The organism is Pseudoalteromonas sp. 20-92, assembly GCF_030847595.1.
In the GTDB taxonomy this organism is placed as follows: domain Bacteria; phylum Pseudomonadota; class Gammaproteobacteria; order Enterobacterales; family Alteromonadaceae; genus Pseudoalteromonas; species Pseudoalteromonas fuliginea.
In genome coordinates this window covers 1-48,262 of record NZ_JANJGQ010000030.1, presented here as the reverse complement: position 1 = coordinate 48,262, position 48,262 = coordinate 1, and the positions used below count along the sequence as shown (strand labels likewise).

The following is a 48,262-nucleotide window of genomic DNA, read 5'->3' as shown; positions in this document are numbered from 1 at the left end:
GTCCGGATCTGTGTGGGGTCGGCCTAGCAATAGGTCGCTCTACCACGATAGGCTGTAGAATTACTCTTTTTAGGAACATACACAACTATTCTTGGTTGGTTACTTTTTAACCTTGAATCCATCTGTTCGCTGTGATCTAATAGATATTATTCACCCACGGTAAACTGTTATGGCTAACTACAAGCCTGACTTATCCTGTCAAAATAAATTCATTCCTATCAATTTCGCTGAGCAAATTTTGCCTGGCACATTTGAATATGCCCTTTGTTATATCGTCGAAAATAAACTTGATTTATCGGGATTTGACGCGTGGTATAACAATGATAAAACGGGCGCTGCTGCGTATTCGCCTTCAGTAATGCTAAAGATTATTTTATTGGGCTATGCACATGGTTTTATCAGTAGCCGTCGGATTGCAAAGGCTTGCGAGCATAATATTTTATTTATGAGTGTGTCGGGAGATATCCAGCCGCATTACACATCAATAGCGGGCTTCGTGGCTAAAATGCATGAACAGATTGAGCCGCTTTTTACGCAAGTATTGATGATATGTGATGAAGAAGACTTGATAGGGCGTAACATGTTTGCCATTGATGGATGTAAATTAAAGCCCAATGCGAGTAAAGAGTGGAGCGGCACATTCGATGAGTTAAGCCGCAAAAAAGCAAAACTAGAACGCGCAAGCAAACGTATTATTGAACGCCATCAATCACAAGATGGGCTGGGCGAAGAATTGATAACTCAGGATTTAAAACAAAAAGAAAAGCTAGATAAAAGTGCAGGTAAAATTACCGAGTTCTTAGCCACTCACAAAGAAAAAACAGGCAGTAAAGGCAAGCCTGTTAAAAGTAATATCACTGATCCAGATAGTGCAAAAATGACTACCTCAAAAGGCACAATCCAAGGCTACAACGGCATCGCTATTAATGACGATAAACACCAAATCATCCTGCAAGCACAAGCATGGGGTTCAGTGGGCGAACAACAAACTTTACAGCCAGCTGTTGCACAATTAAAACAGCAACTCGCTAAACTCAATACAGAAAAACGCGCAGATGAACATACTATTAAATTCACTGCAGACAGTGGGTTTAACAGCGAAGTGAATCTTGGATTTATGGCGCAAAGTGGGTTCGATACGTACATTGCAGATAACCAATTTAGAAAACGAAATCCGCTGTTTAAAGCCAGCGAAACATACGAAACGGAGCAAGAAAAGCGCCGACTAAAATGCAGCAAAGGCAAGCCTCGGTTATTTACCTCAGACGATTCTCATTATGATGAAGCAACCCAAACATGCCGCTGCCCAGCAGGTAATGATATGTGGCGAAGCGGAGTTAATGTAAACAGCCATAACCAACAATACACACGATTCTGCGGTTACTTAAAAGATTGCAAAGTATGTCCACTACAACAGCAATGTATGCGAAAGCCACCCATTAAAACGGGGCGACAAGTACAGTTTATAAATAATAAATCACGCAAAAAGCTGAGCTATGTAGACAAAATGAAAGTAAAAATAGACAGCCCCATAGGTCGACGACAATATAGCAAACGACTCGGCTGTATTGAGCCCGTGTTCGGGAACATTACAGTGAATAAAGGCATGAATAAATTGACCTTACGGGGTCAAACGAAAGTGAATGCGCAATGGCAACTGTATTGTCTTGTTCATAATATAGAAAAGCTGCAAAACACGATGCATTAAGAAGGGTAAGCCCTTTTACCCTAAATAAAAGCCACTCAACCACCCTTAATCCCTTCCAAAACGCCAATTAAAACAATATCAAACACTTCTATATTCTGCGTAAAAATACAGTAATCAATTGAACCAAAATAGGAACTCAGCTATGGTTTGTTTATCAATAAAAACAAATTTAAAAACGAGTTAATCTACAGGCTCGTTAGGTTACTTGGAGGTGTATGAAAACTTGTAGACTTTGTCAAAATAGTAGTGACCTTAGAAAGTCACATATTTTCCCTAGATCGATCTATAAGGGTCTTAAAAAAGACAGTGGGCAACTGTTAAATTTAAGTGTTGATAAGCCGCTTGAAGCTAAATTATCCAATAGCAACCCGACAGAAATGTTGCTGTGTGGTGAGTGCGAACAATTTCTCAATCGTAACTATGAGGGTTATGGTACTCGCTTATTGAAAGATCATCAGAAATTTAAGAAAACTCCTGAAGGGTTGATTATTAAGAACTTCAAATTCAATAAATTCTACTTGTATTTGATTTCCATATTGTGGAGAGCATCTGAGTCGATATTGCATGTTTTCTCAAATGTTGAATTAGGTTCAAAGTTCAATGAGTATTTTCGTTGTTGTATTCTTAACCGTTCTACAAGACTGAATACTTCTTTAAAGTTGGAACATTTTTGTCGAATATCTATGGTGAAACTGGTAGATCCTAGCGGTGATATTCCTCCTGAAGTAATGAGGAAATTGCTTATGTATATCACAAAAGAATTAGGAACATCAGCTCAAGATCCTGTCTTATTTTACTTTGTTGTGGATGGTTTTTTGATTATATATTATCTTCGTATATTTGATGATATTCATGAGCAAAGAACTGAAATAATCGCGGCTCAATTGACCAACAACCATAGAGTATTTGTACCAAAAGTAGATTATCGTACATTCAAGTTTCTCAACCAGGCATTCGAAGCAATAAATGTATATCACGAGAAAAAGTAACTTAACAAGAGTTTTCAAGCCGGAAAACTTACCGCTGGCCATCGCTTCGCGATTATAGCCAACGTTAATTTTCCGCTTAAAACAGCGTTAGCTGTATTGTCGTACTGTTGTGATTATATAATGTTACAGATTTGCCGTTGCTCAAAAAATGTTCTTCACATATATTTAATTGATACTTAATTGTTTTAATAAGAGGGATTTATGAAAATATTACACAAATGGATAATTTTGGCGGGTTTATTATTAGCCGCTCTTATTTCGTATGGCTACGGATTTTCTCAAGGCATAGTTATCTTTGTTGTTTTAGGTGTGGCTTTGGAGCTTACATTTTGGTTTGGTGTTTTTGGTAAAAAGCAGCAATGTAACGAACACCCCCGCAACTAATCTACAGCTAACAACACGCCCTGAGGTGGACAGCAAGCGCTAAAGCTCACTTTCCACCGCAAATTTTAACAGCGGTGATCCCTTACTTTTCAATGCAGTTAAGTAAGTTGATTCATCGTAGGGCGTATGTGTTTTCCAGCACCTAAATAGTATTCGTGTCCACTTAAATGCCAATGATTTGATGATGGTATTATGGGGTTTTCCTTTGGCTTCTTGCTGCCGATAATATGCTTTTGCCCAAAATGAATAGCGCACAGATAATCCTGCCCATTCCACAAACGTTTGCCTTAACAACTTTTAGTGCATGATTACCGCCAGTGTATCCATTCCTTTTTGCCACTGCGTTCGTTTACTGGAGCAATGCCTGCGTATTGTTGTATGTCAGCGACGGAAAATTAATTAGGCACCCATCCTAAAATTACTGTCCATAAAGACATGAATAAACTGACCTTATGGGGTCAAACGAAAGTGAATACCTTTAGTTTACGCTGAGGCAACTGTATTGTCTTGTTCATAATATAGAAAAACTGCAAAACACGATGCATTAAGAAGGGGAAGCCCTTTTAACCTAAAATAAAGCATCTCAAACATCCGTAATCACTTCCAAAACGCCAGTTAAAACAATATCAAACACGTATTCATATGCTGCGTAAAAATACAGTAATCGATTGAACCAAAATAGGAACTCAGCTATGGTTTGTTTATCAATAAAAACAAATAAAAAACGAGTTAATCTACAGGCTCGTTATAAGGCATAATCGAGGTTATAGTGAATCCAGATGTTGCAAAAAAACTATCATTAATTTTAGAAAAAACAACTAAAGAAAGTAATGATTTTCATCTTGTAAATTCGATCGAACAGGGCGTTATCGAAGGTTTTCATACTTTTTCGAATGGTATGAATTCATTTGGTGGTTTTTTAATAAGTAATGGAAGTGAAACGCTCTGGGTTCTAATTATTGATTGGAAGGGTGATAATAATTATTACCTTGTTTTATATCCAGAAAATAATAATCTACCTCCCCTAGCTGAGCTTCATAAAGAAACCACATCACAAGATGGTACTGATTTGACTTGGAGTTATATTCCAAGGAAAAAAGACAAGAAGAATGAAATACGTAAAGAGTTATTTCAAAATGTTTTTGGGGCGCTTAAAGCCGTAGTATCACTTCCAAATGATGACGTGACGTTAGATGATACTCTCAACGACCTATTTCATATTGCTGCTTGTAGAGTACTTGCTGATAATTTAGAAGAGAACTTGAATTCATTAACACCAGTGTCATTTTCTGAAGGTAAAAGGCTAGAAAAGAAGCATTATTCCAGAGAGCGTTCTCAGGCATTGGTAAATCGGGCTAAAAAAATTCACGCAAAGAAGCACAAGGGTGAATTACCCTGTGAAGTTTGTGAGTTTGATTTTAAGAAAAAATATGGTGAAAAAGGAGCTTTGTATATTGAAGCTCACCACAAGGTACCTTTGAATGAGCTGGATGAAAATGAATCTAGAGAAACTCTAGTTGAAGATCTTGCTATGGTGTGTGCTAATTGCCATAGAATGTTACATCGTAGCCCTTATCAAACTATCAAAGAGTTGAAACACTGCTTAAATGCCTTTTAACAGCAAGCGCTGAAGCTCACTTTCCACCACAAATTTTAATAGCGATGATCCCTTACTTTCCAATACAGTTAAGTAAGTTGGTTGATCGTAAGGCATATGTGTTTTCCAGCACCTAAATAGTATTCGTATCCACTTAAATGCGAGCTTTGATATCACGCGTAAACATTCAACAATCGATTGTACCCAGGTAGAAACCCGGCTATGGTTTGTTATCAAGATAAATAAACCAGCTAATTTACAGGTTCGTTATGTCTCACGGAGGTTTTATCGCTCTATGAATGTTTTTCTAATAATTGCAGGTACATTAAGTGCTGTTGTAGCAACTTTGCATTTGGGTTGTATCTATTTTGGAGGTTCTTGGTATCGGTTCTTCGGTGCAGGAGAGCAAATGGCATTACTTTCTGAGCAAGGAAGTATTAAACCAACTCTTATTACTAGTGTAATTGTTTTGATTCTATCAACTTGGTCATTGTATGCATTTTCAGCCGCAGGTGTTATTTTTAAACTTCCATTCATCCGCCTAGCTCTTGTATTAATAACTTTTATTTATTTAGCCCGAGGTGTTGCTGGATTCTTTCTAATAAATAACCCTATGGGGCGTTCGCCTGAGTTTTGGATTTGGAGTTCTATTATTTGTTTATCTTTTGGAATTATTCACCTCGTTGGTTTAAAACAACAATGGGCAAGCTTGTGAGTAAAGTGTAATCTAATAAAGAATCAAACAAGAGCTATTACAATTGGCTTTTGGTAAAGCATTATATTTATAGTTAACTACTTCTCGCCAATAATTGACGGAACAAGGAATATTAAAATGGATAAAATGTCAGTTCACATAACCTCTAAACCTTTAGAAACTTACCCGCAAAAAAAAATTTTAAAGGTGGTAGCTGATGAAGTAACCGAAAAAGCGACTATTCACAAAGCAGCGGTTCAAAGTGACCAAGTGGATATATCCGAAGAAGGAAAAGAAAAAAGCCTGGAAGATCAAAATCGTGAAGCGTTACGTAAATTATCAGGCAATGAAGATGCAAGTCAGGCATCACAATCTGAAGAAGATCCTATTGATGAACAGATTGCTGAAATACAAGAAAAGATAGAAAAACTACTACAGGAAACTGCATTATTACGCAGTAAAGATGATGAAGAGTCGCAGGCTAAAGTGAAGGTGCTAGAAGCAGAAATTACCGGGCTTAACACTCAACTTATTGAATTATTGAGACAGCAATTAGAATCGGGTAAATAACAAGCACAGTAAGTATATGCAAAGGTAATTGGAGACAAGAACGTTATTAATAACATAATAAAGACGCTCACCTTAACCTTAAAACTAAAGGGGTTAACCCCTGATCTTACTGAGCAAATTACTTAATTAACCAAAGTGGCTTATTTAAAGCCGCTACTTACTTTAAAAGCGCAGCGGCTTTTATTTGCTTTATGAACTAGTTTGCTGTCATCAACATTAGCTTTGCCTCTTTACCGTCTGTTAATACTGCGACGTTACCTTTATCAGTTATAAACACATCTCTTAACCTACCTGCAGCCTTAGGAAATACGTGAGACTGTGTAAATTCACCATTGGCCAGATTAACGCTGTAGAGCTTTTTATCGACTAGCGTAGTGATTAGCACATGTTGTTGCAATGAAGGGAAGGCGGTATGTTTAGAGCCGTAATACGCCATGCCTGATGGCGCTATTGATGGCGTCCAATTAACACTTGGTTTTTGCATGCCTTTATATTCAGTAAATGGTGAAATACGCGCTTGTGAGTAATCTTTGCCATAGGTGATTACCGGCCAGCCGTAATTAGTCCCAGCGGTTAAGTAGTTTAGCTCGTCACCGCCTGCAGGGCCGTGTTCGTTGCTAACAATTTGCTGCGTATCGTAATCATAAACTAAGCCTTGAGGGTTACGATGACCAAGTGAGTAAACAGCATGTGCATTTGGGTTTTGGTGATTAATAAATGGGTTGTCTGTTGGAATGGTGCCATCTAGGTTTATACGTAATATTTTACCAAGTTGGCTGGTGATAACTTGTGCTTGCTCTCTAAAGTCAAACCCATCGCCCGTTGAAACTAATAACGTATTGTTGGGTAGGACAAGGGCGCGTCCTGCGTAATGTTGCGGTGTGTTTTTATCAGTCGCTACTTTATAAATAACGTTAGGCTTTGAAAAGTCAGTGCCATTAAACGTGGCTTTGGCAACAACAAGCCTGTTTGCGCTTGCATCACCTTGGGCATAAGTAAAAATAACTTCTTTTGAGTCGTTATAATCTGGTGATAATACAATGTCGAGTAAACCACCTTGGCCTGCAACGTATAAACCTGTTAGGTTTAATTTTACTCTTGATTGCGCATTATTTTTAACTATAACGACGTGACCATCACGCTCTGTAATTAACCACGTGCCGTTTGGTAGTTTAACCATACTCCACGGAGACTGTAATTGCGTAGCCAGTGTTTTTGTACTGTATTGCTCCTTTGGTAACGCAACATCGGCATTAACAGAAAACGAAAAAAGCGAAAGCAAAGTAAAAAAAGAGATACATTGTTTACGGGGCAAGCCTTTGCTAGCATGGCTAGTATAAGAAAAAAGCTTTATTTTAAGTTGAGATAACCATGTTGTTTTTAACACGTATATTGCCTTCATTTTTAGTTTCTTGGTTACTTACATTCACACTTGCTAGCTTGTTTCATAGCCAATACGTTGTCAATCAATTAGTTAATGTAGGTGTGGTGGTGGGCTTTAGTGATCGTGCTAGTTTAACGCTTGATGATTGGTTAGGCTTATTACCTACCTACGGCGCTATTATTGCCGTAGCACTTGCCATCGCTTTTTTTGTTACCGTAAAGCTTAACAAAAAGGTTCAAAAATACAGTACTCAGTTATTTATTATCGCTGGCATTGTGGCATTTACTGTTGTGTTAATTGCCATTGAATCAATTATGAATATTCATATTATAGCGGGCGCAAGGGGCTGGGGTTTTTATGCTCAACTGCTTGCAGGCGCAGTAGGGGGCTTTGTTTTTGCGATGCTTACTAAGGCCCTAAAAACTAAGGCAATAAAAGAGCCTCAACCTTCTAGTTAATAAAGCTAAGTGGCCTTATAGTAAGTGGGGGCTTATAAAAATGTGATTAGAGCCTACGATAGTAGACTCTTACCACAGCTTTATAAATTCACGCCATAACTGCTTTAATCGCTTCTAAGCCTTTTTTTAGGGTATCTGCATCGGTAGCATAGTTGATACGAATACACTCGTGCTTGTGCGCCCAGCTGTCGTCAATACCAATAAAAAAGTTGTGACCTGGGATCACATACACGTCTTGCTCTTTAAGTTGTTGATACAACACCTCGCTTGTTATTTTTGCATCTTTAAACCACAGCCACATAAAAAATGCGCCTTCAACTTTGTGCAAATAAACAGGCAATTCGGCAAATACTTCATCAAACAACTCAATCGCTATGTGTGCTTTATTACGATAAAAGGGCAGTACAACGTTGCGGCACAGCGGGAGTAGTTCGTTGTCGTTAATTAAGCGTGTCACTAAGCTTGGACCAATACTATTTGGCGATAACACCATGCTGCCATTTACGCGGCCAATTGCTTTAATAATCTCATTATTAGCAACCACAATACCGCTGCGTAAACCCGGTAGGCCAAGTTTTGAAAGTGACATACATAAAATAATGTTCGAGTTCCACGTTAGGTTTGCGTCGGTGTAAATACAACCTGGGAACGGATCGCCGTACGCGTTATCAATAATGAGCGCAATACCATATTGCTTAGCGAGCAAATCAAGGTGTTTTACTTCATCGTCGGTAATTACATTACCTGTTGGATTGGTAGGGCGTGATACGCACAGCGCGCTTATGCTGCTGTCGTTTGCTAGTACTTTTTCAACTGCTTTAAAATCAATGACGTATTTAAACTGTTTTGATACACTACCTGTATTTAAAATTTCGATATCAGGCTTTATGGCAACAAACATATCAGCCGATAAACCTTGATCGGCATAACCTATGTACTCTGGCGCAAGGGGAAATAAAATCTTTTTATGGCTGCCATCCGGCATTTCGCCTGCCAACATATTAAACAGCACAAAAAAGTTAGCTTGACTGCCATTACCAAGTGCTACGTTATCGGCGCTAATATCCCATGCATACTCTTTACTTAGCTGGCCTGCTAATGCCGCTCTAAACTCGTCGTTACCAGTCGGGCCGTCGTAAAGGCCAAATACCTGCGATACCTTGTTACTGGCAACGAGTTTTTGTAATTCACTTAAAAAAACCTCATTTACTTGTGGTACTAGTGCGGGGTTACCGCCACCGAGCATAACAATATTAGGATTGTTGCTGTTTTTAGCACCACCTAAATCTTCCATTAACTGAGTAATGCCGTTGGGTTGTGTGAATTTAGTGCCAAAGTTTGAGTAGTTCATAATGCATAGCGTTTGTTAGTAATGGGGAGGGCAGTATAGCGTAAATAAAGGGCTTAAATTCGATGATGAGAATAATTCAATGCTGAGATTTACAGGTAGCTATAGTAATGTAATTTCTTATAAAAAAAGGCTAAGTTAAGGTTTTTTAACGCCGTATAAAAACTCTTCGCCGCAGTCCATATACAAATCAAATTTGGTCATAACTTTGGTAAACATGGGGGCGTGTAAAAATTCGTTTAACCATGCGCGTACATGCGTGTATTCACTTTGTAAGTACCAGTGTTTATCTACGCGTGCAAACTGTCTAATAAATGGCAGCAGAGCATAGTCGGCTAGGCTTTTTTCATTGCCCATTAGGTATTTATGGGTAGTTAGCTTTGCTTCAAATTGCTTAATAAACTCTTCGCAGGCTTTTTGATAATAAATTTGTGCCATGTCTTTTGTGCGAGCATAAAATTTGTACTTTTCGAGCACCGGTTTAAATTGCGTGTCGTTTAGCTTAATTAATTCAAGCATGCGCTCAAGTGCTAATGGGTCTTGAGTATGCAGTAAATTATGCGAATCATTTTGCTTTAAAGCCCACAGCATAATATCTAGGCTTTCATCTATAACTTGATTATTCGGCAGTAATAAAACAGGCACCGTGCCTTTAGGTGATATTTGCAAAAGATGCGGTGGCTTATTTTTAGTTTTTATAGCGCGTAGAAGCACGTGTTGCTCTGCCATTAAAATACCCATTCGTGCGCGCATTGCATATGGGCAGTGTTGTAATGAATATAATAATGGCAATGTCATTTTATTACTTACCTTAGCTATTTAAGCCTTCAACATACTGCTGACGGGTTTGTACTTTAACCAAGCTATTTAAGTGTTCAACCGCTTGTGTTTGCCCTTTGATTAAATCTTGAAAATGCGCAAGTAACACGGCTTTATCCAGTTTTTCTTTATCGCCTGAGCCAATGTCGGTTAAATCAATCATAAATTCGTCAAATTTGTCGGCAAAGTCACTCACAATATCCATGTTTAAAAATTGCTCATGGTTATAAATACTTGGGTAGCCGCCTTTTTGTTTATCAATAGCAAAGCTAATACCTTTAACATTGGTAACGGTGGTTTCTTTTTTACAGCTCAGCATACAGCTTGCGTCAATGCGTGGTTTTTTACACCCTACTGTTTGCTGGAAAAAACACTGTCGGCTAGTCATCATTAGTATTGGATGATAAATGCTGTACATCATTTTAAAATTGTTAGGGCGTTTAATATTACGCATTTGTGGTTTGTTTATTTCGTTTGAAATAAACGCGCCTTTTGCGTTTAAATCTTCTTGTAGTGTTAGTAACGCATAAGAGTTTGTGGTGTTTAACAACGGGCCTGCAATCCAATCAATACCCATTTGTACTGCTTTAAATGCAACGCCTGTGTTGTTACTAATAATAAGCTTAGGTTTTACAACCTCGAGCAAACGTACTGCTTCTTCAAAATCTTTACCAATTAACACCGCCGGAAACCACGGAATTAACTGTGGGTGCTCTAAAAATACATTAATGTATTTATCGTTATCGGTTCTAAAGCTCTCAGGTAATTTAAAGTAAACATCGCCATCTGTTAAATCACAAAGGTGAACGTCTTTTATGTCCGATATTAAAATAGACAGTGTTGTTTTATTCTCTGCTTTTTCGTGGTTTACTAGTTTTGGTAATTCAACAGGCGCGAGTACGTCTTTGCCTTCGTTTAATAAAAACGCGACTTGCTTTTTAATGCGCGCTAGCTCTTTAAACGGAATGCTTAAGTTGTTGCCTAAGTTTGAGTAATCCATATTTTTAATTTCAAAATTGGCATTACTAAAGGTTTTAAAGCGTTTATCAATGGCAGCAATATCAACAACCGATTTATCGGCAGTTTGCATCACCATTTGCGATTGAACTTCAAAGCGTAGAGGTTCTTTTGCGTTTTTATTCGAAAGCGTAATATCGTTTTTATCTTCAATAATTATGTTTACAGTGAATGGCTGATTTAATTGCCCTGTAAATTCTAATGTAAGCTCGCGTTTTGAAATATCTAAAAATTCAATTTTCTTTTTAACTAACGAATCAATTTCACTTTTTTGAGTGGAAAGCTCTTGCTGTGCATCGTAAATTTGCACGACCGAAATTGCGTTGTTTTTTTCGTTAGCATGATCAAAGCTATGGTCGCGCGGGTTATCGGTAAACATGTTTTTTGTCATGTCACCTTGCAAAAACTTATTAGTAAAATTTCGGTTAAATACTTTGTATAAGCTTGAATCGTCTTCAATTAGGTTACCGGTTTGCACAAAAGTGTCTATCTGTTTGCGCCAGCTATCAATAACAGTATGTACGTAGTTAGCACCTTTAATGCGGCCTTCTACTTTTAGCGAGTCAACGCCTGCGGCTACCAACTCAGGTAAATCAAAATAGGCTGAGTTGTCTTTTAAGTTTAATGGGTGTTTGTTACCCATCGCCGTTGGCTCGTATTCATCACGACACGCTTGCGAGCAGCGACCACGATTGCCCGAGTTACCCACACTTACCGAGCTTGAATAACATTGCCCCGAAAACGCAATACATAATGCGCCATGTACAAACACTTCGGTTAATACATCGCATTTATGCGCTACGTCGGTCAATATTTTAATTTCAGTTAAGTTAAGCTCGCGCGATAAATTTACGCGTGTAGCGCCAATGCGGGCTAAAAATTCAACTTGTGATTCGTTATGCGTAGTTAACTGCGTTGATGCGTGAATATGCAAAGTAGGAAAGTGCTTTTTAACAATATTGAATAACCCTAAATCTTGCACAATAATACCGTCGAGCGTGGTATTTACTAGCTGATTTAATAGCTTAAATAGCGCACCCATTTCGTGCTCTAATATAACTACGTTTAGCGTTAAAAAAATCTCACAGCCGTATTCATGGGCTAGGCGAAGTGCGCCGTTAAGCTCATCAAACGAAAGATTAGACGCTCGGTTACGTGCATTAAAGGTATCTAACCCACAATAAACCGCATTAGCACCGGCTACAATGGCGGCTTTTACCGCGTTAACATCACCGCCTGGGGCTAATAGTTCAATCTTTCTACTCATTACAATGTCGCTTCGCTCATATTTAATTGCCGCGAATTTTATCTGGTTAGTAGCATGAATGCTATTTATTGAGAGATATAATGATTTTAAAATGTAAAATCAAGCTTTTAAACGACCAGCTTTAAACTTTGCTATAGAAGGTGTTGTTATTTGTACATATTAAACGGCTACTTAACTTAATTGGAGTAAGTGGCGATTATGTTTTATTTGAAAGTCGAGTCAGATTTTAGTGTTTGCTTAATCAACAATAGTATTTATATAAATGTATGATAAGGTTTATGTTTACTTATTGACCTCATATAACACATGAAAAAATCGCTACTTTTTTTACTAATTATTATTATCTCTTCAGTGGTGAGTATTCAGTTATTTATTATTCCGCAATTTGAAAACAAGGTGAGGCATCCCACTGAAAAATGGGCGTTAGAGTTTTTAACATCGGGTTCTACTGATTTACTTGCCGACCAACTTAAAGGTATACCTAAAAACGACAGATTAGCTTATTTAAACAATATACAGGCTAATTTTGGCTTTGCGCTTTCTTTGCAAGCATATAATCAACGTGATTTTTCGAGCGAGCAAAACACCTTACTTACAGAAAATAAAATTTTAGGCGACCCATTTGCTGATTTAGTTTATCGAAAAATTGATGACAGCCAGCTCTTAGTTATTGTTAAGCCAAACTCTGTGCCCAAGCATTTAGTAAATGAAGCACAGCGTTGGATGATGGGCACTTTTTATTTACTTAATAATAGGTTAATACAGTACCCTAAAAAAGAGTGGCCGCAGGTTATTGATTCGCTGAGCCATGAATTTGCATATCCCGTGTTGCTCAAAACCTTGAGCGAATTAAATTACACATCGCAGCAAATGGCTGAATTAGAACAGGGCGTGATGGTTTCTATATCATCAAACGATTCTGATTTTATAGGGTATCCCGCCGATATAGTGATGCAACGTATTGGCAATAGCGATCAGGTTATTGTGCTAGGCCCATTTAGCCCTGAGCTAAAAAGTAAAGTTGTGTATATGTTGAGTGTGTTTTATTTTATATTCGGCTTTTTTTTACTGATCCCTATTATTATTTGGTTAATTCCTGGGTGGCGTTCTATGCGATCTCTTAACAAGGTTGCTGCGCTGCTTGGGCAAGGCAAGTTTGAAACGCGGGCTAAGCTTATTCGTTTTAGTCATTTAAATAACTTATCTAAAACATTTAATATAATGGCCGAAAAAATACAGCGTTTAATTTCTTCACATAAAAATTTGGTTAATGCGGTGTCGCATGAGTTACGCACACCTATTGCGCGTATCGAATTTAACTTAGAATTACTTCGTGGCAGTACAACAAACGACTATCAGGTAGGGCAGTTAGATCGTATTGAAATTTCGCTAAATGAATTGAATTTACTTGTGTCTGAAATGCTTACCCACGCTCGCTTTGATAGAGAAGCCCCAACATTAGCATTAGAAACCGTTGAGCTTAATCAATGGATAAAACAAGAGCTAATTGTTTGGCAAGAAGCAAACCCAAAAAAAACAATTACGTTACTTGAAAATGCTGAGTGTGAAGCACTGTTTGATAAGTTTTATATGAGCCGAGCTTTAAGTAATTTGATTCGAAATGCGATTGCTTATGGGCGAGATGTTATTCAGATCAGTTATCAAAAAGTAGGGAAAGGTTGGTTAATATATGTAGAGGATGACGGCGATGGCGTTGCTAACTCAGCTCGAAGAAAGATATTTGAGGCATTTTACAGAGAAGATGAAAGTCGTAATTTACAAACAGGCGGAACCGGTTTAGGCCTTGCTATTGTGAAGCAAATATTAGATTGGCATGGCGGTGAGGCGAGTGTTGATGAGTCTTCTTTGGGTGGCGCACGTTTTATTTTGCACTGGCCTACTAACATGTAAGTCACGGATAGGTTTGCAATTAATTAAATGATTAGACACATAACTCTGCTTAGTAAGAGATCAATCTTATAATCGTTAAACAGAGCCTGTATATAAGCCGATAGGTATGACATGGAATACGTTATGAAACCAAAAATTTTAGTTGTAGAAGACGATTTGCCGTTGGCAGAGTCTATTGATGAGTATTTAACGCTTGAAGGGTATGAAGTTAAAATAGCGGCTAATGGGGAGGATGCGGTTACAACTATTCTACAGTGGCAACCTGCATTAGTTATTTTGGATGTTATGTTGCCCAAAAAAGATGGCTTAACGGTGTGTCGTGAGGTTAGGCCTTTGTACAATGGTTATATTGTTATGTTTACCGCACGAGAAGAAGAAATTGATCAAATTGTTGGGCTTGAAATTGGCGCAGATGACTACTTACTCAAACCGGTAAAACCTCGTTTATTACTTGCTAAAATTAAAGCGTTTTTAAGGCGTGAGCAACCTATGCAAGCTGCAGGGATAAACACACAAGCTAAAGGTTTTATAAGCTTTGGAGAACTCGTTATTGCATCCCACAATAGAACGGTTACGTTAGGTGGTTTGCCAGTGCAACTTACCGATGGTGAATACGACCTTTTAATATTGCTGGCTAAAAATGCTGGCACGGTTTTGTCTCGTAATAGTATTGTTGAACAGTTAAAAGGTTATTATTATGACGGTATTGAACGTGGTATAGATAACCATATTAGTCAGTTACGCAAAAAATTGGGCGATGATGCGCGTAATTCTTTAAAAATTAAAACGGTACGCTCAAAAGGGTATTTGTTTGTTGTAAGTGCATGGTAAATAATAGGGTTTGTAGCAGTAGCATATTAAAGCTACTGCATTTAAGGCGCTATAAATGTTATTCCTCAGCCATTACTCGTTTACCGTTTTTATCAACAATAAGTAAATAAGAAGCGCCAAAATCACCAGTGCATAAATCAATAAATTTATCATCAATTTTTAAACCATTAGCGCAGCTGTTAACGCTTAAGTAGTCGGTGACTTTGCCTTTTTCAGTGGTTATTGTTTTAGTGTTATCGATTAAAACAGTGTAATTACCGTTAGCAAATAAACGTACATTAAATACGTCTGCATTATTGTTTTGCTTTTTACTAATCACCGAAACAGTTTGTTCGCCCGATGCTTTCCAGGAAATAACCCATAGGTTATCGTTATTGCTTAAAGTTTTGGTTATACGCTCTTCTTGGTTTGTGGTAATGCTGTTTTTAACACCTAAATTGATCATATTGTTAATTGCTTTATAGCTGTAACGGTAAGTTGTGCTTACTGTGTTACTTGCTACATCGGCTGAAATAATAGTATCGTTATCAAATAGGCCGCTATAACCTGTGCTAATGTTCCTTTTTTTAAGATGAAGATCGGCCATGTAGTCTAGTGAATTTACAAAAGATACTCTTGCCTCATGAGTTAATTTATTATCTAGCTCATCTGAGCTTTCACCACAGCCACTTAAAATAGTTGCAAAGCCAAACAACAATGAAATACGTAGTCCTTTATTACTGGTGTTCATAATAATCTCCATAATTTTTAGTTTTATTGCATTTAGTAACTGATTCTAGAAATGAGGTATTTAAGTCGTAAATTTATAGCTCAAAGGCTAACATATCAGTAGACATGTAATTCTCAGGGCTTGTCGGGTATTGTCATGAATTGTAAGAAGCTGTTAATTTTTTATGTGTTTATCAATTTCGCAGTGGGTTACTTCTTATTTTTATTAATTTTATACAGGCTAATTTTATCAGTAATCTTCCCCCGTTATGTACGCAAGAAAGTGCAAACTCTATTCGTCCCATTGAGTCAGAAATCATGAACACCCAACTAAAAATAGCCACATTTAACCTGTTTAACTACCTTGAGCCGCCCAATGCATACTATGAATTTGAGAAAATTTATACCGGGCAGCAGTGGGCTAAAAAGCAGCGTTGGGTTGTTGATTACTTAACAGATCATGCCCCTGATGTGATTGGTTTTCAGGAAGTGTTTAGTATTGATTCGTTAAAAGAGCTAGTTTCTGAGCAAGGCTATAATTACTTTGCAGTAGTTGATACGCCAGAGGTGATTGATGATTTTATTTATAAACGCCCAGTAGTAGCGATTGCCTCTAAATATCCCATAGTTGAGATAGCAGCGGTTGAGCATGACAGCGAGCTTGCAAGTACGCTTGGCCTTAATAGTGAGTTTACTTTTAGTCGTAAGGTATTGAGAGCGACCGTTACTTTGCCGCACATAGGCAATACTGATTGTTATGTGGTGCATTTTAAATCTAAGCGCCCGATGATTAATGTTGATGAGCACAATAAAGAGCTTGCACCCGAGCAAAACATAATTGAGATTTTAAAAGCGAACGTAGCGGGTGGGTGGGGCTCAACTATTCAGCGTGGCAGTGAAGCTACATTGCTAATGATACAAATGATTACTCGCCGTGAAGCTACGCAGCAACCCATGCTATTAATGGGGGACTTTAATAATGAACTTGCGGATGGCGTATTAAGCCATTTACTGACGAGTACGCTACGCTTTGCACCTGCGTTTGACGCTAAAACCTACCTTGCTAAATATTGTTTAAATGATTCATGGGATTTGTTTGTTAAGTCGCAGCTAAGTAATGATGAAGTGATTAGCGATGAAGCAATAACAAACGATGTACAAAGCGATTGTGATAGCAGTAACAGCCAAGTAAAAAATATAAACATAACAAAGGCAGCACCGTTAAGACCGGCAACACATTATTATGGCGCGAGCAGCTCTGTGCTTGATTACATTTTATTGTCGTGTGAGTTTGATGCTAGTTATGATGACAGTTTTTTTGAAGTCAGTGGTTATAACACTTACGACAGGCACTTAATAAATCCCGAGTATGATCGAGACGATCTAAGCACCGACCACGGTGTTGTGTTGATCACACTAAAATTAAGGTCTTAAAGGGTGTTTTTATTATGAAAAAATTAATTACATTCTTGGTTTTTTTTATGTTTAATTCTTTTGCTGCAGAATTTCCTACCAGTGCACGTTCTGAAAAAGCGATATCAATGGTTGCACCCACTTTAAAAAAGCAACTATCTGATAAAGGGCTTGAATATGGTGCACCTATATTTATTCGAATATTCAAAGACCCAGGTATTCTTGAAGTCTGGCTGGAGTCGGATGATGGCACATTTATACACTTCAAAAATTATGAAATTTGTACTTTTTCAGATGATCTTGGCCCTAAATTAAAAGTAGGCGACAACCAAAGCCCTGAAGGCTTTTATTATGTTGATGCTAGTGGGCTTAATCCTTGGAGCAATTATCACTTATCATTTAATTTGGGCTTTCCAAATAAATATGACCGGACACACAACCGAACTGGCAGTGCACTGATGGTGCATGGCAACTGTGTTTCTATTGGGTGTTATGCGATGACTGATGAATATATAAATGAGATTTACGCGTTGGGTGCTGCAGCGTTAAAATCGGGGCAATCTTTTTTTAGGGTTCATTCATTTCCGTTTATGCTTGAGGATGAAGTTTTATCAAAGCATAAAGCAAACCAATGGTACCCTTTTTGGCTTAACCTTAAAGAAGGTTACGATTACTTTAACAACTATAAAAAGCCACCAAATGTTGAAGTTTATAAAGGAATGTATACGTTCGAAAATAGATATTAATGGTAAAAAATATACGTAAATAATCGGGCTGTTTAATTATATTTTTTGTCGTTTAAAAATATTAACCGTTTTGATTGGTTGTTAGCTTATTTGAAATCTTTATTATTGAGTTGAATGTTTTTTGATCTGCATCAAGCTTATAAGCGGCGGTAATGATAGATTATTAATAGGGATACTGACATTTAAAATTCATTAAAATCATCTACTATCGTGAAGTAACAAAGTAGAGTCACACCTATATTACAATTAACTCATACAGTGATAGTTAATACCAAAAATAGTGCAGTATTAGCCTAATCTTATAAATAGGCCAAGACTGGCTACATTTACCTACTTTTATATACATGGAGTTTTACCGCATGACGATTAAATCGACACTCAAATCTCTCAGTACAATCGCTGCTGTGATCATATTGGGTGGGGGTGGTTGGTATGTTTGGCAAACTCAGCAACCAGCACTGCTATCTGAACAATTGCCAGAGAGCGTAGCCTATGGAAATGGCCGCATTGAAGCGACCGAGTACGATATTGCAACAAAATTGCCGGGGCGCTTGATTGAGGTTTTAGCACAAGAAGGTGACATGGTCGAAGCCGGTCAAACATTGGCGGTTATTGATACTGACGATTTAAATGCACAATTACGTGAGGCTAATGCTGGGTTACGTGTTGCTACTGAGTCACGTAAATATGCTTTGGCAATTGTAGAACAACATAAAAGTGAACTTACTTTTGCAGAAACCGAGTTACGTCGCTCTGTAGCACTGCTCAAACAAGGGCATATTTCAAAAGAAGTAGTTGATCAGCAACGAACAAGCGCTGCAACAGCGCAAGCGGCTTTAAAAGCGGCAAATGTAAAAGTGGTGCAGTCGGATGCAGAAATAGACGCAGCACAAGCGCGTATTGAGCGATTACACAGTAATATTGCCGATAGCACCCTTAAAGCGCCTATTAGTGGCCGAATATTATATAGATTAGCAGAGCCAGGTGAAGTGCTTGGCAGTGGTGGGAAGGTTTTTTCTTTGCTTGATTTAACCGATGTGTACATGAGTATTTATTTGCCAACAGCGCAAGCTGGCAAAGTAACAATAGGCTCTGAGGCACGCATTGTAATAGATGCAATTGCGCAATACACGTTACCCGCTAAAGTTACTTTTATATCAGCGCAAGCACAATTTACGCCTAAATCGGTAGAAACACGTAACGAGCGTGACAAACTGATGTTTAGAGTAAAAGTGAAGCTAGATTCAAAATTATTAAACGATCATATTGAACAAGTTAAAACAGGCGTGCCTGGACTTGCTTATGTTTTATTAGCACCAGAGCAAAATTGGCCTATGCAGTTGCAGGTTAGAGTGCCTGAATAATGGCTGATGAAAACAATGGCAAAAAGCAGATCAACAAAGCTAAAAAACCTTTTAGTGTGGTTAAGCTTACTCAGGTTACGCATCGCTATGGCAATAATTTAGCGTTGGATAATATTAATCTGGAGTTACCTGCGGGCAGTATAGTGGGTTTTATAGGCCCTGATGGCGTAGGTAAGTCGAGTTTGCTTGCACTTATTGCAGGAGCACGTGCCGTTCAAAATGGTGACGTTGAAGTGTTAGGGGGCAATATGCGTAGTAGCCGCTTTCGTACTTCAACTTCGCCACGTATTGCTTATATGCCACAAGGATTAGGCAAAAACTTATACCCGACACTCTCTGTTTTTGAAAATATTGATTTTTTTGGTCGGCTTTTTGGGCAAGAAAAAAAAGAGCGTCAGCACCGAATCAAAAACTTATTAAAAAGCACTGGACTCACTGAGTTTGCTGATCGCCCTGCAGAAAAACTCTCAGGCGGGATGAAACAAAAACTCGGTTTATGCTGTGCGTTAATTCATGACCCTGAGTTATTAATTTTGGATGAACCAACAACGGGGGTCGATCCGCTTTCTCGTCGCCAATTTTGGCAATTGATTAACCATATTCGCGCTCAGCATAGTGGTATGAGTGTACTCGTTGCTACCGCTTACATGGAAGAGGCAGATGATTTTGATTGGCTAATCGCCATGGACGATGGCAAAGTTATAGGTACTGGTAGCCCAGAGGAGATTAAGGCTCAAACAGGGAAAAAATCCCTTGATGAAGCATTTATATCATTACTACCTGAAGAAAAGCGTCATGATCATCACGTACTTGTGGTTCCTCCTCGTCAGAATAATCTAAAAACTGATGAAGCCGCTATTCAGGCTACAGCGCTTAGTAAAATATATGGTGATTTTACAGCGGTTAACAACGTTAGTTTACGCATTGAACAAGGCGAGATTTTTGGCTTTTTGGGATCAAATGGCTGTGGTAAAACCACAACTATGAAAATGCTGACAGGCCTTCAACCGGCAAGCAGTGGCGAAGCTAAGTTATTTGGTCAAGTTGTTGATGCTAACAATATAGAAACTCGTAAGCGCGTTGGTTTTATGTCGCAAGCATTTTCACTTTATAATGAATTAACCGTTGAGCAAAATATGGTGTTGCATGCGCGCTTATTTCATTTACCAACAGAGCAAATTGCGCCGCGCGTTAATGAATTAATTATACGGTTTAACCTTAAAAAATACCGTGATGATTTTCCTGTCGATTTACCGTTAGGTATTCGCCAGCGTTTATCGCTTGCGGTTGCGGTAGTGCATAGCCCTGAAATGCTTATACTTGATGAACCTACCTCGGGCGTAGATCCTGTTGCACGTGATGACTTTTGGGAATTACTTATTGAGTTATCGCGTGAGCAGGGCGTTACTATTTTTATTTCGACTCACTTTATGGATGAAGCCGCACGCTGCGATAGAATTTCGTTGATGCATGCAGGAAAAATACTTGCCAGTGATACACCCGCTGCACTTTGCAAAGCACGCAGTGCTGATACGCTCGAAGATGCCTTTATTACTTACTTAGAAGAGGCGATGCTTGAGTCTCAAGCGAGTTCTGCTTTGTCAACAACGACGGTCGATGAGCCTGAACCATTACCAGAGATTGAACCTAAAATACCGTCAATTGGTAAAAAGAAAGCGAATACCGCTTTTAGTTTTTTACGCTTGTTTGGCTATGCTCATCGCGAAACGCTGGAGCTATGGCGCGATCCTATTCGTTTAACCTTTGTGTTGTTAGGCTCAATTATTTTAATGTTTATTTTAGGTTATGGGATTACCTTTGATGTTGAAGATTTGAGCTTTGCGGTGATGGACCAAGATCAAACCCCTGAAAGTCGCGATTACGTTCAAAATATTGCCGGATCGCGCTACTTCATACAAAAAGCTGATATTAAAAGCCCTTCAGAGCTAGATAAACGAATGCGCAGCGGCGAGTTAAGTGTGGCCGTTGAGATCCCACCTAATTTTGGCCAGCAATTGAAACGCGAGCGCACGCCAGAAATTGTAGTTTGGATTGATGGTTCCATGCCTTTTAGGGCAGAAACTATATCGGGTTATATGACGAGTTCGTATTACAGTTACCTAACTGACTTATCATTGCGTACTTATGGGGTCATACCCAATTTGGTACCGGCGAATATTGAATCACGCTATCGTTATAATCAAGACTTTAAAAGTATTGAGGCCATGGTGCCTGCTGTTATTCCACTTTTGTTAGTGTTTATTCCTGCAATATTAATGGCGTTGGGTGTTGTACGTGAAAAAGAATTAGGTTCAATCACTAATTTATATGTTACACCGGTTACGCGACTCGAATTTATTATTGGTAAACAACTGCCTTACATTTTAGTTAGTATGGTAAGTTTTTTTGGCTTAGTTGCCCTAGCTGTCACTGTATTTGGTGTTCCGCTAAAAGGAAGTTTATGGGCGTTGAGCTTGGCTGCTTTATTGTATGTAACAGCAACAACTGGTGTAGGGCTGTTAATTTCGGCTTTTACTAAGACACAAATATCGGCATTAGCGGCATCAACTGTGGTTGTATTGATGATTGCTGTTAATTTTTGCGGGTTGATTGACCCCGTTTCATCCTTAGAAGGCTTTCCTGCAATAATCGGAAAACTATTTCCAACTACATACTTTTTAGAAGCATGCCGTGGTGTGTTTAATAAAGCACTTAATTTTTCTGATTTATCGGCGCAGTTTTTACCTTTGCTTACTTTTATACCAGTGCTGACGTTAGCCAGTGTATTTTTACTTCCAAAGCAGGATAAATAGCCATGCAATGCCTTAGTAATATTCTTAATTTAGGTATCAAAGAACTGCGTAGCTTATGGCGCGATAAAGTGCTGTTATTATTTGTGTTTTTTGCTTTTACAGGATTAATTTATGTTGTGTCTTCGGCAACTTCCATTGAGTTAAATAATGCACCTATTGCAGTTGTTGACGGCGATCAATCACAACTATCTAAGCGTATAATTAATGCATTTTACGACCCTTACTTTAAAACGCCTGACGTTATTGCGTTAAGTGCAGTGGATCCTTCGTTTGATAACGGAAGTTATACCTTTGTGCTAAATATTCCGCCACACTTTGAGCGTGACGTTCTTGCAGGTAAGCAACCTACATTACAAGTGAATATAGACGCCACACGTATGTCGCAAGCATTTATTGGTGATAATTATATTCAAACAATTATTAGTGCTGAAATTAATGAATTTGTTCAAGGCTATCGATCGGTATACACACTGCCTATTAAGCAATCGGCGCACATAATGTTTAATCCCAATATGACCAGTGTGTGGTTTGGCAGTGTGATGGAATTAATGAACGTTATTACCATGATTTCGATTATTTTAACCGGAGCTGCGGTGATACGTGAGCGTGAACACGGTACGCTGGAGCATTTATTAGTAATGCCATTAACGCCATTTGAAATTGTAATTGCTAAAATTTGGGCCAATGGTTTAGTTATTTTATTACTGACCACTTTTTCACTTTTTATTGTAATTGAAGGCTTTTTACAAGTGCCTATTCATGGCTCAGCAGCGTTATTTTTATTGGGCGCCGCCATTCATTTATTTGCGACAACATCATTGGGAATATTATTAGGAACGCAGGCGCGTACCATGCCGCAATTAGGCTTACTGATGATCCTTATATTATTGCCATTGCAAATGTTGTCGGGCGGGGTTACCCCTCGCGAAAGCATGCCTGATATAGTACAAAATATTATGTTATTTGCACCTACGACTCATTTTGTAAAGTTTGCTCAAGCCATCTTATATAGAGGAGCGGGGTGGGATGTAGTTTGGCCTTACTTTTTGGCTTTATTCGTAATCGGCAGTGTATTTTTTATATTTGCATTATCGCGGTTTCGTAAATCAGTCGCGTTTGGATAATAAGGTTTATCTAGTCGGTAATTTTTATAAAAAGGTGGAATTACTTACATTCATAAATAGTTTTACTAAATTAAACTTATATTTATCAACAAACTAAGTGCGGCCTAAAACTTGCTGGATAATACCAATTAAAAACACAATAAGGGATTTAATAATGACTGAAGTTACACTTTCGGCTTACTTAGCGTTTTACCTGTATTTAATTATGTTGGTTGTACAATGGGCAGTGGCTACGTTTAGTAAAGCAAAAGAGCCTAATGCGGTGCCAGGTAAAATTGATGAAGATTTATCGCACGACAGCTTTATATTCAGGGCGCATCGTACATTTCATAATACGCTTGAAAACAGCGCATTATTTATAGGTACTGTGTTATTTGCATTTGTAATTAATTACCAAAGCCCAATATTTGCAATGTGTATTTGGGTGTACTTAATTGCGCGTTTAATTCACATGGTACTGTACTACGCTATAGCAACAGAGAAAAACCCAAGCCCGCGTAGTTACTTCTTCTTAATTGGTGTGATTGCAAATATGGTTATGCTAGTGATGATTGGTTTGAGGTTAATTGTATAGCTTATCTATTAAAGTAATAAATATTGTTCATCACAATATCTATAACCAAAGCGAAGTGATTTTATAATTACTTCGCTTTTTTTGTAAAGGGAGTGGGTCTTATTAAAATGATAGGGCTATTTTTAACCATGAGCATTTTGATTAAATTTTATTTACCTCTGTTCATGTGTCTTTGGTGTTAATTTAATGTATTTATTATATTAATTGACGCGTGATAAATAGGCAGGCAATATCTAACTATCTTAGTAAATTATTTACACTACCTTTAAGTATTATCCAGGCAATTTACTCTTTGCTGTTTGGTTTTTACTTAGCCCGCGAGGTTACAAATCTTACGACGTGGTTAAATCGTCTCAGATAGAGCAAATTTAACCCAAAGAGCTGAACAGGGCCTGCATAAAACGTATTATTTACGGTATTAAAATTGGTATAAGGAGGCACTTATTAAAATTAAAATAGTTTTAGCTTTGTCGATTGCCGCACTATTTGTTTTTTATCTACGTGCCGAGTTTTTTTTGCTAAGTCCAGATGCCTCTGATACTGATGACTCACCCGAAAGTGAAGTTACTTTAGAGACAACACGCTTTGTTTCAACTAAGGCGGATCAGCACTTGGGAGTTGTGTTTGATAGCTGTGATACGAAATTAAGCGATATGAAAGTCAATGATGAGTTTTCTATTTGTATTGAACTACTTCTTATTGAATTACGTGATGAAACGCTAGAGATTAAACTTGCAACAACGCAACCTCTTTATTTGGCATGGATTAAGGTAAATTGGCCATCAGGCTTAGAGCATATGCTTGGGCTGGATACCATAATGCGTAATCGCTTACTAAATAGTGTTATTCCTGTCATTGGTCAATATGATCTACAAAATTTGTCTGAGTGGATTCAAAATAAAGGATTTGATAATAGCACTCAAGTTGATTTAATCACTGTTGCATACTCTTCGCTTATGGATGAGAGCCCCATTACAGCCATTGAAGACGTTAGATTTTCTTTGAACCCTGCCGTTAAATCTGGTGTGATTGATAAACTGTTAAATCAATGGAGTAGAAAAAATGCTGGCGCAGTGATGGAGTGGTTTAGCCAACAGCCACGCCCAGATATGTATGCGCATTTAATGGGTTTTGTTTTGATGCAATTAATACAGCAGCAACCAAATGATGCTGAAAATATAATTTCAGAATTGCCTAACTCTCAATTAAAATTTGATACCATTAAATTTTACACAAAAAAACTCGCTTCAGAAAATTTAGAACAGTCTTTGAACTGGGTTAATAGTATTGAAGATGAAGCAAGTAGGCATGTAGGAATAGTGCAACTACTGAAATATATGGCGACTAACGAGGAATATATAGGTCGTTCGTTTGACGTGGCATTAGCGCAAGAAGATCCTTTTTTCCGTGATAAACTATTAAATAACCTTAGTATTGATATACCTTATAATAAATTAGGTATGTTGATTGATTTAGCGCCCACACTGCCAGTTTCTGCAAAAAAATGGGTAATGAGTAATATTGGCTCTCGTTTAATTAAAAATGATCCTGATATGGCACGTGATTGGCTGAAGTCATTAATGCCGAGTAATGAAGCTAGTTATGCAAAACGTTTTGTTGGCGAAAAATCTATTGAACGTGATTTACCTTTTGCTATAGAGCTTGCTAATGATATATCGGATCAAGATGAGCGAATGTTATTAATAGAATCAATATTAAAATTTGTTTACGGACGAAATGATTTTGATTTTGAATTATTATACGAAACATTAAGATTGTCATCGAGTGAAATAGATCAAGCGAAAATAAAATTTTATAACGCTGATACACACTAGCGCCTGTTTATCTTTTGAGGTTGAATTTACAGCGCTGTGTTTGGTATTTAGGCAAGGCAGAGCCTATGTAGTATGGCTATTCTCCTAAATAGGTGACAACTATACATAAAGAACACACGGGCTGCCCTCGGTTTCTTTCATCGTTGCCTGTTGTAGGTAAGGAGTGATTAGGACGTGGCAGCAGTTACCCAGCCCACTAGATTACAAATCTCGCGCTGCAATTAAATTACCCCTGAGTTGAACAAATTTAATCCTCAAAGATCAGCAAGCGCTGCTAGCGCCATAAAGCTGTTAGCTTAATGATTAAGCCGACAAAGTATTTATGAACAAATTTATTTTATGAAGATAATAGTAGATGCCGATTTTTATTTTTAATTAAATAGAGAGGTGGTGATGTATTTATTTTTTGAGATTAATTAATCTGAACTTTGGTCAAGATACTTGCTAATATATTGACTTATAAAGATATTTAAATTTATTTTCTCTAGCCTGAGGTTTTCAGTGAAAATAAGGCGAATTCACGCGTCAATAGCTGCTCGAGATAGATTTACTATCCAGAGTTCAGATTAATTATACTCAATGCGGCTTTAATAGCCGCATTAAGTAGTTTTGGGGAGCTTAAATTTTATTGCTCCGTGTCGTATAACGAGAAGTAATAAAACCTAGTATTACAAATATTTTAGAATGACTTAGTTTGCTTTGTAAACACGTACCCAATCAATCCAAAATATACTTTTGTTTGAATCCGCTAGCTCGGTTGAATTCGGTTTTACATCACGCCAAGGCTGATGTTCCATATCTAAAATGATGTGCATTGGTTTATTTAGCCCTGTGCCGCCTGTATAGCCTTCAGGATCAATTATATTCGGACCCGAAACGCTGCGAACTAATACACCATCAATATAGTAATCTAGGTTCCATGCGTCCTTCCAATGTACACCGTAGCGACGAAATTTATTTCGGTATGTTTCACCGCTATTGTATACCCATGCGCCTGCATCTTTTGGTTGGTAATCTTGAAATGGCTCACGTATAAAAACATGGTGACTTACGTGCATACGTTGGTCAAACCACTCTTGCCCTACACGATCACTGCCGTAGGACTCCATTGCATCAATTTCTTGAGTTGAATCAGAGCTCAGCATCCATACGGCATTAGCCATAGTGTTATTACTCGGTTTTACCATTGCCTCAAGATAAAGTGGGTATGTAAAAGTTGCTTTTGAAGAAACAATTCCCGAAAGCACTTTATTTGTTCCTGCTTTTTCAGTTGCCTGAAGGCCTAACGCACCACCAGTAGTGTAGGAATGACCTGAACTGAATTCAGTATCACCAGGCCCAAGCCAAGCATTAATATACGAAGCATTCCAACGATTGGTAAATGCTGCCGGTTTATTTGAAGTACCGGCTTGGTAGTTAAATTGGTCGGAAACAGTTTGTAATTGCCATGTTTTACCTGATCCAGCAGAAGCCGGAATACTATATGCGTCCCAATCTGCAGCATGTGTTGCTGTGCAGAGTATTGCGCAAGTAGAACAGGATAGTAGTTTTAATATATTCATATAAAATCTCCATGCAAATTAATGTAGATATGCTTCTTTAACTAGTGCGAGTGACTTTAGTGAATTTAATCATCGAAAGATAAACAGGCCCTAGATGAAACAATCTCTTTTGTGTGTACCTTCTATTATTTGTATCCATATTCAAACTCAAGCTTATGAAAATACCAGCATAAGCATACCGACATGGATACGTTTTAATAAAAGTTAAATAGTGTGTAATGTAACTTTGTTGTACTGATTTTAAAGTAACACCAAAGCAACTGTTTGATATTTACACAATTACACATTGTTAACAATAGATGATTAAATATTTATTTTGTTAATAATTAAATTACACCTGTTAACATTGTCTTTTTGCTTAGGCGAGATATTTTTTCTCTGTATCAATCAGTTAACTTTTATCAAAATAGAGATATTACTACTGCTAATAAATACCTAATATTGGAACTAGAGAAATGTTTTTAATGAAGCAAGGTTGGATTGTTTTTATAACTTGATGTATAAATTGAAAAATAATTTGTTTTTATTTTTACAATTTTTATCTAAATCTATAGTAAAGAGCTATGCTAGGGACGTTGAGTTATTAATATTTTAACAATTAGAAATATGAAGTGAATGAACGTTTTACAAAGCAGTAAACGACACTAATATTTAGATAAATTTTTCATGACACAAAAAATTTACATTTAAAGCGAAGAGCCTTGTTAGCAGCTTCGCTTTTATGTTTTTAGTTGCATCAAAATAAAGGCTAATATCTAGGGTCTTATATGATCAATCTACTCCTATAAATCCGCCAGTTTGGTGAGTCCAAAGTGCAGCGTAAATTCCGGCTTTAGCGATTAGTTCCTCGTGAGTGCCTTGTTCAACCACGCCGCCATCATCGAGTACAATTAATCTATCCATTTGTGCAATGGTTGAGAGCCTATGCGCTATGGCAATAACTGTTTTGCCTGTCATTAAATCATCAAGACTTGCCTGAATTGCAGCTTCTACTTCAGAGTCGAGTGCGCTGGTGGCTTCGTCGAGTATAAGTATGGGTGCATTTTTAAGTAGCACACGTGCAATAGCAATACGTTGGCGCTGACCGCCCGAAAGCGTAACACCGCGTTCGCCCACCTGTGCATCAAAGCCTTTATTGCCTTTGCTGTCGACTAAGTCGTTTATAAACTCAAGTGCCTTAGCTTGTTTGGTCGCGTTGAGCATTTCATCGTGGGTTGCATCGGGGCGACCGTACAAAATATTGTCTTTTACTGAGCGATGTAGCAAAGAGGTATCTTGCGTTACCATGGCTATATATCGGCGTAGGCTTTCTTGGCTTACGTCTGTGATGTTTTGCCCATCAATTTTTATTGTTCCTGAGTCGGTATCGTAAAAGCGCAGTAATAAGTTAACAAGTGTTGATTTACCAGCGCCAGAGCGACCGACTAAACCAATTTTTTCGCCAGGTTTAATATTTAAGTTTAAACCGTCCATTACTGGGCTGCGATTAGTCTCGTTTGCTGCTTTACCGTAGTTAAAGTGTACGTTGTTAAACTCAATGGCACCTTGGCTTACGTTAAGTGTATCGGCATTTGGTTTATCGGCAACTTCAATAGGGTTAGAAAGTGTTTTCATGCCATCGGCTACGGTGCCAATGTTTTCAAATAAGCTGCTTATTTCCCACATGATCCACTGCGCCATACCGTTTAATCTAAGCGCTAAGCTAACAGCAACTGCAATAGCTCCGGCGCTAATTGCGCTAAGCGACCATAAATAAAGTGATACAGCGGCAACCGAAAATACTAATAGGTAATTTAAGCTTTGAATAACAAAGTTTAAGCTGGTTACTAAGCGCATTTGCTTGTACACAGGCTGTAAAAATACATCCATGCTTTGTTTTGCGTATTGCTCTTCACGTTGGGTATACGAAAATAATTTAATGGTAGAAATATTAGTGTAGCTATCAACAATACGACCGGTCATTTCTGAGCGCGCATCGGCTTGTGAGCTGGCAATTTTTTTAAGGCGCGGTACAAAATAAAGCTGCACGCAGATGTATAAAGCTAACCAAACCAGTAACGGGATCATTAAGCGCCAATCGGCTTCGGCAACTAAAAATACCATAGAGCCAAAATAAACCACGATATACATTAATACATCGAGTAGTTTAGTCACTGTTTCGCGAACGGCTAAAGAAGTTTGCAGTACTTTAGTGGCTATTCGTCCAGCAAATTCATTTTGATAAAAGCTGACACTTTGGCGCAGTAAATAACGATGCGCTAACCAGCGAATCGACATAGGGTAATTGCCCAGCAATGCTTGGTGCAAAATAGCAGAGTGAAAAAATACAACAACGGGCAGCACAACTAACAGCATTACGGCCATTTTTATAAGTTCTGACTTTTGCTCTACAAACAAAGTCTCGGGTGTATAGGCCGTTAACCAATCGACAAGTTGGCCCATGTAGCTAAATAAAGAAACCTCTAAAATAGCAAGCATGGCGGCGCTGATTGACATAAGTAGTAGCGACAGCTCCATTCCTTTGGTGTAGTGGCGACAAAAAGCAAATAAAGTAGAAGGCGGCTGAGTGGGTTGGTCCTCAGGAAATGCTTTTGTCATTTTTTCAAATAATCGATACATTTTAAAAACTTAAATGGCAAATAATGGTGAGTATTATACCATTTAAGTATTTTTAAATGCAGGTTTGTAGGTCATTAATTATGAGTATTATTCTTATTTATTGCGTTGGGTTACTTAGATTTATTCCTTCGCTCATGTATAAATCATCGTATTTGAGCCCACCATTACCATAAGGTTTTTTAATTGGGCCCGTATTACAGTTTGCTAAAAAGTATATAAGAGGTTGTTCGCGCTTCATTCTAAATTGTGCATTTTTATATACCAGCGTTTGACTGTTAAACTCACCACCTTTTACGTAAACATCATATTGCTGACCTTGCTCTGAGGCTGCTGCGTTATTAACAATGTACCATACGTCGTACCATGTATTTGTTTGCAGAGGTTTAGCTGACTGTTTTGTAGTGTAGTTTTGAGTGTTGCTATATCCGCTGTCGGTTTTAACCATTAATGCGCCATCGTTTACAAGCCCGTTTGATTCTGTTTTATCGGTTACGCGAAGTGTTGGCTCAAACGCATCGTACGCATGTTTATTAATTAACTCCGGAGTAAGATTACTCAGCCCAAAAGCGTGATTATTGGGAAACGCAGCGACGTTTATACGTATATAAAATGTGTAGGTTTGACCAACTTCAACCGCTAGTGGAAGCTTTGTATAAGAAAGCGCTTTACGATTTCCTACAATGCCTTCTGCCGCAGGCTTTTTTAGTAAATAATGATTAACAGATGCGATTGCTTGTTCTGGTTGTATAACTGTTATTTGTGGATTTTTAACTTGTGGTTTGGTTTCATTTTGAGTATCAACACTTTGCCACTTGCTAAGTGAATGTTCAAAGTTATCAATAAGCAGCCAATCGCTCGATGTGTTTTTTTGAATGGTTGAACATGCTGATAGGGTGCTGAATAAGCAAAGAAATAAAATGTGTTTAGAAGACATAATTGGCTCTCGTAATATTAATGATATTTGGTTAACCAATTTTAATTTCGGCTATGGTTTTTATTAAAAGTCATATAACCAATTTAACTTTTTTATGTCAATCACTAAAACATTAGTTATGGTTTGATTGAGCTTGAAAATGTAATATTGTCATTGTATTCAATCAGCTCAGCAAATTTTAGCTGAGTTGAAATTAATTAAATTATTAGGACGTTTTATGTATACGGGTTCGTGTTTGTGCGGTGAAGTAAGTGTTGAAGTATTGGGCAGTATAACCAGCATTATTCATTGCCATTGTTCACTATGTAGAAAAAATAGCGGGACTGCATTTGCAACTAATGGCTTTGTAAATACAGATGACTTCACAATAACGAAAGGGCAAGAACGACTCAGTGAATATAGTTTTAAAGCAGGGCGTACGCGCTATTTTTGTAAATGTTGTGGCTCTCCTGTTTATAGTAGTAATGCAGATGACAAAAGCAGAATACGAATTCGTCTAGGTATATTTGATAGCGATATTACTGAACAAGTATTGTCGCATAACTTTGTTACATCTAAGGCTAACTGGGAGCTGTTAGAAACAAGCTTACCGTGCTATGAAAAACATGAACCTGGGCGGTAAGACGTTTTATTCAATGTGGTAAATACTGTTAATACTTTTATAAAGGTCTGGCGCAAAATTTATAAACACAGGTGAGTTTTGTATTTCATCAACGTTAATATGCATCAACGTATGTTGGCACAATATCAATACTATATTTTTATATTCATTAAACTCTATTAGCGCCAAGCATTTAAAATGTTGCCTTATCAGTACCAAAAGGGCTTGTAATTCTTGACCTGTTTGCGGGTTTAAATTAACGATTACTTGCGTATTTTGCTCACTACAGCGATTTATGTTTTGCCAAAAGCTGTCATTGGTTAAAAAAGGCTGATGATGTTCACCACTAAAAATATCAATAGTAATTACGTTGAAGTTAGCTGCGCATTTTGAAATATACTGCTCAGCGCATTGTAAGTGGATATTGTGGTTACTTGGTAGGTTAAATAATTGCGTTGCAATAGAGGCTATATTCGGGTTTATTTCGATTGTACTAAATGTATTAATGATATTTATGTAAGGCGTATGGTTTTGCAGGTGATACATGATTCGCTCAAACCCTGCGGTTCCTAAGCCTAAATTTAATATGTTTAGTGTATTTACAGGTTTAAGTAAAAAGAGCAACATGCATTGATTTACAGGGACGATTACTTGTTCTGGATGCACAAGGCACATAACACCTTGAATAGTAATATCTTCATCTTTTTTTTGTGCAAGTGTTAGCCAACGATACTGTTGATTTTGAAATACAGTTATAGGGCCAAAATCAGTTTGTTCTGATTTGATTTGGTTTGCTTCAATGGTATCGTTTTTTAGCTGACGCATAACTTAAACTTTTTTATAAACACATTCATAGTGTGCCACGAAAAATAAATTTTTAAATAGATTATTGTGCAGAACACATGTAATTTCACTTATTACTATAATATTGTATTGGCAATTAACTACTTAAGTATTATTCAAGGATTGGAAATGGGATTGATTTTAGGGCCAGCTGTTTTAGCGTGGTTTGCGGTATTTATCTATTCTTTACGATTAGGGTATGTGCTTATTTACAAAAATATGAGCGTGTTAACCACAGTGTCTACTTTTGCAATTAGTATCGTTGGTATGTTGGCTTTTATGACGTATGGATATAGGCAGTTTGTAAACAATACCTCAGTTTGGGCATTTGAGATCCCAAGTTACTTTTTATTTAACAAAATTGCTTTTATAGGTGTACTAAGTGGTTTTTTACTTAACTACTATATTAATCCTGCAAATAATTCTGATTTTTTGAGCTGTTTAGCATTTGTATTAATATTTATTTTTTCTGCTGCTGTGCTTGCAAGCTTAGGAGGACATAAGGCGTTTTTAAAAGAATTTGGTATTAAAACCACTCACTAAAGTATACATAATCAGTTTTGGCCCAGTACCTATTGGAATTAAATGGCTTTTACTATCCGCGTAACCTCTTGTAAATGCGCTTTAGCGTGCTCCTTTCTACATCTACCTCAAATGTATTGCCATAAAATCTAAGTTAAGTAATGGTTACACTATAATAATTAGGAGCTAATAAATGCTTAAAACACCTTTGAAAATCACAACAACGTTACTTAAATTTACTGCAATTGCAGGCGCTTGCACACTTGCACTATCAGCACATGGGAAAACACAACTTCAATATACCGACCAACAAAAATTACATGACATAGCAGCTCAAGTATCAGCCGCACGTATTGGTAGTGACATTCAAACGCTGGTGGATTTTGGTACTCGCCATACGCTTTCAGAAACTAAATCGGATACGCGAGGCATCGGTGCGGCTAGGCGTTGGATAAAAAAAGAATTTGAAAAAATATCCGCGCAGTGTGGCGGTTGTCTAGAAATTATTGAAGTAAAGGACACTATATCGGGCGAAAAACGCATTCCTAATCCTGTTGAAGTGGTTAATATAGTGGCCATTCAACGCGGGTCGAGCGAGCCTGATCGCATGGTGATGATGTCGGGCGACATAGATTCACGTGTAAGTGATGTTATGGACTTTACGAGTGATTCACCTGGGGCAAATGATAACGCATCAGGCGTGGCAGGTGTAATAGAAGCTGCTCGTGTTTTAAGTAAATACAAATTTAATGGATCGGTAGTTTACGCGGCGCTTTCGGGCGAAGAGCAAGGTTTGTTTGGTGGAAAAATATTAACGGCTTACGCGCAAAAGCATGACTGGCAAGTTCATGGCGTTTTAAACAACGATATGATTGGCAATATTACCGGCATTAATGGGGTAAACGATAATACAACTGCACGTATATTTTCAGAAGGTACCCGTGTTGTAGAAACAAAAGAGCAAGCTAATATTCGCCGCTTTAGAGGTGGTGAAGTTGATTCTGCGAGTCGTAATTTAGCGCGCTACATAGATACTATTGCGGATAGATACATTCCTAATTTAGATACAATGCTTGTATATCGATTAGATAGGTTTGGCCGTGGTGGGCATCATCGTCCATTTAACGATGCAGGTTTTGCCGCAGTGCGTATTATGGAAACTAACGAGCATTACGATCGCCAGCATCAAGATTTACGCACCGAAAATGGGGTTGAGTATGGTGATACTATTGAAGGCGTTGATTTTGATTATACGGCTAAGTTAACTTCACTTAATGCGGTAACGATGGCATCTATGGCATGGGCACCCGCACCGCCAAAAGAAGTTAAAATAAAAGGAGCAGTTACAGCTGATACGTCGTTTTCATGGCAACAAAGCAGTGATGAAAATATTGCGGGTTACAAAATTTATTGGCGTTACACGAGCGAGCCGCAATGGCAGTTTAGTAAATACGTTGGCAGGGTTTCACAGTACACACTTAAAAATGTAGTGATTGATAATTATTACTTTGGTGTAGCCTCTGTTAGTAAAGACGGTGTTGAGTCGCCAGTAGTGTTTCCGGGTGATGTAGGTTCGTTTGATCACAATATAAAATAGTAGTTTGGCTGAAAATTCAGCAAACAGAGCGCTTGAAGGTGTAAATGGCCATTTTATACTTGCACCTTATTTACTAAGCCCTTAGAGTGTAAAAAAAGAAGTAAAAGGTTATTAAAAATGCAACAACAAGAAAAAAAACCGTTAACAGCACAAGAGCAAGCTTTAGCTGAGCAACAACGTGTTGCATGGCAGCGTGAATGTTTTCAGGCAGCGCAAAAACACTTAGCTGAAAAGGGCATTATGCCAAAATCAGTAGTTGATAAAGACAGCCGATTTTTAGCGCCACTTTGCGCAATGTGGAAATTTAAAGCACAAAATGGTAAAACATATTGGGTGGTAACAGGGCGGTTACCTACAGATCATGCTGAGGTTAGTGCGGCTACAGATGCCCGTGATGCAATGCGTTACTTTTCTTTGCAGTGGCAATTAAAAGCGGATCAAATTATGAGTACAGGCGCCCGTGACAAAACGCAGGTAGATTTTGCTAACTTACTTATAAATAGAGCACATGGCTTGTACGAAATGTATGAAAATGAGCCTCTGTGGGCAAATGAACCAAAGTAACTACAGTTTGGGTTAAGTAAAAAAGTAGAGGGTGATGGTTTATTTATTGCCCTTTTCTTAATCTAATGGACAAGTGTGAAAGGCGTTGTATTAAACGCCGAAACAGAGCATTGCATACGTTGCCTAGGAATTCCCGCCTCCATAAACACATTTCCTTGCTGAATAAAGCCATTTCGCTTAAAACGTTCTACTTCATCTAGAATACAATTAATACTGACAGCTTCTATCCCCTGATTTGATGCTAAATCAATAATGAAATTGAGAAGCGATTTATATACATTGCGGTTTCGGTGTGCGGGTAGTACAGCTATTCGACCAATTAAGCCATCAGTACATAATCGGCCTGTAGCAACGGGGCAGTGAGTGTCGTCTGTAACAAGTACATGCAACGCAAATTTATCTAGGCTATCAAATTCTATACGTTTAGGTATGTGTAATTCATAAACAAAAACACGCTCACGAATTAGTTGAAGCATATCCTTACGTATAGCCCATTCTACTTTATCAACTTGATAGCCCATGGCAAACTCCTAGTTAAACCAAATTCCCTCATTAACGAGTGTAGTAAAGGTTTGAATAAATACTAGGCTAGGTTTTAAAAATTTTAACTGCGAGGCTTCAAACTCGATATCGTCAGTTAGTAGTTTCACAGCAGCTAAGTCAGTTAATAACACAGTGTAATTTTCGCCGTTTACACTTAACAAAATGTTTTCTTCAAGCAATTGATAAATAGCGCGTGTGCCACCTAAGCGTTCAAACACAATGGTGTTATTAGTTAATGCATTCGTTATTTGCTCAGCTGAAAATGGCTCTTCAACAGGCGCTAAGTCCATTTCATGTTTAGGTTGGCTTAAGGTTGTTCCTAGCCATTGTTTGAATAACGTGTCGTTTTCAAGCAGTCCTTGCATTAATTTTTTAACTTTAGTGACTTCAATATTATTAAGCTCACCTTTAGATTCTCTGAGTGTGAGATTACCATCGGTGTAGCGTTTTTGACCACTTTCGGTATCAATAATATGATCGGCGAAGCTCGACAATAAATCTTGTTGATTAGGGGCTCTAAAACCAACTGAGTAATTGAGTGCATTTTCTACAGCGTAACCTTCGTGAGGACACCCAGGTGGAATATATAAAATATCGCCGGGCTCTAATATGCAATCTATTACGGCTTCAAATGCTTCTACTTGCAGTAATTTTTTGTTTTGAGCAAACTGCTTAAGTGTCGGATCAGGCAGACCTACACGCCAATGACGTTTGCCTTCGCCTTGAATAATAAATACATCGTACTGATCTAAGTGTGGGCCAACACCACCATTAGGCGTTGAATAGCTGATCATTAAATCATCTATGCGCCAGTTTGGAATAAACCTAAATGGTTCTAGTAGTTGTGCAGCATCGCTATGCCAGTGATCAACTGCTTGCACGAGCAATGTAGAGTGATCGTCTGTTAACTGCTCAAAGTCTTCAAATGGACCTTGGTGCGTTTGCCAATCATTTTTATGATTGGTGATAATGCGTGACTCTATGCTTTCTTCCATTGCTAGGCCGGCAAGCTCATTAGCATCAAGTGGGTCTTGAAAATCAGTAAAACCTTGTTTGATTAAAAGCGGTTTTTTTTGCCAATAATGGCTTAAAAACTCTTGCTCAGACAAATTATTTATTTTTAATTGATACATACATTATGCCTACTAGTTAGTGCAATGGGGTTAAAAAAAAAAAAGCGAAAGGATGATCCTTTCGCTTTTTAAAAGAGTAATTTAGTTTTTAAACTAAATCATCAATAAACTCAACAGCACGACCAATGTAATTAGCAGGTGTTAGTTTTTTCATTTCTACTTTAGCGTGCTCTGGAAGGTCAAGACCATCGATAAAGTCAGCCATTATTTCTTGATTTACACGTTTACCGCGTGTTAAATCTTTAAGTTTTTCGTATGGCTTTTCAATGCCATATTTACGCATAACGGTTTGAATCGGCTCTGCGAGTAATTCCCAGTTTTGATCAAGCTCGTCAGCTAAACGTTGCTCATTTACTTCAAGCTTGCTTACACCTTTAAGTGTTGATTGGTATGCAATAATCGCATAACCCATACCTACACCTAAGTTGCGTAATACCGTTGAATCAGTAAGGTCACGCTGCCAGCGAGAAACTGGTAATTTTTGTGCAAGATGAGCAAAAATTGCGTTTGCTAAGCCTAAGTTACCTTCTGAGTTTTCAAAATCAATTGGGTTAACTTTATGCGGCATTGTTGATGAGCCAATTTCGCCAGCAATTGTTTTTTGCTTAAAGTGATTAAGGGCAATGTAGCCCCACATGTCACGATCAAAATCGAGCAATATAGTGTTAAAACGTGCAATTGCGTCAAACAATTCTGCAATATAGTCATGCGGTTCAATTTGTGTCGTAAATGGATTTAGTGTTAAACCTAAGCTTGATACAAACTTATCTGCGTGTGTATGCCAGTCGTAATCTGGGTATGCGCTAAGGTGAGCGTTGTAGTTACCAACAGCACCATTAACTTTACCTAACATTTCTACTTGTGCAATTTGGTCACGTTGACGTTTTAAACGCATGTATACGTTAGCAAACTCTTTACCCATAGTCGATGGTGTAGCAGGTTGCCCGTGTGTACGAGTCATCATTGGGATTGTTTTGTATTCAATTGCTTTTTCTTTAATTGCGCTTAAAAGTTCATCGCAATAAGGAAGTAAAACGTTTTTACGCGCTTCGCTTAGCATTAAACCATGAGATAGATTATTAATATCTTCTGAAGTACAAGCAAAGTGAATAAATTCGTTAATTGCATGAAGCTCACTGTTATCGGCGACTTTTTCTTTTAGTAGGTATTCAACCGCTTTAACATCGTGATTTGTCGTGCGTTCAATGTCTTTAACGCGCTGTGCATCAGCTTCACTGAAGTTATCTACAATGGCGTTTAGAAGTGCATTAGCTTGTTCGCTAAATGCAGGTACTTCTTTAATATCGCTTGCTGCAGCTAACGCTTGCAACCAACGCACTTCAACAATTACGCGGTATTTGATTAAGCCAAATTCGCTGAAAATACTGCGCAGTTCAGTGGTTTTGCTGCCGTAGCGACCATCCACTGGAGAGATAGCCGTTAACGCTGAAAGCTCCATAATAACTCCTAAATTTTAGTTTGAACGATAGTTAAATTTTTGTTTTAGCAATGGCGAGTATTTTTCTTTTTGCAAAGAAAAAGTGACGGCGTTTACCGCCCATTTGTCGCCATAATACTGCACTTCTAATGCCGGCTAATAATAACGCACGGATTTTATTTTGAGTGAGCTGCTGTTTTAATAACTCGGGTTTACCATAAACCTGTATTCGGTGCCCAAGGGGGCTCAGCACCGACGAGTATATATCTGCTAAACCGGCAACAACGCTCTCGTCGGTAATAGCAAAATGATCTAAACGACGATGAATATCATCAATTCGTTTACCTAATTCGTTTAAGCTTTTATCGTTTGCACTTAGCGCACGCTCAAGCTGCATTAAACCACCTACGTATTTTACTATTTCAACATCTTTTTGAGCACCTGCGGTTAGCTGCGCCATTAATGTTTTATAGCCATCACGTAGGTTATCTGTACCTTGATAAACGTCCTCTGGAGATTCAGGAGATGTTTGAATAATACTTGAAAGTAAGATTTCTAAATCGTGTTCGTTGTTGCTGCCGTATTGGGCAATTTTTTGAACTTGTTTAGCAACCTGGCACATGGCGGCAAGCGCCATGACTTGGTATTCATTCATTACTTAATCACCGAGTCAATAATACCACCACCTAAACACACATCTTCTGCGTAAAATACGGCAGATTGACCAGGTGTCACTGCTTTTTGTGGCTCGTCGAACAATACGCGGGCCATGCCGTCTTCACCTACAAGTAGGGTACAGCTTAAGTCTTCTTGGCGGTAACGTGTTTTTACTGTGCAGCGAGTGGTACCTTTAGGACCAATGCGATCAACCCAATGCAATTGGTTTGCATTAAGACCATTACTGTATAGCCGAGGGTGATCTTTACCTTGGCCCACAATAAGTACGTTACGTTCTAAGTCTTTATCAACTACGTACCATGGTTCGCCAGAACCTTCTTTCATACCACCAATTAACAAGCCTTTGCGTTGTCCAAGTGTGTGGTACATTAAGCCTTCGTGCTCGCCTACGTTATTACCGTCAGTGTCTTCAATAACGCCAGGTTGTGCTGGTAAGAACTTTTGTAAAAAGTCTTTAAATTTACGCTCACCAATAAAGCAGATACCTGTGCTGTCTTTTTTATCGTGCGTGATTAGGTCTTGCTCTTCTGCTATGCGGCGTACTTCTGGTTTTTCGATATCGCCTACCGGGAATAACGTTTGGCCAATATGTTCATGGCTTAAGGTATATAAGAAGTAGCTTTGATCTTTATTGTTATCAAGTCCGCGACACATAACGTATTTGTCATCGCGAAGCTCACGGCGAACATAGTGACCCGTTGCAATAAAGTCAGCACCGAGTGCTTGAGCCGCAAATTCTAAAAAGGCTTTAAATTTAATTTCTTTATTACACATTATGTCTGGATTCGGTGTACGACCTGCTTTGTACTCTGCTAAAAAGTACTCAAATACGTTGTCCCAATACTCTGCTGCAAAGTTAACAGTGTGAAGCTCAATACCTAATTTATCACACACAGCTTGCGCATCTTTTAAATCATCAGCGGCGGCACAATATTCATCATTGTCGTCTTCTTCCCAGTTCTTCATAAACAGGCCTTCAACTTGGTAGCCCTGTTGTTGTAATAAATATGCAGATACAGAAGAATCAACACCGCCGGACATGCCAACAATGACTTTAATGTGACTATTTTCGCTCATGAATAATTTCGCTTATACAGATTGCTGTTAACTTGGAAAGGCCGCGATTATAGCATGTATTTTGTTTGTGCTTAAAGAGCGTAGGGCAGCAAAGACATAATTTGTCACTATTTTATTTGTATAACAAATAGCAAACTAGCCTTAAGAGCCGTTTGAGCGGACATAACTTCACGCATTAATTAGTGCCTGTTTACCTTTCGCGGTTGAATTTGAAACAGTATATTGATTTTTAGGGAAGGTAACGCTTATGGTGTGTGGCTATTTCTTATAAATAAGCGATAACGTTGCATAAATACTAAACATTCGCGCCCTTTGGTTTGTCCGTGGGCAATCAACTCATTTTTAACGACGGATGTAGTATGTACGGTAACGATGGAGTAGATACCGCCTACTAGGCTGATATCTCGCGCACTATTTAATTTCACTTATATAGAACAAATTTTAATCCTAAAGGTCAGTAGGCACTAAGTTTATTAGTTTTTTTCATGCAAATATTGAATTTTATTAATAGTATTTTCTTTTAAAACTACTTGGGTAAATATACACTTAGGAAATAGTAAATAGTTGATATTGTTTAAATAGTATCAATTTTAGGGACGCTACCTATATAGTCAACGGAATGAATATATGAATTATGCTTATCAAATAAATGAGATAAAATCACTCGTAGAGCATTACACTCTAAAGTCTAGTTTTTCACCAAATGATTTATCAGCAAATACAAATACTGAATTTAAGAAAGCCGCTTATCATCTTTTCTATGAACTGATAAAACTAAAAAGCCTTCGTATTTATCAAGAACCAAATCATATAACTGAGTTATTCGGCCTCATTAAGCAATCATCTTTTCAAGATCGTATTGAAAAAAAAGCATTGGCTCACGTTGAATATTGGTGGCTTGAATGGTATTTCGCGTTAGAAATGGATGAAAAGATAAATACTGAAAAAAATAATACGGCAATGAGTTATTTATCGCAAAGTACACAGCATCCAATGCGTAAACATGAACTTAGCCACTACGCTAAATTATTCGCAGCATTACCTATGCCAGTGTGTAATGTATGTGCAAGAACTGGCGATATTTTAAGAGTAAATCAACGCTTTGTAGACGTTTTTGGTTATACAGTCAAAGATGTCCCCAACCTAAATATTTGGTGGCAAAAAGCTTACCCAGATATCAAGTATAGGGAGTTCGCTAAAACACTTTGGGACAATTCTTTGCAACTAGCCCTGAAAAATAACAACGACATTCCAGCTAATAACTACCGAGTGTCATGTAAAAATGGTTCTCAAGTAATGATGGAGGTATCAGGAATTGATATTGGGGAAGAATTTTTGGCTGTTTTTAAAGATGCTACTGAGCGTTTACAAGCAGAAGATATACTCAGAGATATGGCTTTTTTGGATGCGCTGACGAAAATAGCGAATAGACGTCGATTTGACGAAAAGTTAACACATGAGTTTGAGCGTGCGAAGGCGTACGAAGGTTCATTGTCATTAATCATCCTTGATATAGATCACTTTAAAGAATTTAATGATTTATACGGACACGTAGCGGGTGATACTTGTTTATATGATGTGGCTCAAAAAATAGCATCAACAGTGAGTCGCCCTGAGGATTTTGTTGCTCGCTATGGTGGGGAAGAGTTTATAGTTTTATTACCACAAACGGACAAGCAAGGTGCTTTGTTTATAGCTGAGCAGATACAAAAAGCGATAGAAAATTTAGCCATTGCGCATGAAGGTAGTTTTACCGGTTTTTTATCTGTAAGTATGGGTATAAATACAATAGATAAATGCACAGCTAGTGATGAGCTAAATTTTATAAAAGCAGCCGACAGCGCACTTTATTATGCAAAGAGACAAGGCCGCAATTGTATTGCTTTAAGTGCTAATTAAATAACCTGCATATTATTTTGTTTGGTATTTATGCTGCATTAGCGCCTATTTATCGGGGATAACCACGCACTACAGGCGCAGAGATACCTAAAAACTAAACATACGGCTGCAAACTTAACCTCGAGAGATAAGCAGGCTTTAGGCTTAAAATAGTTTAAGCCTAATTGTATATAGTTTCGAGACTTAATATTGGCCGATTTAGACTATCATCAATACACTTTAAAACTAGGGGACTTCTGAGCGGTAGTGATTTTATTTGCTCGTAGGTGTGCCAATTCGCGCTAATAATGTTGCTATCTAGCGGTTTTGGGACTGGTATATTCTGAGGTGCTTCAAATAAGAAGCAGAACCGTAAATAGTGCACTGCGTTATCGGCATGCAAATTATACACACCTAAAAAGCCAAGAGGCTCAAGCGCTAAGCCTGTTTCTTCAAGTAACTCTCTGCTTGCAGCTTGTGCAAGTGTCTCATTTTTCTCTAAATGACCCGCAGGTTGGTTGTAACAAATTTGCTTTGTAAATTTATCGCGCTCTTTTACAAGTAAAAACTCATTTTGCTTTTTTACTATTGCTGCAACCGTAACATGCGGTTTATGCATCAACTACGCCCTTAATTACGTTATATTCACCACAATTAATATCATCCAACGTATAGTTACCAATGCTATAGCGAATGAGGCGAAGAGTAGGGTGGCCAATATGCGCCGTCATGCGGCGGACTTGTCTGTTTTTACCTTCGTTAATGGTAATGCTTAGCCAAGTAGTGGGGATTGCTTTTCGTTCACGTACAGGCGGATTTCGCGCCCAAATTGTTGGTTCATCAATTATTTTAACGTTAGCGGGGAGTGTAAGTCCGTCTTTAAGTTCTACGCCATTACATAAATCATTAATTGATTCACTCGTTGGTTCACCCTCAACTTGTGCCCAGTAGGTTTTATTCGTTTTTTTATCAGGAGCAGTCAAGGTGTTTTGTAATTTTCCACAGTTTGTTAAAAGCAATAAACCTTCACTGTCTCTGTCTAATCTTCCTGCGGCGTATACTTCTTTAATCGGGATAAATTCTGCAAGCGTTTTTCTGTCTGCGTCATCTGTAAATTGGCATAGCACATCAAATGGTTTATTGAATAACACAATTTTCCTGTCTTTAGATGCTATTTGCGGCTTTATTTCTCTTTTACCAGATGGCGTTTTATTAAGTGCACTGCGAGAATAAGTACGCCCAGTACTTCTTTTAGGCTTGGCTTGTGTTGTTTGATTATTGCCTGATTTAGCTCTCATTATATGCACCTAGCTGGTTTTGGTAATCCAGCAATTTTTGTTGCTTGTTTAGCTGGGCCTTTAGGAAATAATTTATATAAATAAAGGCTATTACCTTTGTCCTCACCGAGTGCTTTAGCCATTGCTTTTACAAGCATTCTAATTGCTGGGCTGGTGTTATATTCAATGTAAAAATCACGAACAAAATTGATGACTTCCCAGTGTTGCTCACTAAGTGTGATGTTTTCTTGAGTAGCAATTACAGGCGCCAGCTCCTTTGACCATAAAGTATGGTCGAGCAAGTAGCCTTGTTTGTCGGTTTCAATCTGTTGGTTGTTAAATTCAAGCATGAGTTACCACGTAATTGATTGGTTAGTTGATAAAGTGAGTGCCACAAAGTCTTCATAGCTAATTGCTTTATCGTTATCTGCTAATTTTATTGCACGTACTTGCGCGTCTTGTTCAAGTATTAACAGTGTATCTGCAAACTGCCTAAATTGTTTTTTTGCAAAGCAGGCATCACCAACCAGCAAAATGCTATCGGTTGGTAAAATTAAATTTTCTAATTGATTTGCACAGTAGTAGTTAAGCGGCTTTGAAAAAATATGTAACGTGCTCATAGATTCACCACATGCTGCTGGGCTTTAATTAATGTTTGTTGTTGGCTAAAGTTGAGTGCTTTTGCCTCTATGAGTAAATCATGTTTATTTAAACCATAATCAAGCAATGATTTTTCACACACGTAAATGTTTTCAATATCGTAAATTTCGAGTGTTTTAATATTTTTAAAAAAGTCTTTTAAACCAATATCATTTGGTTGCTGATGCTTTTTTAAAGCTAAAACGGCGGGGCCGCTAAACAACCAACTTATATTTTGGTCAACAGCAGCAAATATCAATGTCATATCAAGTGCATCACGAATATTTAAATCGTCAAATGGGCTGCACTGACTCATTACTAATACGTTTATCATTTAAATTGCACCCATTTATCTGCGTCGCTTGCAAGCATTGCAAATTCAGCTAACCCTGCGACTTTAAATACACCTGTGTTTTTAATATCCAACCCGCGCTTTTGAGCTGCGGTAACACACAGCATTAAATTTAGTTCTTGATCAGCGAGTTGCTGCCAAAGTGCTGAAATTCGAAGTTCGTCTGAGGATAAATCAAAGTGTGTAGATGCATGATAAATACCTTGCTGGTATAAAAAAATAGCATCAATGGTGTGCCCTTGGGCTAAACATGCATTCGCAAATTTAACTATGCGTTGCGTAGTATCGTGATCGGATGGTGGTGTATGTAATGAAAGAACAAAGCGTGCCAAAACAATTCCAATAAAAAAGCCCCAATAAAGGGGCTATTTTAACAGAACTATTTAATTAGTCATCACTTGCGCCAAGTAGAGCAAGCAAAGAAGTAAATAAGTTATATACGCTTAGGTATAAAGACACTGTTGCACGAATGTAGTTAGTTTCGCCACCGTTTATGATTCGGCTTGTATCAAATAAAATCAAACCAGACATAATCAGTACAACTGCTGCATTAAGCACCATAAACATCAATGAACTGCCAATAAAAATATTAACGATGCTTGCTACAATCACAACAATTAAGCCAACAGTTAAAAAGCCACCCATGAATGAGAAGTCTTTTTTAGTGTTTAGTGCATAAGCAGATAAACCAAAAAAGATAAGCGCTGTAGAACCTAAGGCTTGCATAATAAGCATTGGGCCATTTGGTAATGCAGCATAATGGTTAAGCAATGGACCTAAGCCAGCCCCCATTAAACCTGTGAAAGCAAACACCCAAAATACACCAGATGCTGTATCTGCTTTTTTATTTACAACAAATAATAAACCGAACGAAACGAGTGTAAACACAATTCCCATAAAGTAAGGTAATTGTAGTGCCATTGAAATACCGGCTGTAACTGCACTAAATGCAAGTGTCATAGCTAGTAAAAAGTAGGTGTTTTTAAGTACCTTGTTTGTTTCAATGGTAGACATTACCGGTTTCGCGGTATTGTACGATTGATTAAACGCCATTGTAGAGCTCCTTTAAGTGAAACGTGTGTGTTTCGATAATTTAACTAAAATTAGATTACCAACTCTTATATGTTTGGGCAAACCTTTGTAGATCAATAGAGTCAAATATTTAAATAAAAGTTCATTAGCGATTAAATTAAAAACACTTTGTCTTAACTTTAAACAAATTAATTGTTTTTTAAGCACTTAAACAATTAATTTAAAAAAAAGCTTCACAAAAGGGGTGGGTTTCCCTATTATGCAGGCCGTGCGGAGAGATGGCAGAGTGGTCGAATGCACCGGTCTTGAAAACCGGCATGGGTTTATAGCCCATCTAGGGTTCAAATCCCTATCTCTCCACCACTTATTTATTAGTGTGTGGTAATTTATTTATCATTCATTTAAAAGTTATTAGTACACTCTTACTTTTAACTTAGCAGTATCGGAGAGATGGCAGAGTGGTCGAATGCACCGGTCTTGAAAACCGGCATGGGTTTATAGCCCATCTAGGGTTCAAATCCCTATCTCTCCACCATATAACAAAAAAAGCCCGCTAATTTAGCGGGCTTTTTTTGTATCTATAGAAAACTAATACCAATCTGCTTATATATGGGGTCTATTTAACGTTAAGAAAATTACGCTAGAACTAGGCAAAAATTTTTATATCTAGTTGTTATAAATAAAAAATTTTTAACGACGTTATAGTGCAATTTAATTCGTTAAATTGATCAAAGATTTATGCAGGTTGGTATAAAATGCATTATTGTTAAATAGAGTCTATATGGGCAGATTAGGGCCTTTTTATCTTTCGAGCTTGAATTTACAGTAGACTGTTTGGTTTTTGTTCAAGGCAGAGCCTATGTTATGTGGTCATTTCCCCATAAATAGGCGATAAGGCAGCTCAAATGCCAAGCGTGCGCTGCTCTTGGGTTTGCCTACATATAGTATGTAGGTAAAGGGCGTGAGCAGGACGCGGATGTTTTACTCAATTTTTACTTATTCTTACATGAATGTAAGCCAGTAGGATAACGCAGGAGCAGTTACCAAGCCGACTAGGTAGAAAATTCGCCTAGTTATAGCGTAATTTCTTTATCGTTAAATAGACTTCGTATATAAGCTAATTGGTATTACTTATCATTTTATATTTACTGAGAAAATGAAACCAGTAATTAGCGATGAATTTGTGGTATTTTATTAGCAAGCGAGTCTTTAAAGGTATGTAAAATATGACGTTGTGGCTTAAAGATGATTTAGCGTCAAGAAAGTTGGTTGTATACAGGGCAATTTTATTTTCGATAGTAACTCTATTTATTTTATTCGTATTCCAACCTTTTGGTACAACCAACGATACTGAACCTTATAAATTACTCCGCCTTTCAGGCTACGGCTTAGTCACGTTTTGCGCTTTATTGCTTTCGGGTTTTATTGAGATCTTTTTAATTCGCTTAAATCTTAGCAATAAACTTCGAATAATAGTGACCCCCAGCCTTTATATTTTAATTACTGCTTTGTTTAACCACGGATATTTTGTTGTTGCTATGTTAGGGGCTTGGCATTGGCAAAACCAAATACTCTTCATTGTATATACATTAGCAGTTGGGTTATTCCCGATTAGTTTCATATTTGTTGTCAATCGTCATGCAAAGCATATGGTCTTAACAACTGAAAAAATACCGGTTGTTAAGACTAAACAGCGTGCTTGTGAAGAGGTAGAAAAAAATAACGTCCCCCCACACCGTCTAATAACACTTATTGGCGATAATAAAGGTGACAAGCTAACAATTGCGCTATCGGATATATTGTTTATTAAGTCAGCCGATAATTACTGTGAGCTCGCAACGATAGAAAACGATGTTGTTTCTCATAAATTGCTGCGTATAACGTTAACTGGTTTATTAAAACAATTACCCCAAAATACATTTTTATATCGCTGTCATCGGTCTTATGCAGTTAATTTACAATTAGTTGCAGTAAGTAAAGGGAATGTCGGAGGATTACAGTTATCGATGAACTCATTTGATTTCACAATTCCAGTTTCGCGAACTTATGTTGATGTCATTAAACAAGCCTTGTTGTTAACCCCTGATGTTTGTTGATGACCCCAAAAACATGTAGTTAGCACCTAAAAATGAAATTTAGCCCTAATTGATCGATTTCATAATTAGTGATTGCCATGATTAAGTTGAATTTAAAGTTGTAACTTAAGAAGGTACGTATGAAACATACAATTAAAGCACTGCTACTAATCACCACATTTATATTTTGTCATTACATGATGAAAGAGTTCTGGGGGGATAACTGGGTAAGTGTCCTATCTGACCTTGATCAACAATCAGCCCTTTTGTTATTTCCTGCTAAATACTTGTTTATTTATGGGCCATTGTTAGTTGTGGCAACATTATTATTTAAACATGAGAGTTGGTACAACGTTTTAGGTGTCGACATTGAAGGTTTTCAACGTTTTTTACTCGCAGCGGTAGTCTGTTGCACACCTATGGTGATAGGTTACGCTTATTTGAGTAACGCGCTAAACCTTTCAATTACGGGGATAATTACAGGTTCAATATACGCGGGAGTTTTTGAAGAAATAATTTTTAGAGCTGCTTTGTTTGGCGTGTTATTTCGTTTTTGTCGTTGGGGGTTTATTCCCGCCGCATTAATTAGCTCAACGATATTTGGTTTGGGTCATATTTATCAAGGACATGATGCTATTTCAGCTGTGATGGCTGTTGCAATTACAACAATTGCAGGAACTTGGTTTGCGTGGTTATTTTGCGAATGTGGATACCGTATTTGGTTTCCATTATGGATGCATATATTTATGAATGCGGCTTATGGCATATTTAGCATGTCAGGTGGTGCAGCAGGGGATTTAAAAGGCAATTTGTTCAAGGCAACTGCAATAATTTTAAGCATACTCTACGTAAACTTACTTATCCGTCGTGGTAAACCGCGCCAAATAACACTCTCTACACTATTTAAAAAACGTCCAGATTTTTCGTCTCAGCATTATAAATTAGCAACACAAAACACTTGGAGGAGATAATAATGTTTGAATTATTTTTAATTATAATGATTTTTTTGTCGCCTTTTTTACTTTTAGTGCTAATTAAAAATTACTTTACCTATAAAACGACTACTAAAGAAAAGTCACTTTTATTACAAGATAAAAATCAGAAAAATACGGTTGTTATGCTGCAAAGAAAGTTAGACGTTTTAGTTGAAAGAGTCATAGTGCTTGAAGAGTTGGCGATAAATAAAAATATCGATTTATCACAAAAAATAGCTCAGTTGTAACTACTGAGCTATTTGTTATTTCTTTTAAAAACTGGGCTTTTATTACAGGGCAAGATCACGAACTTTACCTTGACTTAAAAGTATGATCTTATACTCCTTTTTTAAGGAGCATCCCCATGTCT

45 protein-coding genes and 2 tRNA genes are annotated in these 48,262 nt (G+C 37.7%); 26 read left to right on the top strand and 21 right to left on the bottom strand.

All coding sequences use genetic code 11. The features are described 5' to 3' along the window. Positions 1-169: 169 nt before the first annotated feature. From NRL14_RS18900 to NRL14_RS18870, 6 genes are all read left to right on the top strand, one after another. Positions 170-1,708, top strand: coding sequence for a transposase (locus NRL14_RS18900; protein WP_306725351.1), 1,539 nt, complete (start codon positions 170-172; stop codon positions 1,706-1,708). Positions 1,709-1,923: 215 nt separating this feature from the next. Then, entirely contained in the window at positions 1,924-2,697 is a 774-nt protein-coding gene (locus NRL14_RS18895) for a hypothetical protein (protein WP_306725350.1), read from the top strand. 201 nt (positions 2,698-2,898) lie between these two features. Beyond that, positions 2,899-3,081, top strand: coding sequence for a hypothetical protein (locus tag NRL14_RS18890; RefSeq protein ID WP_010552629.1), 183 nt, complete (start codon positions 2,899-2,901; stop codon positions 3,079-3,081). Positions 3,082-3,850: 769 nt separating this feature from the next. Next, positions 3,851-4,699: an HNH endonuclease gene (locus tag NRL14_RS18880; protein WP_169043748.1), complete on the top strand. Its 849-nt coding sequence runs from the start codon at positions 3,851-3,853 to the stop codon at positions 4,697-4,699. A 274-nt stretch (positions 4,700-4,973) separates the two neighbouring features. Beyond that, on the top strand, positions 4,974-5,393 hold the full coding sequence (locus tag NRL14_RS18875; protein ID WP_197112921.1) for a hypothetical protein: 420 nt from the start codon (positions 4,974-4,976) through the stop codon (positions 5,391-5,393). Between the two features lie 117 nt (positions 5,394-5,510). Then, positions 5,511-5,942, top strand: coding sequence for a hypothetical protein (locus NRL14_RS18870; protein WP_306725349.1), 432 nt, complete (start codon positions 5,511-5,513; stop codon positions 5,940-5,942). Between the two features lie 196 nt (positions 5,943-6,138). Here the strand turns inward: NRL14_RS18870 and NRL14_RS18865 are convergent, their stop codons facing one another. Further along, positions 6,139-7,329 (bottom strand): PQQ-dependent sugar dehydrogenase, encoded by a 1,191-nt coding sequence (locus tag NRL14_RS18865; RefSeq protein WP_306725348.1) that lies wholly within the window; start codon positions 7,327-7,329, stop codon positions 6,139-6,141. Between NRL14_RS18865 and NRL14_RS18860 the strand changes: the two genes are divergently transcribed. Then, a complete protein-coding gene (locus NRL14_RS18860; protein ID WP_306725347.1) occupies positions 7,314-7,784 on the top strand; it encodes a hypothetical protein in 471 nt (156 codons plus the stop codon). The two genes, NRL14_RS18865 and NRL14_RS18860, sit on opposite strands and share 16 nt — an antisense overlap. A gap of 88 nt (positions 7,785-7,872) precedes the next feature. Here the strand turns inward: NRL14_RS18860 and NRL14_RS18855 are convergent, their stop codons facing one another. The 3 genes from NRL14_RS18855 to NRL14_RS18845 form a co-directional block, all read right to left on the bottom strand. Next, the gene (locus tag NRL14_RS18855; protein WP_306725346.1) at positions 7,873-9,135 is read right to left on the bottom strand and encodes a valine--pyruvate transaminase; all 1,263 of its coding nucleotides are present in this window, start codon (positions 9,133-9,135) and stop codon (positions 7,873-7,875) included. Positions 9,136-9,270: 135 nt separating this feature from the next. Beyond that, complete coding sequence (locus NRL14_RS18850; protein WP_306725345.1) at positions 9,271-9,930, bottom strand: glutathione S-transferase; 660 nt, start codon at positions 9,928-9,930, stop codon at positions 9,271-9,273. A gap of 13 nt (positions 9,931-9,943) precedes the next feature. Next, positions 9,944-12,235, bottom strand: a complete 2,292-nt coding sequence (locus tag NRL14_RS18845) for a peptidase U32 family protein (RefSeq protein ID WP_149605855.1) — start codon at positions 12,233-12,235, stop codon at positions 9,944-9,946. 306 nt (positions 12,236-12,541) lie between these two features. On the opposite strand from NRL14_RS18845, the gene NRL14_RS18840 reads away from it, so the two are divergent. Together NRL14_RS18840 and NRL14_RS18835 are read left to right on the top strand one after the other, a co-directional pair. Continuing rightward, a complete protein-coding gene (locus NRL14_RS18840; RefSeq protein ID WP_149605856.1) occupies positions 12,542-14,146 on the top strand; it encodes an ATP-binding protein in 1,605 nt (534 codons plus the stop codon). Positions 14,147-14,269: 123 nt separating this feature from the next. Further along, complete coding sequence (locus NRL14_RS18835; RefSeq protein WP_033030387.1) at positions 14,270-14,977, top strand: response regulator transcription factor; 708 nt, start codon at positions 14,270-14,272, stop codon at positions 14,975-14,977. Positions 14,978-15,035: 58 nt separating this feature from the next. Here the strand turns inward: NRL14_RS18835 and NRL14_RS18830 are convergent, their stop codons facing one another. Next, on the bottom strand, positions 15,036-15,707 hold the full coding sequence (locus tag NRL14_RS18830) for a hypothetical protein (RefSeq protein WP_149605857.1): 672 nt from the start codon (positions 15,705-15,707) through the stop codon (positions 15,036-15,038). Between the two features lie 296 nt (positions 15,708-16,003). Between NRL14_RS18830 and NRL14_RS18825 the strand changes: the two genes are divergently transcribed. The 7 genes from NRL14_RS18825 to NRL14_RS18795 all read left to right on the top strand — a co-directional run bounded on the left by NRL14_RS18825 (position 16,004) and on the right by NRL14_RS18795 (position 25,554). Continuing rightward, on the top strand, positions 16,004-17,119 hold the full coding sequence (locus NRL14_RS18825; protein ID WP_306725344.1) for an endonuclease/exonuclease/phosphatase family protein: 1,116 nt from the start codon (positions 16,004-16,006) through the stop codon (positions 17,117-17,119). A 14-nt stretch (positions 17,120-17,133) separates the two neighbouring features. Continuing rightward, entirely contained in the window at positions 17,134-17,844 is a 711-nt protein-coding gene (locus tag NRL14_RS18820; protein ID WP_306725343.1) for a murein L,D-transpeptidase family protein, read from the top strand. A 359-nt stretch (positions 17,845-18,203) separates the two neighbouring features. Next, the gene (locus tag NRL14_RS18815) at positions 18,204-19,208 is read left to right on the top strand and encodes an HlyD family secretion protein (RefSeq protein ID WP_306725342.1); all 1,005 of its coding nucleotides are present in this window, start codon (positions 18,204-18,206) and stop codon (positions 19,206-19,208) included. Continuing rightward, on the top strand, positions 19,208-22,021 hold the full coding sequence (gene rbbA / locus NRL14_RS18810) for a ribosome-associated ATPase/putative transporter RbbA (RefSeq protein ID WP_306725341.1): 2,814 nt from the start codon (positions 19,208-19,210) through the stop codon (positions 22,019-22,021). The genes NRL14_RS18815 and rbbA overlap by 1 nt, the downstream gene beginning before the upstream one ends. A gap of 2 nt (positions 22,022-22,023) precedes the next feature. Beyond that, complete coding sequence (locus NRL14_RS18805; RefSeq protein WP_306725340.1) at positions 22,024-23,145, top strand: ABC transporter permease; 1,122 nt, start codon at positions 22,024-22,026, stop codon at positions 23,143-23,145. Positions 23,146-23,299: 154 nt separating this feature from the next. Next, positions 23,300-23,719 (top strand): MAPEG family protein, encoded by a 420-nt coding sequence (locus tag NRL14_RS18800; protein ID WP_149605862.1) that lies wholly within the window; start codon positions 23,300-23,302, stop codon positions 23,717-23,719. A 467-nt stretch (positions 23,720-24,186) separates the two neighbouring features. After that, a complete protein-coding gene (locus NRL14_RS18795) occupies positions 24,187-25,554 on the top strand; it encodes a hypothetical protein (protein WP_306725339.1) in 1,368 nt (455 codons plus the stop codon). 689 nt (positions 25,555-26,243) lie between these two features. On the opposite strand, the gene NRL14_RS18790 is transcribed toward NRL14_RS18795, so the two are convergent. From NRL14_RS18790 to NRL14_RS18780, 3 genes are all read right to left on the bottom strand, one after another. Continuing rightward, on the bottom strand, positions 26,244-27,116 hold the full coding sequence (locus NRL14_RS18790) for a beta-agarase (RefSeq protein WP_050482451.1): 873 nt from the start codon (positions 27,114-27,116) through the stop codon (positions 26,244-26,246). A 771-nt stretch (positions 27,117-27,887) separates the two neighbouring features. Then, a complete protein-coding gene (locus NRL14_RS18785) occupies positions 27,888-29,735 on the bottom strand; it encodes an ABC transporter ATP-binding protein (protein WP_149605863.1) in 1,848 nt (615 codons plus the stop codon). 97 nt (positions 29,736-29,832) lie between these two features. Continuing rightward, on the bottom strand, positions 29,833-30,669 hold the full coding sequence (locus tag NRL14_RS18780) for a hypothetical protein (RefSeq protein ID WP_306725338.1): 837 nt from the start codon (positions 30,667-30,669) through the stop codon (positions 29,833-29,835). Between the two features lie 217 nt (positions 30,670-30,886). Here NRL14_RS18780 and NRL14_RS18775 point away from each other — a divergent pair, with 217 nt between their 5' ends. Next, positions 30,887-31,291, top strand: coding sequence for a GFA family protein (locus NRL14_RS18775; protein WP_007375699.1), 405 nt, complete (start codon positions 30,887-30,889; stop codon positions 31,289-31,291). Positions 31,292-31,297: 6 nt separating this feature from the next. Here NRL14_RS18775 and NRL14_RS18770 read toward each other — a convergent pair whose 3' ends face one another. Next, a complete protein-coding gene (locus NRL14_RS18770; protein WP_149605865.1) occupies positions 31,298-32,095 on the bottom strand; it encodes a hypothetical protein in 798 nt (265 codons plus the stop codon). A gap of 147 nt (positions 32,096-32,242) precedes the next feature. Between NRL14_RS18770 and NRL14_RS18765 the strand changes: the two genes are divergently transcribed. The 3 genes from NRL14_RS18765 (at position 32,243) to NRL14_RS18755 (ending at position 34,796) form a co-directional block, all read left to right on the top strand. Further along, on the top strand, positions 32,243-32,656 hold the full coding sequence (locus NRL14_RS18765) for a hypothetical protein (RefSeq protein ID WP_149605866.1): 414 nt from the start codon (positions 32,243-32,245) through the stop codon (positions 32,654-32,656). Between the two features lie 172 nt (positions 32,657-32,828). Further along, entirely contained in the window at positions 32,829-34,232 is a 1,404-nt protein-coding gene (locus tag NRL14_RS18760; protein WP_306725337.1) for a M28 family metallopeptidase, read from the top strand. Positions 34,233-34,349: 117 nt separating this feature from the next. Further along, entirely contained in the window at positions 34,350-34,796 is a 447-nt protein-coding gene (locus NRL14_RS18755) for a DUF4826 family protein (protein ID WP_149614246.1), read from the top strand. A 62-nt stretch (positions 34,797-34,858) separates the two neighbouring features. Here the strand turns inward: NRL14_RS18755 and NRL14_RS18750 are convergent, their stop codons facing one another. The 5 genes from NRL14_RS18750 to mnmA form a co-directional block, all read right to left on the bottom strand. Further along, entirely contained in the window at positions 34,859-35,317 is a 459-nt protein-coding gene (locus NRL14_RS18750) for a GNAT family N-acetyltransferase (protein ID WP_007375704.1), read from the bottom strand. A gap of 9 nt (positions 35,318-35,326) precedes the next feature. After that, the gene (locus NRL14_RS18745) at positions 35,327-36,472 is read right to left on the bottom strand and encodes a cupin domain-containing protein (RefSeq protein ID WP_306725336.1); all 1,146 of its coding nucleotides are present in this window, start codon (positions 36,470-36,472) and stop codon (positions 35,327-35,329) included. An 88-nt stretch (positions 36,473-36,560) separates the two neighbouring features. Next, positions 36,561-37,931 (bottom strand): adenylosuccinate lyase, encoded by a 1,371-nt coding sequence (gene purB, locus NRL14_RS18740; protein WP_149605870.1) that lies wholly within the window; start codon positions 37,929-37,931, stop codon positions 36,561-36,563. Between the two features lie 31 nt (positions 37,932-37,962). Further along, positions 37,963-38,565, bottom strand: coding sequence for a high frequency lysogenization protein HflD (gene hflD, locus NRL14_RS18735; protein WP_149605871.1), 603 nt, complete (start codon positions 38,563-38,565; stop codon positions 37,963-37,965). After that, the gene (gene mnmA / locus NRL14_RS18730) at positions 38,565-39,665 is read right to left on the bottom strand and encodes a tRNA 2-thiouridine(34) synthase MnmA (protein ID WP_007375708.1); all 1,101 of its coding nucleotides are present in this window, start codon (positions 39,663-39,665) and stop codon (positions 38,565-38,567) included. Before mnmA ends, hflD begins: the two co-directional genes overlap by 1 nt. Positions 39,666-40,292: 627 nt before the next feature. On the opposite strand from mnmA, the gene NRL14_RS18725 reads away from it, so the two are divergent. After that, positions 40,293-41,564 (top strand): sensor domain-containing diguanylate cyclase, encoded by a 1,272-nt coding sequence (locus NRL14_RS18725; RefSeq protein ID WP_149605872.1) that lies wholly within the window; start codon positions 40,293-40,295, stop codon positions 41,562-41,564. Positions 41,565-41,724: 160 nt separating this feature from the next. On the opposite strand, the gene NRL14_RS18720 is transcribed toward NRL14_RS18725, so the two are convergent. From NRL14_RS18720 to NRL14_RS18690, 7 genes are read right to left on the bottom strand one after another with little or no spacing between them, the layout of a single operon-like run. Next, entirely contained in the window at positions 41,725-42,162 is a 438-nt protein-coding gene (locus NRL14_RS18720) for an NUDIX hydrolase (RefSeq protein WP_149605873.1), read from the bottom strand. Then, the gene (locus tag NRL14_RS18715) at positions 42,155-42,841 is read right to left on the bottom strand and encodes a pseudouridine synthase (protein ID WP_306725335.1); all 687 of its coding nucleotides are present in this window, start codon (positions 42,839-42,841) and stop codon (positions 42,155-42,157) included. The genes NRL14_RS18720 and NRL14_RS18715 overlap by 8 nt, the downstream gene beginning before the upstream one ends. After that, complete coding sequence (locus tag NRL14_RS18710; protein WP_007375712.1) at positions 42,841-43,170, bottom strand: TusE/DsrC/DsvC family sulfur relay protein; 330 nt, start codon at positions 43,168-43,170, stop codon at positions 42,841-42,843. Before NRL14_RS18710 ends, NRL14_RS18715 begins: the two co-directional genes overlap by 1 nt. A gap of 3 nt (positions 43,171-43,173) precedes the next feature. Beyond that, the gene (locus NRL14_RS18705) at positions 43,174-43,440 is read right to left on the bottom strand and encodes a DsrH/TusB family sulfur metabolism protein (RefSeq protein ID WP_007375713.1); all 267 of its coding nucleotides are present in this window, start codon (positions 43,438-43,440) and stop codon (positions 43,174-43,176) included. Further along, complete coding sequence (tusC, locus tag NRL14_RS18700; RefSeq protein WP_033039861.1) at positions 43,437-43,793, bottom strand: sulfurtransferase complex subunit TusC; 357 nt, start codon at positions 43,791-43,793, stop codon at positions 43,437-43,439. Before tusC ends, NRL14_RS18705 begins: the two co-directional genes overlap by 4 nt. Continuing rightward, positions 43,790-44,143: a sulfurtransferase complex subunit TusD gene (tusD, locus tag NRL14_RS18695; protein ID WP_149605875.1), complete on the bottom strand. Its 354-nt coding sequence runs from the start codon at positions 44,141-44,143 to the stop codon at positions 43,790-43,792. The genes tusC and tusD overlap by 4 nt, the downstream gene beginning before the upstream one ends. Before the next feature lie 55 nt (positions 44,144-44,198). Then, a complete protein-coding gene (locus NRL14_RS18690) occupies positions 44,199-44,864 on the bottom strand; it encodes a Bax inhibitor-1/YccA family protein (protein ID WP_008133668.1) in 666 nt (221 codons plus the stop codon). A gap of 251 nt (positions 44,865-45,115) precedes the next feature. Between NRL14_RS18690 and NRL14_RS18685 the strand changes: the two genes are divergently transcribed. The 5 genes from NRL14_RS18685 (at position 45,116) to NRL14_RS18665 (ending at position 48,140) form a co-directional block, all read left to right on the top strand. Beyond that, a tRNA-Ser gene (locus NRL14_RS18685) sits at positions 45,116-45,206 on the top strand. Between the two features lie 81 nt (positions 45,207-45,287). After that, positions 45,288-45,378: transfer RNA gene (locus tag NRL14_RS18680), tRNA-Ser, on the top strand. A 691-nt stretch (positions 45,379-46,069) separates the two neighbouring features. After that, a complete protein-coding gene (locus NRL14_RS18675) occupies positions 46,070-46,939 on the top strand; it encodes a LytTR family DNA-binding domain-containing protein (RefSeq protein ID WP_149605876.1) in 870 nt (289 codons plus the stop codon). Between the two features lie 119 nt (positions 46,940-47,058). Continuing rightward, positions 47,059-47,889: a CPBP family intramembrane glutamic endopeptidase gene (locus tag NRL14_RS18670; protein WP_149605877.1), complete on the top strand. Its 831-nt coding sequence runs from the start codon at positions 47,059-47,061 to the stop codon at positions 47,887-47,889. Between the two features lie 2 nt (positions 47,890-47,891). Further along, the gene (locus tag NRL14_RS18665; RefSeq protein WP_149605878.1) at positions 47,892-48,140 is read left to right on the top strand and encodes a hypothetical protein; all 249 of its coding nucleotides are present in this window, start codon (positions 47,892-47,894) and stop codon (positions 48,138-48,140) included. Positions 48,141-48,262 lie beyond the last annotated feature (122 nt).

Excerpts from the sequence above, each read along its gene's own strand:
- NRL14_RS18900 (WP_306725351.1), top strand. The coding sequence starts at position 170 with ATGGCTAACTACAAGCCTGACTTATCCTGTCAAAATAAATTCATTCCT.
- NRL14_RS18725 (WP_149605872.1), top strand. The coding sequence starts at position 40,293 with ATGAATTATGCTTATCAAATAAATGAGATAAAATCACTCGTAGAGCAT.
- NRL14_RS18745 (WP_306725336.1), bottom strand. The coding sequence starts at position 36,472 with ATGTATCAATTAAAAATAAATAATTTGTCTGAGCAAGAGTTTTTAAGC.
- NRL14_RS18820 (WP_306725343.1), top strand. The coding sequence starts at position 17,134 with ATGAAAAAATTAATTACATTCTTGGTTTTTTTTATGTTTAATTCTTTT.
- NRL14_RS18790 (WP_050482451.1), bottom strand. The coding sequence starts at position 27,116 with ATGAATATATTAAAACTACTATCCTGTTCTACTTGCGCAATACTCTGC.
- purB (WP_149605870.1), bottom strand. The coding sequence starts at position 37,931 with ATGGAGCTTTCAGCGTTAACGGCTATCTCTCCAGTGGATGGTCGCTAC.
- NRL14_RS18785 (WP_149605863.1), bottom strand. The coding sequence starts at position 29,735 with ATGTATCGATTATTTGAAAAAATGACAAAAGCATTTCCTGAGGACCAA.
- NRL14_RS18750 (WP_007375704.1), bottom strand. The coding sequence starts at position 35,317 with ATGGGCTATCAAGTTGATAAAGTAGAATGGGCTATACGTAAGGATATG.
- NRL14_RS18800 (WP_149605862.1), top strand. The coding sequence starts at position 23,300 with ATGACTGAAGTTACACTTTCGGCTTACTTAGCGTTTTACCTGTATTTA.
- NRL14_RS18715 (WP_306725335.1), bottom strand. The coding sequence starts at position 42,841 with ATGAGAGCTAAATCAGGCAATAATCAAACAACACAAGCCAAGCCTAAA.
- NRL14_RS18825 (WP_306725344.1), top strand. The coding sequence starts at position 16,004 with ATGAACACCCAACTAAAAATAGCCACATTTAACCTGTTTAACTACCTT.
- NRL14_RS18665 (WP_149605878.1), top strand. The coding sequence starts at position 47,892 with ATGTTTGAATTATTTTTAATTATAATGATTTTTTTGTCGCCTTTTTTA.
- NRL14_RS18835 (WP_033030387.1), top strand. The coding sequence starts at position 14,270 with ATGAAACCAAAAATTTTAGTTGTAGAAGACGATTTGCCGTTGGCAGAG.
- NRL14_RS18855 (WP_306725346.1), bottom strand. The coding sequence starts at position 9,135 with ATGAACTACTCAAACTTTGGCACTAAATTCACACAACCCAACGGCATT.
- NRL14_RS18775 (WP_007375699.1), top strand. The coding sequence starts at position 30,887 with ATGTATACGGGTTCGTGTTTGTGCGGTGAAGTAAGTGTTGAAGTATTG.
- NRL14_RS18840 (WP_149605856.1), top strand. The coding sequence starts at position 12,542 with ATGAAAAAATCGCTACTTTTTTTACTAATTATTATTATCTCTTCAGTG.
- NRL14_RS18860 (WP_306725347.1), top strand. The coding sequence starts at position 7,314 with ATGTTGTTTTTAACACGTATATTGCCTTCATTTTTAGTTTCTTGGTTA.
- NRL14_RS18875 (WP_197112921.1), top strand. The coding sequence starts at position 4,974 with ATGAATGTTTTTCTAATAATTGCAGGTACATTAAGTGCTGTTGTAGCA.
- rbbA (WP_306725341.1), top strand. The coding sequence starts at position 19,208 with ATGGCTGATGAAAACAATGGCAAAAAGCAGATCAACAAAGCTAAAAAA.
- NRL14_RS18895 (WP_306725350.1), top strand. The coding sequence starts at position 1,924 with ATGAAAACTTGTAGACTTTGTCAAAATAGTAGTGACCTTAGAAAGTCA.
- NRL14_RS18760 (WP_306725337.1), top strand. The coding sequence starts at position 32,829 with ATGCTTAAAACACCTTTGAAAATCACAACAACGTTACTTAAATTTACT.
- NRL14_RS18830 (WP_149605857.1), bottom strand. The coding sequence starts at position 15,707 with ATGAACACCAGTAATAAAGGACTACGTATTTCATTGTTGTTTGGCTTT.
- NRL14_RS18705 (WP_007375713.1), bottom strand. The coding sequence starts at position 43,440 with ATGAGCACGTTACATATTTTTTCAAAGCCGCTTAACTACTACTGTGCA.
- NRL14_RS18805 (WP_306725340.1), top strand. The coding sequence starts at position 22,024 with ATGCAATGCCTTAGTAATATTCTTAATTTAGGTATCAAAGAACTGCGT.
- NRL14_RS18770 (WP_149605865.1), bottom strand. The coding sequence starts at position 32,095 with ATGCGTCAGCTAAAAAACGATACCATTGAAGCAAACCAAATCAAATCA.
- NRL14_RS18690 (WP_008133668.1), bottom strand. The coding sequence starts at position 44,864 with ATGGCGTTTAATCAATCGTACAATACCGCGAAACCGGTAATGTCTACC.
- hflD (WP_149605871.1), bottom strand. The coding sequence starts at position 38,565 with ATGAATGAATACCAAGTCATGGCGCTTGCCGCCATGTGCCAGGTTGCT.
- NRL14_RS18755 (WP_149614246.1), top strand. The coding sequence starts at position 34,350 with ATGCAACAACAAGAAAAAAAACCGTTAACAGCACAAGAGCAAGCTTTA.
- NRL14_RS18815 (WP_306725342.1), top strand. The coding sequence starts at position 18,204 with ATGACGATTAAATCGACACTCAAATCTCTCAGTACAATCGCTGCTGTG.
- NRL14_RS18870 (WP_306725349.1), top strand. The coding sequence starts at position 5,511 with ATGGATAAAATGTCAGTTCACATAACCTCTAAACCTTTAGAAACTTAC.
- NRL14_RS18670 (WP_149605877.1), top strand. The coding sequence starts at position 47,059 with ATGAAACATACAATTAAAGCACTGCTACTAATCACCACATTTATATTT.
- NRL14_RS18765 (WP_149605866.1), top strand. The coding sequence starts at position 32,243 with ATGGGATTGATTTTAGGGCCAGCTGTTTTAGCGTGGTTTGCGGTATTT.
- NRL14_RS18850 (WP_306725345.1), bottom strand. The coding sequence starts at position 9,930 with ATGACATTGCCATTATTATATTCATTACAACACTGCCCATATGCAATG.
- NRL14_RS18780 (WP_306725338.1), bottom strand. The coding sequence starts at position 30,669 with ATGTCTTCTAAACACATTTTATTTCTTTGCTTATTCAGCACCCTATCA.
- mnmA (WP_007375708.1), bottom strand. The coding sequence starts at position 39,665 with ATGAGCGAAAATAGTCACATTAAAGTCATTGTTGGCATGTCCGGCGGT.
- NRL14_RS18675 (WP_149605876.1), top strand. The coding sequence starts at position 46,070 with ATGACGTTGTGGCTTAAAGATGATTTAGCGTCAAGAAAGTTGGTTGTA.
- NRL14_RS18720 (WP_149605873.1), bottom strand. The coding sequence starts at position 42,162 with ATGCATAAACCGCATGTTACGGTTGCAGCAATAGTAAAAAAGCAAAAT.
- tusC (WP_033039861.1), bottom strand. The coding sequence starts at position 43,793 with ATGATAAACGTATTAGTAATGAGTCAGTGCAGCCCATTTGACGATTTA.
- NRL14_RS18890 (WP_010552629.1), top strand. The coding sequence starts at position 2,899 with ATGAAAATATTACACAAATGGATAATTTTGGCGGGTTTATTATTAGCC.
- NRL14_RS18845 (WP_149605855.1), bottom strand. The coding sequence starts at position 12,235 with ATGAGTAGAAAGATTGAACTATTAGCCCCAGGCGGTGATGTTAACGCG.
- NRL14_RS18710 (WP_007375712.1), bottom strand. The coding sequence starts at position 43,170 with ATGCTTGAATTTAACAACCAACAGATTGAAACCGACAAACAAGGCTAC.